General features: G+C 69.4%; 45 protein-coding genes (1 of these 45 running past the window's edge). 33 read left to right on the forward strand and 12 right to left on the reverse strand.

Annotation, left to right across the window (positions count from 1 at the left end):
• Positions 1–144 precede the first annotated feature (144 nt).
• Both ACWDV4_RS24125 and ACWDV4_RS24130 read right to left on the reverse strand, forming a co-directional pair.
• Positions 145–627 carry a DUF6653 family protein gene (locus ACWDV4_RS24125; RefSeq protein WP_449982682.1) on the reverse strand — a complete coding sequence of 161 codons (483 nt, stop codon included), beginning with the start codon at positions 625–627 and terminating at the stop codon, positions 145–147.
• Complete coding sequence (locus tag ACWDV4_RS24130; protein ID WP_449982685.1) at positions 624–1,244, reverse strand: TetR/AcrR family transcriptional regulator; 621 nt, start codon at positions 1,242–1,244, stop codon at positions 624–626. Before ACWDV4_RS24130 ends, ACWDV4_RS24125 begins: the two co-directional genes overlap by 4 nt.
• A gap of 109 nt (positions 1,245–1,353) precedes the next feature.
• Between ACWDV4_RS24130 and ACWDV4_RS24135 the strand changes: the two genes are divergently transcribed.
• Positions 1,354–1,797 carry a PPC domain-containing DNA-binding protein gene (locus tag ACWDV4_RS24135; RefSeq protein WP_449982688.1) on the forward strand — a complete coding sequence of 148 codons (444 nt, stop codon included), beginning with the start codon at positions 1,354–1,356 and terminating at the stop codon, positions 1,795–1,797.
• A gap of 27 nt (positions 1,798–1,824) precedes the next feature.
• Here the strand turns inward: ACWDV4_RS24135 and ACWDV4_RS24140 are convergent, their stop codons facing one another.
• Genes ACWDV4_RS24140 through ccsA form a run of 5 tightly spaced genes read right to left on the reverse strand, consistent with a single transcriptional unit; the run spans position 1,825 to position 6,506 of the window.
• Positions 1,825–2,715 carry a cytochrome c-type biogenesis protein CcmH gene (locus ACWDV4_RS24140; RefSeq protein ID WP_449982690.1) on the reverse strand — a complete coding sequence of 297 codons (891 nt, stop codon included), beginning with the start codon at positions 2,713–2,715 and terminating at the stop codon, positions 1,825–1,827.
• Positions 2,712–3,293 (reverse strand): redoxin domain-containing protein, encoded by a 582-nt coding sequence (locus ACWDV4_RS24145; protein WP_449982693.1) that lies wholly within the window; start codon positions 3,291–3,293, stop codon positions 2,712–2,714. Before ACWDV4_RS24145 ends, ACWDV4_RS24140 begins: the two co-directional genes overlap by 4 nt.
• Positions 3,290–5,332 carry a heme lyase CcmF/NrfE family subunit gene (locus ACWDV4_RS24150; protein WP_449982696.1) on the reverse strand — a complete coding sequence of 681 codons (2,043 nt, stop codon included), beginning with the start codon at positions 5,330–5,332 and terminating at the stop codon, positions 3,290–3,292. The genes ACWDV4_RS24145 and ACWDV4_RS24150 overlap by 4 nt, the downstream gene beginning before the upstream one ends.
• Positions 5,329–5,730, reverse strand: a complete 402-nt coding sequence (locus ACWDV4_RS24155; RefSeq protein ID WP_449982699.1) for a cytochrome c maturation protein CcmE — start codon at positions 5,728–5,730, stop codon at positions 5,329–5,331. The genes ACWDV4_RS24150 and ACWDV4_RS24155 overlap by 4 nt, the downstream gene beginning before the upstream one ends.
• Positions 5,727–6,506, reverse strand: coding sequence for a cytochrome c biogenesis protein CcsA (gene ccsA / locus ACWDV4_RS24160; RefSeq protein WP_449982701.1), 780 nt, complete (start codon positions 6,504–6,506; stop codon positions 5,727–5,729). The genes ACWDV4_RS24155 and ccsA overlap by 4 nt, the downstream gene beginning before the upstream one ends.
• A gap of 140 nt (positions 6,507–6,646) precedes the next feature.
• On the opposite strand from ccsA, the gene coxB reads away from it, so the two are divergent.
• The 10 genes from coxB (at position 6,647) to ACWDV4_RS24210 (ending at position 16,542) form a co-directional block, all read left to right on the forward strand.
• Complete coding sequence (gene coxB, locus ACWDV4_RS24165; protein ID WP_449982704.1) at positions 6,647–7,693, forward strand: cytochrome c oxidase subunit II; 1,047 nt, start codon at positions 6,647–6,649, stop codon at positions 7,691–7,693.
• A gap of 27 nt (positions 7,694–7,720) precedes the next feature.
• A complete protein-coding gene (gene ctaD, locus ACWDV4_RS24170) occupies positions 7,721–9,649 on the forward strand; it encodes a cytochrome c oxidase subunit I (protein ID WP_449982707.1) in 1,929 nt (642 codons plus the stop codon).
• Positions 9,637–10,242: a cytochrome c oxidase subunit 3 gene (locus tag ACWDV4_RS24175; protein ID WP_449982710.1), complete on the forward strand. Its 606-nt coding sequence runs from the start codon at positions 9,637–9,639 to the stop codon at positions 10,240–10,242. The genes ctaD and ACWDV4_RS24175 overlap by 13 nt, the downstream gene beginning before the upstream one ends.
• Positions 10,239–10,703 carry a hypothetical protein gene (locus tag ACWDV4_RS24180; RefSeq protein ID WP_449982712.1) on the forward strand — a complete coding sequence of 155 codons (465 nt, stop codon included), beginning with the start codon at positions 10,239–10,241 and terminating at the stop codon, positions 10,701–10,703. Before ACWDV4_RS24175 ends, ACWDV4_RS24180 begins: the two co-directional genes overlap by 4 nt.
• On the forward strand, positions 10,691–11,689 hold the full coding sequence (locus ACWDV4_RS24185; RefSeq protein WP_449982714.1) for a cytochrome c oxidase assembly protein: 999 nt from the start codon (positions 10,691–10,693) through the stop codon (positions 11,687–11,689). The genes ACWDV4_RS24180 and ACWDV4_RS24185 overlap by 13 nt, the downstream gene beginning before the upstream one ends.
• Positions 11,686–12,066: a c-type cytochrome gene (locus ACWDV4_RS24190; RefSeq protein WP_449982717.1), complete on the forward strand. Its 381-nt coding sequence runs from the start codon at positions 11,686–11,688 to the stop codon at positions 12,064–12,066. Before ACWDV4_RS24185 ends, ACWDV4_RS24190 begins: the two co-directional genes overlap by 4 nt.
• A gap of 96 nt (positions 12,067–12,162) precedes the next feature.
• The gene (gene qcrC / locus ACWDV4_RS24195) at positions 12,163–12,954 is read left to right on the forward strand and encodes a cytochrome bc1 complex diheme cytochrome c subunit (RefSeq protein ID WP_449982720.1); all 792 of its coding nucleotides are present in this window, start codon (positions 12,163–12,165) and stop codon (positions 12,952–12,954) included.
• Entirely contained in the window at positions 12,951–13,889 is a 939-nt protein-coding gene (locus tag ACWDV4_RS24200; protein WP_449982723.1) for a Rieske 2Fe-2S domain-containing protein, read from the forward strand. Before qcrC ends, ACWDV4_RS24200 begins: the two co-directional genes overlap by 4 nt.
• Positions 13,886–15,490 carry a cytochrome bc1 complex cytochrome b subunit gene (qcrB, locus tag ACWDV4_RS24205; RefSeq protein WP_449982726.1) on the forward strand — a complete coding sequence of 535 codons (1,605 nt, stop codon included), beginning with the start codon at positions 13,886–13,888 and terminating at the stop codon, positions 15,488–15,490. The genes ACWDV4_RS24200 and qcrB overlap by 4 nt, the downstream gene beginning before the upstream one ends.
• Positions 15,491–15,603: 113 nt before the next feature.
• Positions 15,604–16,542, forward strand: a complete 939-nt coding sequence (locus ACWDV4_RS24210; protein ID WP_449982729.1) for a golvesin C-terminal-like domain-containing protein — start codon at positions 15,604–15,606, stop codon at positions 16,540–16,542.
• Positions 16,543–16,654: 112 nt separating this feature from the next.
• Here ACWDV4_RS24210 and fmdA read toward each other — a convergent pair whose 3' ends face one another.
• From fmdA to ACWDV4_RS24235, 5 genes are all read right to left on the reverse strand, one after another.
• The gene (gene fmdA / locus ACWDV4_RS24215; protein ID WP_449982732.1) at positions 16,655–17,905 is read right to left on the reverse strand and encodes a formamidase; all 1,251 of its coding nucleotides are present in this window, start codon (positions 17,903–17,905) and stop codon (positions 16,655–16,657) included.
• A gap of 92 nt (positions 17,906–17,997) precedes the next feature.
• Positions 17,998–18,282 (reverse strand): zinc ribbon domain-containing protein, encoded by a 285-nt coding sequence (locus ACWDV4_RS24220; RefSeq protein ID WP_449982735.1) that lies wholly within the window; start codon positions 18,280–18,282, stop codon positions 17,998–18,000.
• Between the two features lie 245 nt (positions 18,283–18,527).
• Positions 18,528–19,430, reverse strand: coding sequence for an IS982 family transposase (locus tag ACWDV4_RS24225; protein WP_449982738.1), 903 nt, complete (start codon positions 19,428–19,430; stop codon positions 18,528–18,530).
• Between the two features lie 200 nt (positions 19,431–19,630).
• Positions 19,631–20,386 (reverse strand): GNAT family N-acetyltransferase, encoded by a 756-nt coding sequence (locus ACWDV4_RS24230; protein WP_449982741.1) that lies wholly within the window; start codon positions 20,384–20,386, stop codon positions 19,631–19,633.
• Between the two features lie 223 nt (positions 20,387–20,609).
• Positions 20,610–20,978, reverse strand: coding sequence for a hypothetical protein (locus ACWDV4_RS24235; protein ID WP_449982744.1), 369 nt, complete (start codon positions 20,976–20,978; stop codon positions 20,610–20,612).
• A 355-nt stretch (positions 20,979–21,333) separates the two neighbouring features.
• Between ACWDV4_RS24235 and ACWDV4_RS24240 the strand changes: the two genes are divergently transcribed.
• The 22 genes from ACWDV4_RS24240 to ACWDV4_RS24345 all read left to right on the forward strand — a co-directional run.
• The gene (locus ACWDV4_RS24240) at positions 21,334–22,326 is read left to right on the forward strand and encodes an ABC transporter substrate-binding protein (RefSeq protein ID WP_449982746.1); all 993 of its coding nucleotides are present in this window, start codon (positions 21,334–21,336) and stop codon (positions 22,324–22,326) included.
• A gap of 70 nt (positions 22,327–22,396) precedes the next feature.
• Positions 22,397–23,164, forward strand: a complete 768-nt coding sequence (locus ACWDV4_RS24245) for an ABC transporter ATP-binding protein (protein ID WP_449982749.1) — start codon at positions 22,397–22,399, stop codon at positions 23,162–23,164.
• Positions 23,161–23,982, forward strand: coding sequence for an ABC transporter permease (locus ACWDV4_RS24250; protein ID WP_449982752.1), 822 nt, complete (start codon positions 23,161–23,163; stop codon positions 23,980–23,982). Before ACWDV4_RS24245 ends, ACWDV4_RS24250 begins: the two co-directional genes overlap by 4 nt.
• A gap of 20 nt (positions 23,983–24,002) precedes the next feature.
• A complete protein-coding gene (locus ACWDV4_RS24255; RefSeq protein ID WP_449982754.1) occupies positions 24,003–25,070 on the forward strand; it encodes an Ldh family oxidoreductase in 1,068 nt (355 codons plus the stop codon).
• Positions 25,071–25,092: 22 nt separating this feature from the next.
• Entirely contained in the window at positions 25,093–25,827 is a 735-nt protein-coding gene (locus ACWDV4_RS24260) for an SDR family NAD(P)-dependent oxidoreductase (RefSeq protein ID WP_449982756.1), read from the forward strand.
• A 5-nt stretch (positions 25,828–25,832) separates the two neighbouring features.
• The gene (locus ACWDV4_RS24265; protein WP_449982758.1) at positions 25,833–27,428 is read left to right on the forward strand and encodes an FAD-dependent monooxygenase; all 1,596 of its coding nucleotides are present in this window, start codon (positions 25,833–25,835) and stop codon (positions 27,426–27,428) included.
• Between the two features lie 36 nt (positions 27,429–27,464).
• Positions 27,465–27,836: a cupin gene (locus ACWDV4_RS24270; RefSeq protein WP_449982761.1), complete on the forward strand. Its 372-nt coding sequence runs from the start codon at positions 27,465–27,467 to the stop codon at positions 27,834–27,836.
• On the forward strand, positions 27,833–28,369 hold the full coding sequence (locus ACWDV4_RS24275; RefSeq protein ID WP_449982763.1) for a cupin domain-containing protein: 537 nt from the start codon (positions 27,833–27,835) through the stop codon (positions 28,367–28,369). The genes ACWDV4_RS24270 and ACWDV4_RS24275 overlap by 4 nt, the downstream gene beginning before the upstream one ends.
• 31 nt (positions 28,370–28,400) lie before the next feature.
• Positions 28,401–28,811 carry a RidA family protein gene (locus ACWDV4_RS24280; RefSeq protein WP_449982764.1) on the forward strand — a complete coding sequence of 137 codons (411 nt, stop codon included), beginning with the start codon at positions 28,401–28,403 and terminating at the stop codon, positions 28,809–28,811.
• On the forward strand, positions 28,811–29,692 hold the full coding sequence (locus tag ACWDV4_RS24285) for a fumarylacetoacetate hydrolase family protein (protein WP_449982767.1): 882 nt from the start codon (positions 28,811–28,813) through the stop codon (positions 29,690–29,692). Before ACWDV4_RS24280 ends, ACWDV4_RS24285 begins: the two co-directional genes overlap by 1 nt.
• A gap of 198 nt (positions 29,693–29,890) precedes the next feature.
• A complete protein-coding gene (locus ACWDV4_RS24290; protein ID WP_449982769.1) occupies positions 29,891–30,652 on the forward strand; it encodes a GntR family transcriptional regulator in 762 nt (253 codons plus the stop codon).
• A 94-nt stretch (positions 30,653–30,746) separates the two neighbouring features.
• Positions 30,747–31,688, forward strand: a complete 942-nt coding sequence (locus ACWDV4_RS24295; RefSeq protein WP_449982770.1) for an amidohydrolase family protein — start codon at positions 30,747–30,749, stop codon at positions 31,686–31,688.
• Positions 31,689–32,124: 436 nt separating this feature from the next.
• Positions 32,125–33,624, forward strand: coding sequence for an MFS transporter (locus ACWDV4_RS24300; protein WP_449982773.1), 1,500 nt, complete (start codon positions 32,125–32,127; stop codon positions 33,622–33,624).
• Positions 33,625–34,281: 657 nt separating this feature from the next.
• Positions 34,282–37,833 carry a beta-ketoacyl synthase N-terminal-like domain-containing protein gene (locus tag ACWDV4_RS24305; protein ID WP_449982775.1) on the forward strand — a complete coding sequence of 1,184 codons (3,552 nt, stop codon included), beginning with the start codon at positions 34,282–34,284 and terminating at the stop codon, positions 37,831–37,833.
• A complete protein-coding gene (locus tag ACWDV4_RS24310) occupies positions 37,830–40,922 on the forward strand; it encodes a thioesterase domain-containing protein (RefSeq protein ID WP_449982778.1) in 3,093 nt (1,030 codons plus the stop codon). The genes ACWDV4_RS24305 and ACWDV4_RS24310 overlap by 4 nt, the downstream gene beginning before the upstream one ends.
• On the forward strand, positions 40,919–43,243 hold the full coding sequence (locus tag ACWDV4_RS24315; RefSeq protein WP_449982781.1) for a lantibiotic dehydratase: 2,325 nt from the start codon (positions 40,919–40,921) through the stop codon (positions 43,241–43,243). The genes ACWDV4_RS24310 and ACWDV4_RS24315 overlap by 4 nt, the downstream gene beginning before the upstream one ends.
• A complete protein-coding gene (locus ACWDV4_RS24320) occupies positions 43,240–46,758 on the forward strand; it encodes an amino acid adenylation domain-containing protein (RefSeq protein ID WP_449982783.1) in 3,519 nt (1,172 codons plus the stop codon). The genes ACWDV4_RS24315 and ACWDV4_RS24320 overlap by 4 nt, the downstream gene beginning before the upstream one ends.
• Positions 46,759–46,771: 13 nt before the next feature.
• On the forward strand, positions 46,772–52,267 hold the full coding sequence (locus tag ACWDV4_RS24325; RefSeq protein WP_449982786.1) for a type I polyketide synthase: 5,496 nt from the start codon (positions 46,772–46,774) through the stop codon (positions 52,265–52,267).
• 20 nt (positions 52,268–52,287) lie between these two features.
• Entirely contained in the window at positions 52,288–53,238 is a 951-nt protein-coding gene (locus tag ACWDV4_RS24330) for a TauD/TfdA family dioxygenase (protein WP_449982789.1), read from the forward strand.
• Positions 53,238–53,426, forward strand: a complete 189-nt coding sequence (locus tag ACWDV4_RS24335) for an MbtH family protein (protein WP_449982791.1) — start codon at positions 53,238–53,240, stop codon at positions 53,424–53,426. The genes ACWDV4_RS24330 and ACWDV4_RS24335 overlap by 1 nt, the downstream gene beginning before the upstream one ends.
• Complete coding sequence (locus tag ACWDV4_RS24340) at positions 53,423–56,551, forward strand: non-ribosomal peptide synthetase (RefSeq protein ID WP_449982794.1); 3,129 nt, start codon at positions 53,423–53,425, stop codon at positions 56,549–56,551. Before ACWDV4_RS24335 ends, ACWDV4_RS24340 begins: the two co-directional genes overlap by 4 nt.
• Positions 56,548–57,671: the start of an amino acid adenylation domain-containing protein gene (locus ACWDV4_RS24345; protein WP_449982797.1), read on the forward strand. It continues 4,438 nt past the right edge of the window; only the first 1,124 of its 5,562 coding nucleotides appear in the window; its start codon is at positions 56,548–56,550; the stop codon falls past the right edge of the window. Before ACWDV4_RS24340 ends, ACWDV4_RS24345 begins: the two co-directional genes overlap by 4 nt.

The raw sequence follows: 57,671 nt of genomic DNA on the forward strand, positions 1-57,671 counted from the left end.
GCGTAGAGAACTCACATGATCGACAATCCCGTGCCTGTTTGCTACCCCTGAACAGCTACTTGGGCTGCACACGCCCTACTGACGGTCTCTCTAAGTAGACCGGACGCGGTGGCCGCCACCGACCGGCTCGGATCGAGGCCGCAATCATCTATCGCTGGCGGTGGAGCGCTCGTAGAGCCAGGTGAACCTGTCGATACGCCATAGTTGTACGACGACCACCAGGGTGCCCCCGAAGACCGTCGGCCAGACCTCCAACTGGACCAGCCCCCAGGCCAGCAGCCCGAACCCGGCGAGTCCGGTCAGTACCAACAGGCGTAGGACACTCTGGTGCCCCTCGGGCAGCCGGCCACCGCGCTCAGCCCAGAGTCGTTCTCCGTAGATGCCCTTCGCCGTCCAGGTCCGGGGCTCGTCCACCGGCGGGAACACATGCGGGTTGATCCAGAGCCAGACGACGACCATGGCGATCGGGACCAGACACCACCAGCCGATCCAGGTCCGGCTCCAGATCCCCAACAGAAGCGGGGGAATGGCAGCGAACCGGGTCCACACGCTCCACGGGTTGGCGTGTCGCCGCCACCCTTCATCGTCCATCCGGAAGGCTCGGGCGATCAGCTGCACCGGATTCATTGGACCTCCGGTGGCGGCGAGAACTGGTGGAGGGACGGGGTAGGGGAGCCCTCGGTGAAGAGTCCCCGGGTGAGCAACTCGGTGCCGGTCTGACCGATCCGGACGACACCATCCGGGGCGAACGGATCCGCGCCCAGGTGCCGGGCCAAATGCGCACGCAAGGCCAGTCCACCCAGCTCCATGCAGACCAGCAACGCCGCCCGTAGCTCGGGTTCGGTCGATCGGCGGATGTGCCCGGTCTCCTCGCCGAGGGCCAACACCCGTGCGGTCTCGTTCACCAGCGCGTCGAACAGCGCGGCACTTCCGGCGGTTTGTTCGACCATCGAACGGGTCAGGTAGCCGAGTACGGAGGTGCTGGCGCGCAGAGTGTGCGGCAGGCGGGTCGGGTCGCCGTCGACCTCCCGCCAGGCGGCCTTCGTGAACGCCAGAACATACGCGTCGCAGGCGTCGACCAGACCCTGTTTCGAACCGAAGTGGTGTACTACGAGACCAGCCGACACCCGGGCGTCGAGGGCGATCCGTCGTACGGAAGTGGCGGCGATGCCGTCAGCGGCGAAGCGTTTCAGTGCGACGTCGCGGATGCGTGCCCGGGCAGTCAAGTCACCTTGCGGATCCACGTGGCGAGCCTTGCGCCCCCGCCAGGCGACTGTCAAAGCGTTCAATTTCCTGCACAGTTGTTCAGCCCGGTCGGTGAATCATCGGCGGGAATCGGGGTATGCGATGTGGATGCGGGTACGGGAAATCGAGGACGGTCAACGGCGGACGCTGGTGGTGGTCTGTGACCGGGGTGAGGAGGCGGTGGGCACCATCCAGGCTGCCATAGGCGAGTACGACCTCCGCGCCGCCCAGGTCACCGCAGTGGGTGGCTTCCGGTCCGGCGAACTCGGCTACTTCGACCCTGCCATCCACGACTATCTGATGATCCCGATCGATGAGCAGGTGGAGGTGCTGTCCCTGCTCGGTGACGTGGCAGAGCAGGACGGTCAGCCCAAGCTGCACGTACACGCGGTCTGCGGCCGGCGGGACGGGTCGACGATCGGCGGCCACCTGTTGCGGGGTGAGGTGTGGCCGACCCTGGAGGTCGTTCTGACCGAGGTGGCCCCGTCGTTGGCCAAACGCTTCGACCCGGAGATCGGGCTTGCCCTGCTCACCCCCGACCTGCCTGGCTGACGGTCGCCGGTCACCGCCCGGCAGCCGTCAACCAGCGTCGAGCAGTCGACGAACCTCCGGGGCGGCCGGATGGTCGGGGGCCAGGGCGAGAAAGCGCCGGAGAGTCGGGACGGCTGCTGTGCTATCGCCTGCCCGCTGGGCGAGCCCCAGCATCAGCAGCGCCTCCGGTGCGTCCGGCCGGCCGGCGAGCACCTGCCGGGCGACGTCCTCGGCGGGTGTGGGCTGTCCGGCGCGGATCAGCGTGAAGGCCAACCGCAGCCGGATGTCGTCGTCGGGCCGCTGGGCCAGCGCGGTCCGGTAGACGTCGGCCGCGGTGGCGTACTCGCCCTGCTGCTCAAGGGAGCGGGCGAGGGTGAGCTGCGCCGGCACCGGGTCAGTTGCGGGCGGGTCGGGCGTGGGCGCGGCGGGTGACGTCACGGCGACCGCCCCGACGAACGCGACGAGACTCAGCGCACCCACATTCCAGAGCAGCCGGGCACGTTTGAGGAGTCGGGACGACGGGCCGGACCGGAGTGGGGGAGCGCGATGCCGCTCCGACCGCCGGTGGGGCCGTATCGCTGCCACCACGACCGCCAGGAGCACGAGCGCCGGCACCACCCAGAGAAGCAGTCCGAGCCCACGGTTCGGTGGCGTCGCCAGCACCTCGGGTCCGTACCGCTCGGCGAAGTATGCCCGCACCTCGTCGGGGCTGCGACCGTCGGCGAGTTGTGCGGCGACCACGTCCCGCATCGCCGCCGCGATCGGAGACCGCGAATCGGCCACCGACTCGCCCGCGCACGCCGGGCAGCGTAACCCGGCGGCGAGGTCCCGCACCGGGTCGGGTGCGCCAGCGCCGCTGGTCGAGCGCCAGGTCGCGAGGCCCGCACCGGCGACGAGTGCGACCAGCATGGCGACGGCGACGACCCGGCGGTACGTCATGTCGCCAACAGCGGTGCCACCCGCTGCTCCAGCCACTGTCGGGTGATCTGCCCCTGTGCCCAGTGCACCACCCGCCCCGTCCGGTCGATGACGAAGGTCTCCGGTACTCCCCGGGCTCCCCAGTCGACCGCAGTGCCGCCCGTCGGATCGGCCAGTACGAGGAGATCTTCGGCGCCCGTCTCGCGCAGCAGGCTCCGGGTAGCCTCGTCGCTGTCTCGTACGGCCAGGCCGACCAACTGGAGGCCCTGCCCGGACCAGCGCCGTTGCGCCTCGACCAGGAGCGGCAGCTCGGCTCGGCACGGGGCACACCACGAGGCGAACACGTTCACCAGCACCACCCGGTCGGGTAGTTTCGCGAGGTCGAAGTGGCCATCGTCGAGCGTACGTCCGGCCAGTGCCGGCGCGGCGGTGCCGGGTGTACGAGTGACCGGTCCCCGGTCGGCATCCGCCTCGCCCGAGGGCGAGCGATGCAGACCGACGGCCAGCGTGAGGCCGAGCGCGCCGACACAGAGCAGCGTGCCAAACACGGTCAGCCAGCGTCGCCGCGACGACCGGGAGCCGAGGGCGGTCTGCGTCATCGCCGGCTGACCTCCCGAAAGTCGACGGGGATCGAGCCCGATTGGCCGGTCGTGACCGGTTGCGTCGATGTGGGCCGGGAGCGTCGACCGATCGCCAGCAGGCCACCGAGTACGGTCAGTGCGCTGCCGGCCCAGAGCACGCTGATCAGCGGGTTGACGGCCAGCCGTACCGTGGCCCGGCTGCCGTCCGGCGACACGGCCAGGAGCGTCGCGTAGTGGTCGCGCAGCAGCCCGGATCGGATGCCGGGGACGCTGACCGTCATGTCCCAGGCGGGGAAGTAACGCAACTGGGGCCGGAGACTATCGGCGACCTTGCCGTTGGTGGTCAGCACGAGTTGGGCGGTCACGCGCATGTCCGCACTGCCGCCCTGACGCTCGACTGCGGCCAGCCGCACCGACGTTGCGCCGGCCGAGATCGACTGGCCGACGGTGATCTCCTGTTCTGTCGTCCGGGAATAGGCGGACGAGGCGGCAATCCCCACCGTCACCAGGGCGATACCGGTGTGTGCCAGCAGCCCGCCGAGGGCGCGTCGACCCGCGAGAAACTCTCGGATCCGTCCACCGGAGGGCCGAGGTGCGCGACTGGTGCTTCGGGTTGTGATGGCGATGCGACGTACCCGGGTGGCCAGCATCGTTCCGGCACCGGTCAGGACGAACGCGGCACCGCCGAAGGCGGCGAGTACGAGCACACCGGGCCGGCTGATCAGACCAACGGTCGCGACTACCGCCAGGCCGACGTAGCCCGGTACGGCCAACCGGCGCAGGTTCTCCCGATCCGGCCCGGACTTCCAGCGCAACAGGGGGGCGATTCCCATCAGGACGACGACCGCGACGGCCAGCGGAACCGCCGTCTGGTGGAAGTACGGCGGTCCGACGGCGGTCCGGACCCCGGTCAGCGCCTGCGCGACGAGCGGGAAGACGGTGCCGATCAGTACCACGGCGGCGAGGGTGGTGAGCAGGACGCCGTTGCCGAGCAGCGTGGTCTGGCGGGACAGCACCGGACCGGTCGCCGGGACCGAGGGCGTGGCAGCGGGCACCGATCGCGCTCGCCACCCGATCAGGGTGACCACACCGACCGCCGTCACCAGCACGAACCCCAGCAGCATCGGCCCGAGCGCCGACTCGGTGAAGGCGTGCACACTGTCCATCGACCCGGACCGGGTCAGGAAGGTGCCGACCAGGACCAGGAGGAAGCTGGCGCAGGCCAGGCTGACGTCCCAACCGGCCAGCGGTGGTCGACGTCGGGACATCAGCGTGGCGTGTAGGAAGGCAGTGGTCGTCAACCAGGGCAGCAGGGAGGCGTTCTCCACCGGATCCCACGCCCAGTAGCCGCCCCAGCCCAGGACGGCGTACGACCACCAGGCCCCGAGCGCGATGCCGGCGGTCAGCAGGGACCACGACAACAGGGCCCAGCCGCGTGCCGCCCGTAGCCATGGCGTACCCGACCGGCCGAGCAGGAGGGCGGCGATCGCGTACCCGAACGGGATCACCAGCCCGATGTAACCGGCGTACAGCAGGGGCGGGTGCAGTCCCATTGCCGGATGTTCCTGGAGCAGCGGATTGGGGCCGGGACCCCCGTCGGGCGGGGCAGTGACGGTGCGGAACGGGTTGGCGGCGAAGTAGGTCAGGGCGAAGAAGAACACGCTGACCGCGCTGACCACCGTCATCGCCCAGGACTGGAGGGCGGCGCGGGTGCGTGGCCCGGGGCGGGACAGCAGGGCGGAGTATCCGCCGAGGATCAGCAGCCAGAGCAGCAGTGAGCCGTCCAGGGCGGACCACAGGCTGGTGATCGTGAAGTACGTCGGCACGTGCCGGCCGCCGTTCTCGGCCACGAACCGGATGGTGAAGTCGTGGCTCAGCAGCGCCCATTCCAGGGCCCCGCAGGTGAGTACGGCGGCCAGCAGCGCCGTGCTGGTGGCGATCCGAGCGGGCCGGCGGGCAGCCGATCCGGTCAAGGCGACGCGGAGCCAGAACAGGGTGGCGGCGGTCGCTGCGGCGAGACCACCAGCGAGAGCCGCCGTGCCGATGGTGCCGATCATCCCGCCACCGGCGGTGCGGACGGTGCCCGGTATTCGTTGCCGTGCCGCACGATCACCTGATCGGAGCGGAAGACGCCGTCGGGCCCGAGTACCCCCTCGACGACGGCACCCTCTCCTTCCCGGAACGTTGCCGGAGGTGCTCCCTGCTGCAGGACGGTCACCTCGTGGCCGTCCTCGGCGAGCCGGAACACGGTCCGTCCCTCGTCGTGGTGGACCGAGCCGGGCACGACCATGCCGCTGAGTCGTACCCGATCCTGGGCCGTGGTCGGGTCGGCGGTGACCTCACCAGGGGTGCGGTAGTAGCGCAGGGTGCCGCTGAGGCCGCTGGCCACCAGCAGACCGACGGCGGCCAGCAGGATGGCGAAGGTGGCGTATCGGCTCCGGCGGTCCGATCTCATCGGTGCTTCCGGCCAACCCGGGCCAGCGTTCGGGTCGCCGGCCGGTCGGTCTCAGCCCGGTCTTCCGGCGCGTCCTGGGCCTGGTCTTCCAGGGTGGCGACCCGGCATAGGAAGACCCAGCTGGCGCCGACGGTGCAGGCGAGCACGCTCAGCAACAATGCGATCCCCATCAGCAGTTCGATGGGTGGCTTGCCCGGTGCGAGCACGGTGGCCGGTTGGTGCAGGGAACGCCACCAGACGACGGACCAGTGCACCAGCGGTACCAGGGCGAAGCCGCCGATGCCCAGCCGGGCGGCGCGATATGCGGCCCGGTGTGCGGCGGGTTCATCCCCGCCGGCCGTGTGGTGCCGCGTGGTGAGGCAGGCGGTGTAGACCAGCAGCAGCAGAACGGTGCTCACCAGGCGGGGATCCCAGGCCCACCAGGTGCCCCAGACCAGTTGACCCCAGACGGCACCCAGGACGATGGTGAGGGCGGTCAGGGCCACCCCGATCTCGGCTGCGGCCCGTGCGCACCGGTCCCACCGCAGGTCGCGGCGGATCAGGTACGCGATGCTGGTGACCAGGACAGCCGCGAACGCGAGGTACGCCGTCCACGCCGCCGGTACGTGCAGGTACATCAGGCGTTGGGCGTCCCCCTGGACGTGATCCGGTGGCGCGATCAGTAGGCCGGTGGCGAGGGCGGCTCCGGCGAGACCCGCAGTAGCCCAGCCGAGGGTGCGCCGATCAGCGGCAGCTCGGGGGCCGGAGGTGAGCGGAGTGCGGTTCGCTCCTCGCATGGTCGTCCCCGTTCGTGTCCGGTCGTCCGCGCCTGGCACCGGTACGGCTACTGTCCGCCAAGTTATCGCTATTTATGCCGTTTCACGGCGGAATCGAGTTATAGGAACTTTTAGGGGGTATTGACCATAAGCTGCTTCCGATGGAGGAGGCAGAGCGTCGGGCGGCCATGAGGACGGCGGATGGACGGACGGTTCGGTCACCGAGCCGAGCCTCGGTGACCGTCGTGCTGGTCGCCGCCCTGGTCCTGACCAGCTGTGCTGGCGACACGCCATCCACCCTGGACCCGGCTGGATACGGGGCCCGCCGCGTCGAGGGACTGTGGTGGCTGCTGTTCTGGATCTCCGTCGCGGTCTTCGCCGAGGTGCTGTTGCTGCTTGGCTGGGCGCTACTGTTTCGGCGCGGCGCGAAGACCAAGGTACGCCGGGGCGACCCGGTCCGGTTCGTTGCGGTGGCCGGGGCCGGTATCCCCCTGATCATCCTGGTCACCGTCTACGGCTTGGGCCTGCGTGAGCTGGCCGCCCTGGGCGACGGTCCGGACGATTCGGCGACGACGGTCGACGTGACCGGCCACAAGTGGTGGTGGGAGGTGCGCTACGCCGGCCGGTCCGGGGCCACCGCCAACGAGATCCACATACCGGTCGGTGAGCAGGTACGGGTGCGACTGCGTACCGCCGACGTCCTGCACAGCTTCTGGGTGCCGGAGCTGATGCCCAAGACCGACCTGATCGCAGGGAAGACCAACGAGACCTGGCTGCACGCGGAGCGGCCCGGTAGCTATCGGGGCCAGTGCGCGGAGTACTGCGGTCTGCAACACGCGCACATGAGCCTGCGGGTCGTGGCGCAGCCCCGGGCTGAGTTCGACGCTTGGCTGGCGAAGTTGGACGCACCCGCGGCCGAACCCCGTACCGAGGCACAGCGGCTGGGACAGGTGGCCTTCACCCAGGGCACCTGCGCCGCCTGCCACACCGTACGAGGCACCACGGCCAACGGGACGGTCGGTCCGGACCTGTCCGATGTGGGAGCCCGGTGGAGCCTGGGCGCCGGCACACTGCCCAACGATCCGGGACACCTGGGCGGCTGGATCGCCAACGCCCAGGTCAGCAAGCCCGGCAACGCCATGCCACCGCAGCCGGTGCCCGCCGCGCAACTTCCGAACCTGATCGCCTACCTCGAATCGCTGCGGTAGGCGTCCGTACCCCGGAAGGGAGGAAACGTGTCCACGGTCGCCGAGCTACCCGCAGGGGCCGGCCCCGCGCCGGCCGAGCAGTTGGCTGCCCGCTGGGAGGAACCCCAGACGGTACGGGCCTGGTTCACTACCGTGGACCACAAGCGCATCGGTCGGCGTTACCTGGTGACCGCGTCGGTGTTCTTCAGCCTGGCCGGGGTCAGCGCGATCCTGCTGCGCACCCAACTGGCCGGACCAGAGGCCGGACTGCTGTCGCCGCAGGAGTACAACCAGCTCTTCAGCATGCACGGCACGGCGATGATCTTCCTCTTCGCCACCCCGATGCTGTTCGGGTTCGGCAACTTCCTCGTGCCGTTGATGATCGGTGCCCGGGACATGGCGTTTCCCCGGCTCAACGCCTTCGGCTACTGGGTATTCCTCTTTGCCGGGGTGTTCATGTGGGCCAGCCTGCCCGCTGGGGCCGCGCCCAACGGCGGCTGGTTCGCCTACGTGCCGTTGACCGACGAGGCCAACAGTCCCGGTCTGCACCTGGACGTCTACACGTTGGGCCTGCTCTTCCTCGGCATCTCGACCACCGCCGGGGCGATCAACTTCATCGTCACCGCGCTGAAGCTACGCGCCCCCGGCATGTCCCTGAACCGGGTGCCGATCTTCGTGTGGGCGATCGTCGCCACCTCGTTCATGGTGCTCTTCGCGCTGCCCGCACTGAACCTCGACAACGGCCTGCTCTTCCTGGACCGCCGCTTCGGCACGCACTTCTTCGACCCCGACGCCGGCGGTAACGTGCTGCTCTGGCAACACCTGTTCTGGATCTTCGGACATCCGGACGTCTACATCATCGTGATGCCGGCGCTGGGGATCGTCTCGGCGGTGCTCCCGGCCTTCTGTCGGCGCGGCCTGGTTGCCTATCCGCTGGTCGTACTGGGCGTCGTGTCGATCTCGATCATCTCGTTCGGGGTGTGGGCGCACCACATGTTCGCCACCGGACTACCCCAGCTCTCCCTGAGCTTTTTCAGCGCGGCCAGCTCCATCATCACCATCCCCTCCGGCCTGCAACTCTTCGCCTGGCTGACTACCATGCTGCTGGGCCGGCTGGTGATGCGAGCGCCCCTGCTCTTCGTCATCGGATTCATCGTCACCTTCGTGATCGGCGGCTTCACCGGGGCGATGTTCGCGCTGACCGCGTTCGACCAGCAGGTGACCGACTCGTACTTCGTCGTTGCGCACTTCCACTACGTGCTCTTCGGCGGCGCGGTCTTCCCGATCCTGGCGGCGATCTACTTCTGGCTGCCGAAGATCACTGGTCGGATGTTCAACGAGCGGCTGGCCCGATGGGCGTTCTGGCTGATCTTCATCGGCATGAACGTCACCTTCTTCCCGATGCACCTCTCCGGGCTCTTCGGCATGCCCCGCCGGGTCTACACCTATCCCGAGGGACTCGGCTGGGACCCGTGGAACCTGCTCGCCACCGTCGGGGCGTACGTCCTGGCGGTGGGCCTGCTGCTGGTGCTGGTCGGGGTGGTCCACGCGCTGCGGCGTGGCCAGCCGGCCCCCGACGACCCGTGGGGCGGTGACACCCTGGAGTGGGCAACCAGTTCCCCGCCCGCCCCCTACAACTTCCCGGTACTGCCCGAGGTGCACAGCCTGCATCCGGTCTGGGATCCCCGGACCGGTGAATCCATGGCTGCCGGGGCGCCCGAGGCCCGGACCCTGGTCGACGGTCGGCAGACCATCCGTACCAGCGAACTGGATGCCCGCTACGAGCAGTCGATCGAGATGCCGGAGGCGTCGTTTCGTCCACTCGTCGCCGCGACCGGGCTTCTGGCCATCTTTGGTGGCCTTCTCTTCGGCTGGTACTGGGTGGCGGCCGGCGGTGGTCTCCTGCTCGCCCTGACCATGCTCGGCTGGCTGTGGCCGCCGGAGGAGTCGACGGGTGGGGCGCAATGGCAACCGTGACCGATCCGGCGGCACTCGCCACGGAACTGCCCGTCGGGCGGTCCACCGGCTGGTGGGGGATGGCGCTGTTCGTCGCCACCGAGTCGACGCTCTTCGCCGCGCTGCTCGGCAGCTACTTCTACCTGCGATTCCAGGCCGGCCCGCAGTGGCCGCCGGCCGGGATCCGCCCGCCGGAACTGTTTCTGCCGCTCATCATGACCGCGCTACTGCTGCCCAGCAGCCTGCCGCTGCTCTGGGCCGAACGGGGAATCCGCAGGGGCCAGCAGTGGCGGCTACGAGTGGGGCTGGCCATCACCATCGCGCTCGGCGCGTCGTTCCTGAGCCTGCAGGCGATGGAGTACGCGGCCAGTCTCCAGGAGTTCACCTTCACCACCGACGTGTACGGCTCGCTGTACTACGTCATCACCGGCTTCCACGGCGCGCACGTCACCATCGGGTTGCTGATGCTGACCTGGTTGCTGGCCGCCGCGCTCCGCGGCAAATTCGGCGTACGTCGGCACGAGCGGGTCCGGATCACCGCGCTCTACTGGCACTTCGTCGACCTGGTCTGGGCGGCCATCCTGTTCACCGTCTACCTGTCCCCACGGCTGTGACCGCCCAGCGGCTGCCCAGCCGTCGGGCGGGTCTCATCGGCGGACTGCTGCTGTGGTTTGGTGTGCTCGGCGGTGCGCTCGCCTGGACAGTGCACCTGCTGGCCGGCTGGAGTATCGACGAACTCACCTGCGCGGCGGGCAGTTCGGAGGTCGCGGGGATGCCCCTGCGGTACGCGATCGGGCTGACCGTACTGATTCCGGTGGCAGCCACGGTCGCCGCGCTGGTGGTCGCCTGGCGGGCCTGGCGTCGTACCGGGTCGCCGGATACCGGGACCCAGGTCACCGGGACACCGGTTGCCGGGCCGCAGGGTTCCGGGCTACCGCGCGCCGGGGGCGTCGGTCATGCGCTGGGCCGGGCCCGGCTGCTGGCCCTGGTCGGCCTGACCTCGAACCTGCTGTTCCTGACCATCATCGTCCTCGGTGGTGTCGCGACCCTGGTGTTCCCGCCATGCCAGCGCTGACCGTCCTCGCCGGAGAGTCCGTGCCGCTCGCCCACGGCGGTACGGACGACGCCGGGCTCTCCGGGGCAGCGCTGGTCGTACTGACCGCCGGCCTGCTGGCCGCCTACGGCCGGGGCGTGCACGAACTGTGGCTGCGGCGTGGGGTGGGGATGGTCGTACCGGCCTGGCGGGTGGCGGCCTTCGTTGTCGGGGTCGCCGCACTGGGCGCCACCCAGACCGGCCCGCTGCACACCGTGGCGGAACGATCGTTCGCCGGTCACATGGCCCAACACATGGTCCTGCTGCTGGTGGTCGGCCCGTTGCTGGCGGCGGGTGCGGCCGGGCTACCGTTCGCCCTGGCCGGCCCCCGATGGCTGCGCCGCCGGTGGGCCCGCTGGCGGGTGGGCGCGATCGGGCGGTGGCTACGCCGACCGATCGTCCTCGCCACGGTGGCCGGTACGACCCAGAGCCTCGTCCTGTGGCTCTGGCACCTGCCGGCACCGTACCGGGCGGTGCTGCGTGACGATGCCCTGCACGCGGTACAACACACGACGTTCGTGGCCGCCGCCTGGCTGCTGTGGTCGACGGTGCTGGGAGCGCCGCGGCATCGCCTGCCCGGTCCGGTCGGGATGCTGCTGCTCTTCCTGACCATGCTGCCCGCTGCGGCGCTCGCCGCCGCGCTCACCTTCGCTCCCGAGCCGCTGTATTCGGCCGGATCGCAGATGACAGCTGGAACACAGACGACAGCCGAAACCCTGGGGACGGTGTCCGTGGACGCCCTCGCCGACCAGCAGTTGGGCGGCCTGGTGATGTGGATTCCGATGGACGTGGCCGTGCTGGTAGCGGCGGTGACCCTGGCGCTGCGCTGGTTCGGCCGCCTCGATCGGCGCAGACCCGCCGGACGGGATCTGACGCCGCCCGAGAACCCCGGCCCTGACCCGTCGCCGCCCGAGAGCCGCGATCCGTCGCCGCCCGACGGCCAGGTAGTGCGGGAGGTGACGAGATGAGGCAGGGACGATTCCTTTGGCCGGTAGGGCTGGCGCTGGTGTTTGTCGCCGCTGCCTGCACCCGGGTGCCGTCACCGCCTCCGCCCGAGGCAGGTAGCGGTTATCCGGAGCGGGGTGCCCGGTTGATCGAGCAGTACGGCTGCGGCAGCTGCCACACCATACCGGGGGTCGATCGGGCCAACGGGCTGGTCGGGCCGCCACTGACCCGGTTCGGTGCCCGTTCCTATGTGGCGGGGGAGCTACCGAACAACGCCGAGAACCTGCGGCACTGGATCGAGGACCCGCAGTCGGTGGAGCCGGGCACCGCCATGCCGGACCTGGGGGTGGGACCGATCGACGCCCAGGACATCGCCGCCTACCTGCTGACACTCGACTGACTGATGAATGCGTGACCGAACGCCGGACGCGGTGACTGACCGCCAGGGGCGACCCGATCGGGACGACCTGTGACACCAACGAGGGGAGTGGAACCGGTGCACGTAACCGGAGGATCCGGCCGACTACCCGGTCGCCGCCAGCGATACCGGGCGCTGACGGTCGTCGCCGTACTGGCCCTGGCTGTTGGACCGGCGCTGCTCGCCCCCGGCCCAGAGCCGAGCCCACCGCCGGTCACCGCCGACCCGACACGGGACCGAGGTGCCCAGCTCTACCTGGAGAGCTGTGCGAGCTGTCACGGACCCGCTGGCGAGGGGAGCCAGCGCGGCCCGACCCTGGTCGGTGTCGGGCCGGCGTCGGTCGACTTCCAACTGCGTACCGGTCGGATGCCGCTGACCCAGGTGCGACCGCAACCGCCGCACCGCGACCCGGTCTTCACCGCGCCGGACATCGAGGCGCTGGTCCGGCACGTGGCCAGCTTTGGTGCTGGCGGGCCGGCGATTCCGCAGGTTGGAGCGGGCGACGTCCGCGTCGGTCGGGAACTCTTCCTGGCCAACTGCGCGGCCTGCCACTCGGCGACCGGAGCCGGCACCGCGCTGACCAACGACCAGGTCGCCCCGGCGCTGGACCGGGCGACCCCGATCGAGGTCGCCGAGGCGGTACGGGTCGGACCGGGACTCATGCCCGCCTTCCCCGACACGGCTCTCACCGACCAGCAGGTCAACGCCCTGGCCGCGTACGTGGGGGTGTTGCAGTCCGACCGGTTGGATCGTGGTGGTGCGGCGCTCGGGCGGCTCGGACCGACCACTGAAGGGCTGGTCACCTGGGTGGTCGGCCTGCTGCTGATTGTGCTCGCCGTCCGCTGGCTGGGCAGCCGGGCGGACCAATGAGCCAACCAGAGCAGCAGTCGGGCGGGCTGACGAGCCAACCAGAGCATGAGCCGGGCGGGCCGGCGAGCCAACCCGACCCACGACCTGATCGGCGTGACGATCGGACCGCGACGCGGTTGATCGCTGGTGCCTTCGCGATCAGCGCGCTCGGCGCGGTCGGCTTCGCGATCGGGTACGTCACCGGTGGCCAGACGCAGTGGGCCGGCATCACCCTCGCGGTCGCTTTCGCCGGCTTGGCGGTCGGTTTGGCGATCTGGGCCCGGAAACTACTGCCCACCGGCGGGTACGTCGAGGAACACGAGCCGTTCGCCTCGTCGCCGGCACAGCGGCGGCTCGCGACAGCAGACCTGGCCAGCCCAGATGACCCGATCCGACGACGCGGCCTGCTCGGCGCGCTGGCGCTGGCGTTGGGGGCGCTCGGTATGGCGGCGCTCTTTCCACTCCGCTCGTTGCTGCCGGCGGGAAGCCGGCGACCGGACCGGGCCCTGCGGGACACCCCGTGGGCGGCCGGGGTGCGGCTGGTGACCGCCGAAGGAAGGCCGGTCCGCCCCGACGACGTGACCGGCGAATCGGTCCTACCGGTCTTTCCCGAGGGGCACCCCAGAGCCGGCGACGGTCCGGCGTTCGTCGTACGTCTCGACCCGGCCCGCTTCGCCGTACCACCACCGGCCGGGGACCTGGCCGGGCTGGTGGTCTACTCGCTGCTCTGCACCCACGCCGGCTGTCCCGTGGGTATCTACCTCAAGGGCACCGGACGGATGCTCTGTCCGTGCCACCAGTCCGCCTTCGATCTGCTCGCCGGTGCGCGCCCGGTCGCCGGGCCGGCGGCCCGGGCCCTGCCCGGCCTGCCGGTCGAGGTCGGGCCGGACGGATTCCTGCGGGCCACCGGCGACTTCACCGCACCGCCCGGTGCCGGGTTCTGGAGCCGACAATGATCGTCGACCGGATGGTACGAGCGTTGGACGATCGGCTGCGGGTTGTCCCGTTGGCCCGTCGCGCCTTGGTCAAGGTGTTCCCCGACCACTGGTCGTTCATGCTGGGCGAGGTCGCGCTCTACTCATTCGTCGCACTTGTGCTGACCGGCGTCTATCTCACGTTCTTCTTTGAGCCAAGCACCGCCGAGCGGGTCTACTCCGGTGCGTACGAGCCGTTGTCGGGTTCGCGGGTCTCGTCGGCGTACGCCTCCACGGTGGAGCTGAGCTTCGACGTACGTAGTGGTCTGCTGATCCGGCAGACCCACCACTGGGCGGCGCTGGTCTTTGTCGGCGCGATCGTGCTGCACCTGCTGCGGATCTTCTTCACCGGGGCGTTCCGTCGACCCAGGGAGATCAACTGGTTGATCGGCGTGACAATGCTGGCGTTGGCGCTGCTCAACGGCTTCACCGGCTATTCGATACCGGACGACCTACTCTCCGGCACCGGCCTGCGGATCATCTACTCGGTGGTCGAGTCGATCCCGGTGGTCGGCACCTGGGTGGCGTTCCTCGCCTTCGGGGGCGAGTTCCCGACCGGGCAGATGATTCCGCGGATGTTCATCACCCACGTGCTCGTGGTGCCGGCGGTGCTGGTCGCGCTGATCTCCGTACACCTGGCGATCCTGGTCCGGCAGAAGCACAGCCAGTTCGCCGGGACGGGGCGTACCGAGCACAACGTCGTCGGATCGCGGTTCTGGCCGAGCTACACGTTGCGTACCCTGGCGCTGCTGGCCTGGGTGCTGGCGGTGCTTTTCGCCCTCGGCGGGTTGGTGCAGATCAACCCGGTCTGGATCTACGGTCCGTTCGATCCGGCCCAGGCGACCGCACCGGCCCAACCCGACTGGTACGTCGCCTGGGGCGACGGTGCCCTGCGGCTCTTCCCGCCGGTGGAGTTCCGGATCGCCGGCTACCTGGTGCCGGCACCGTTCCTGCCCGGTGTGGTGCTCGGCGGTCTCACCTTCGCCGGCCTGTACGCCTGGCCGTTCCTCGAACGTTGGCGGGGTCGGGACCACGCCGTGCACCAGTTGCTGGACCGGCCACGGGATCATCCGGTCCGGCTGGCGGTCGGCGTCGCCGTACTCGTCTTCTATGCCCTGCTGGTCTTCGCGGCGGCGGACGACATCGCGGCCCGGCTGCTGGGGGTTCCACTGCTGGACGTGGTGTCGGTGCTGCGGATCCTGGTGCTGGTCGCCCCGCCGGTGGCCGGGGTGTCGGCCTATCTCGCTGCTTCCGCACTGCGCCGAGCAGCGCCGCGCGCCAAGTCGGGCGACGGCCGGGTGGAACTGTGGGCCGACCCCGACGGGGTCTGGCGATGGGGGTATCGCGAGTCGTCGCGACGACGGCTCGCCGGTAACCGGGGCTTCCGGTCCCAGGAGGAGGCGGCGGCTGCGGCTGGTACGGCCTACCCCGGCCAGCCGGTCGTTGTGGTGTCGCCGCCACCCGAGGCGGTCGGTCCCGGTGCGGTCAGCCGGGTAGCAGGTCGCCTCGGTCGGACCACCGGTTACCTGGCGTTGCTCGTCATCGGTGCGATCCGGTGGCGGCGCGGGCGGCCACGCCAGTAACTGGCGGCGCCCGGAAATAATCTCGCCTACATCGATGTAGAAGTCTTTCCAATTTTCGATGATCTTGGTTGGATAATTTCACACCCGGTCATGTGGAGTGGGAAGAAGGTTCGATGAGGAAGAGATATCTGCGTGGGGGCATGCTGGTCACGGCCGCGGCGATGGTGGCCGCGATCCTGACGCCAGCGACGGCGGCCAGCGCGGCGACGACCATCGTCGACAACGACACCGCCGGCCGCTTCACCGCCAGCGGCAACTGGGGCAGCTCCGCCTGGTCCAGCCAGCGTTACGGAGCGAACTACATGTTCGCGAGCCCGGACACCTCGGGCAGCGACGCGGCCTGGTACAAGGCAGACATCCCCACCGCCGGCAACTACCAGGTCGAGGTCTGGTACCCGGCCGACGCCGGCTACAACGACTCGACCCCGTTCGTTGTGGCCGCCACCGGCGGCAGTCAGACCGTACGGGTCAACCAGCGGACCAACGGTGGCCAGTGGGTGAGTCTCGGGGTGTTCCCACTCGCCGCCGGTGACTACAACGTCGTCGGGGTCAGCCGCTGGACCACCGGCACCGGTTACGTCGTTGCCGACGCGGTCCGGATCACGTCGTCCTCGGGCGGAGGAACCACGTTCTCCCTGCCGCTGCCGCGTACCGCCCTGCCGCGCAGCGAGTACGACGACCCGCACCACGACTACGCGGCGATCGACCTGCCGGTGCCGACCGGCACCGCCGCGTACGCCGTCCGGGCCGGCACCGTCACCCGGATCGACGACAGCTCCTGCGGCCAGGGCATCAACCTCACCGGTACGGACGGCGCGATCTACACCTACTGCCACTTCTCCGCCTGGTCGGTCGCCAGCGGTGCCACCGTCACCGCCGGACAGCGGATCGGCTCGACCGGCAACACCGGCAACTCCACCGGCCCACACCTGCACTTCGGCATTCGGACCGGCACCGTACGTCGTTGCCCGCAGAACTTCCTGCTGGCGCTCTACGACGGGGTCACCCCGCCAGCAGCGACCAGCCTGCCAACCAGCGGCTGCTCCTACTGACGCGGGCCGGCTTCTAGCGCGGGTCGCGGCGGTGTACGGCAGGCACCGTCGCGTCGCGTCCCCTGGTGGTACCGGGTGCGGACTACCAGGGGACGCACTGCGATCAGCACTGTTAAGCGGCCCGAGGAGCACCCATGCCCGGATCGATCTGGACCGGTCCGGCGGCCGACGGTCGTACGTCGAAATCGAAGATCGCAGTCGGCAGGTAGACGGTGGCGCAGGAGTTGGGGATGTCCACCACACCGGAGAAGCGTCCTTCGATCGGAGCGGCACCGAGCAGCAGGTAAGCCTGTTCGCCGCTGTAGCCGAACTTGGTCAGGTAGTCGATGGCGTGCAGGACGGCCCGCTGGTAGGCCAGCTGCGAGTCCAGGTAGCGCTGCTCGCCGTCGAGGGTGACGGAGAGCCCGGAGAACGCCAGCCACTCGCAGTACTGCGGCCCGGTGTTGCCCGGCATGAAGATGGTGTTCTCGCCAACCCCGTACGTCGCCATGCCCCCCTTGATCAGGTCCACGTGCAGGTCGACGAAGCCACTCATCTCGATTGCGCCGCAGAAGGTGATCTCTCCGTCGCCCTGGGAGAAGTGCAGGTCGCCGATGGAGAAGTTCGCGCCGGGAACATAGACCGGATAGAAGACCCGAGTCCCCTTGGTGAAGTTCTTGATGTCCTGGTTGCCGCCGTTTTCCCGGGGCGGCGCGGTCCGGGCACCCTCGGCCGCGACCCGGTCGAAGTCGGCCCCGGTGAGGGAACCCAGGATGGCGTCCTTCGGCTCGGGCGGTAACGCCAACGGCGGTACCCGGTTCGGATCGGTGGCCCGTAGCCGTCCTTCCCGATCGTGCCACCGCGCGAGAAGTTCCGCCGAGGGCGCGGTGCCGGCCAGGCCCGGGTGCATCATCCCGGTGAACCGTACCCCCGGGATGTGCCGCGACGTCGCCGTCTGGCCGGTGAAGTCCCAGATCGCCTTGTAGGCATCCGGGAACTGGTCGGTGAGAAATCCTCCACCGTTCTTCTTGGCGAAGATCCCGGTGTAGCCCCATCCCTGGCCGGCCAACGGGCCGGAGTCCTCCTGGGGGATCGGGCCGATGTCGAGGATGTCGACGATGAGTAGGTCGCCCGGCTCGGCCCCCTCGATGCGGAACGGCCCACTCAGCGCGTGTACGACCGACAAGGGGGCATCCCGAATGTCCTCCGCCGAGTCGTCGTTGCGCATGGCACCGTCGAACCATTCGCGACAGTCCACACGGAAGGAGTCACCCGGTTTGACACTGACCACTGGCGGAATGTCGGGATGCCACCTGTTGTGACCGATCTTCTCCTGGTCGGTGAACTTCTTCGACGAGTCCAAGGGAAAGAGGTTCTTGGGCATCGCTGATTCCTCCTGTTGGCTCCCGCGCTTTCCTCCTGATAGCCCCCGAGCTGGGTGCTCCTCGCCTGGGTGACGACGTCATCCGGCGTGGGTCACGGTCGGGGCAGACGGGCATGACCGGGATGCCTGGGCTGCCGCCGTACCGGCTGAGACCGGGGCGGAACGCGCCTCACCACCTCGGGTCTCTCCGCGCTTCGCTGGGCATGGTCGATCGCCCTGGTCAGCGACTGTGGAGTACGGGCGAGCATCGGCGTCGAGAAGACCCGGTCGGCATGGTCCCCACAGACCACGCAGTTGGTCTGCGCAGCCGCGGTGCCGATCGGATAGGTGACCTCGAAGTTACCGTCCTGCGGGCACCGGTATTCGTATTTGGCCATCTTCACCCCATTCCCGCCAGGAAACCTCGGCGCCCCAGTCACCCGCCCGCCCGACGGCGTGCCGCGACCCTGGTGCACGCCGGGCCGGCAGGTACGCAAGGCGCGGACAAGGAAAGCATGAAAGCCCGACGAGTGACGGCGCAGTCGAACGCGGCAAGTCGTGACTGCTGTGACCAGGGTGACGGTGCGAGTACGGGGGAGGGATGCGCGGATGCCTAGATGATTGAGTCCTAAATCCCTGCTGGTCAATGGTCGTATGCGATGAGTGATCTTGGGTTGGGTGCGCCGATGTTGGTGTTGTGCCAGATCACAGCGGCCAGGGCGAGTAGGCGTTGACCGACGCGGGCGAACAGGCCGTCGTGTCGGCGGGCTCCGTGTCGTTCCAGGGAGAGCTGGCCTTTCAGGCTCTGGAAGATCGACTCGATCCATTGGCGGGCGCGGAGCAGGGCTTTCTCGGCCGGGGTGCGTGGGGCGTCGGCTGTGGCGTTGGCGCGTTTCGGGCGGACCAGGTGGATGCTGCGCAGGTCGCAGAACTGGTCGAACTCCGGGCTGGCGAAGCCACGGTCGGCCAGGATGACCTGCCCGTCGGCGATCAGGTGGTGGTCGGCCTCGATGAGGGCGGCCATCACCTCCCGTTCGTCGAGTTTCGGGTTGGCCAGGCACCACAGCACGGGCATGCCCTCGGCTGTGGCCAGTAGATACAGGCGCATGCCCCAGAAGTAGCGGGAGTGTGAGGCGCTGTAGCCGTAGCCGGCGTCCCCGGCCAGGTCCGAACGTTTCGTGGTCTCCCGCGAGGTGCCGCACGGTACCGGGGTGGAGTCGATCAACCTGAGGATCGGGGCACTGGTCGGGGTGACCTGGGCCAGGGCCCGGAGCACGGTGGCGATGAGCTGACCGCTGCCGCGGACCCGTTTGCCGTAGCCGGACGCGGTCGGCAGGTACGGGAACATGCCTTGCAGGTGGGTGCCGGCCCAGCGGATCCAGTGCCGTTCACGAGGGAAGTCGAACAGGACCTGGGTGATCATCAGGCAGACCAGTTCGGCGTCGGACAACCGCTGGGGCCGGCCGGGACGGCGGCGACGCGGTACCAGGTGATCGTCTACGAACACGTACAGTGCGGTCAGAAGGGTGTTGATGTCAGCTGTCACGAGCAGACAACGACACCCTTCCCTGTGCCAGTACGCCGGCACCTCCCACCAGCAAAGATTTAGGACTCAATCATCTAGATCACTGGGCCGACACGTCCCGCCGCCGTGGCGATGGGCAGCGACGGGAACGTGCCAGGCAGGGCCGCACTCAACCGCTAGGACGGCCCTCGCCCAGGATCAGTCGAAGGTCGCTTCCGTGATCAGTCGAGAGCGATGTAGAGACGCTTGCCGGCCGGGACGTAACCCACCCGTTCGTAGACTCGCCAGGAGTCCGCAGCGGAGGCCTCCAGCCAGGCGGTTTCGGTACCCGCCGCGAACACCCGCTCCGTGATCGCGGCGGTGAGGGCTCCGGCGATGCCCTGTCGACGGAACCCGCGCCGCACCGCGATACCGGCGACCTCGGCCACCCCGCCACCGGGCGGTGCCGCCTGCCCGCCACCGACGATGCGACCGCTGCCGAGATCGCGGGCGAGCATCACCACCCCGCCGTTTTGCTGGGTACGGCGGATGCGGGCGACGTCCGACGCGGTAGCGACCGGCTCACCGCCGAACGCTTCGTTCTGGGCCGCGACGAGACCGGCGCGGTCCTCGTCCGTGCGTGGTACCGCGATCTCGAATCCCTCGGGTATCGCGGGTACGACGAGTGCGGCGGGCGAACAGACCAGGTAGTCGTGCCGTGCCTCCACAGTGAAGCCGGCGGCGAGCAGGAGTTGTTCGAGGTCGGGGGCACAGCTGGTGACGTACTCCAGTCTCGGTACGCAGCCGATGCCCTCGAACGCTGTTACCAGTGCGGCCACGTCGGCAGCGGTCATGCCTGCTCCGATGTGGGGAGTGGCGTAATTGACGAATCGGCTGTCGGTGCTCGGATCCCAACCGATGACGAAGGGCCCGACTGCGACGACCTTAGGACGCCGGTTGAGCTGGGCGAGGACGGAATTCTGGACGTTGGTGTCCATGATCAGGTGACCCCATGTCAGTGAAAGAAGATCTGCGGACTGGATCGGGAAACGTGGGGCCGCCGCAGAACGAGGTGGTGCTCAGCGCAGACCGGCAGACCGGTCCTGCTGTGCAGCACATGGGCGGCCAACTCCGGTCGCCGGAATCAAAGGCGTCATCCTTCACAGACAGCCGCGCAGGCGCGGGATCACGCCAGACGATTCCATCGTGATCCGTGAAATGTCAACCGCCGTTGCCGAGCAGCCTCCGGACCAGCATCGCCGTCCCGAAGAGTCCCAGCATCGCACCGAACACCCCCCAGTCCACATCGCTGCTGCGATGTGGCCAGCCGGGGTCGTGGCGGGACACCAGGTCGACCACCACGATCCGGTTCGGGTGGACCAACAGTCGCATCCGGAACCCGGCCCGGACACCGAGCCAGCCGAGTGTCGCCGTGGCGACGGCAAACCCGTGCTTCTCCCACCACCTGGCTCGGCTCGGTTGGGTGACTGCCAGGCCATCTCGATGGTGTTGGTTACCGTGACCAGCGGATGATCCACTGATCGCACCCACGGCGGCAACCACCCGAGGCACCGTCGTCCGACCGTTCACAGTGGCCTCCGTCCGCACGGTCCGATGGCGGCGTGTAGCAGGGCAGGGCCGGGATCGCCGGCGAGATGCCCGGCCTAGCCCGTTGTGGACGTGATCAGCCTCACCGAGGCGGTTCGTCCGAATGATTACTTCAGATGGATCGGTTATGAAGGTCGATGCCCCTTTTGGTCCTCGGAAGTCGGTTGACCAGGCGTTGGTTGCTGTCGCGAGACCCGCCCGGAGGTGTCCGCAGTTGCAGTGGTGCGCGTACCACATCCGGGGTCGGGTGACTGTCCGTCACCACGTTGTTTAAAACCAGGTCTTGACGAGACCTCAGGTTTGACATTTTATAAATCTCGCTTTCGCAGGAGGTTTCATGTCAGGTCGTCACCGTCTCGTCGCAGCCCTTGCCGCGACCGCTCTCCTCGTTACCGCCGCCGGGTGCAACTCGGAGTCAGAAGATTCGTCCAACGCCACCGCAGTCACCTACCTGACCTCCTTCGGGACGTTCGGTCGGGACGCGTACGCATATGTCGCCCTGGAGAAGGGCTACTTCGAAGAGGCCGGCCTCAAGGTCACCATCAAGCCCGGGACCGGCACCGTCGACGTCATGAAGCTCATCGGCTCGGGCCAGGCCGACTACGGCACCGGCGACCTGGCCGGGGTCATCACGACGCAGTCCAACGAGAACCTCCCGGTCCGCGCCGTGGCCGCCGTGCACCAGAAGTCCATGGCCGGCATCGCGTCGCTGAGCAAGGCGATCGACTCGCCGGAGAAGCTGCCGGGTAGCAGCATCGCCGATGCCTCCGGCTCGACCAATATGATCATCTTCCCGGCGTACGCCAAGGCCGCCGGCATCGACGCGAACTCGGTCAAGTTCGTGCCGTCCTCGCCGCAGTCCCTGCCGCAGCTGCTTGCCTCCGGCTCGGTCGACGCGATCGGCCAGTTCGTCGCTGGTAAGCCGCTGCTGGAGAAGGCGGCGGCCGGTAAGACGGTCACGATGCTGCCGTACGCCGACAAGCTGCCCGACCTCTACGGCAACGGGCTGCTGGTCTCCGCCTCGAAGCTTTCCAGCGACAAGGCGCAGGTGGAGAAGTTCACCGCCGCCCTACTCAAGGGCCTGGTCTACGCGGTCGAGCACCCCGAAGAGGCGGCCCAGCTGTTGAAGAAGCATGACCGGACCGCCGACGAGAAGGTAGCCGCCGCCGAACTCACCGTGATGCGGCCGTACGTCCTCGTCGATGGTGCCACCGTCGGTCACCTCGACCAGGCGCGGGTGGAGCGGATGGTGGCGTTGCTCGCCGGCACTGGCACGCTCAAGTCGACGCCGAAGGTCGAAGACCTCGGCGTGTACGACATCGTCAAGTAACTCCTGACTCCTCTTCTTCGACATCGCGGTGCGCGTGGCCAGGTCGCGCGCACCGCGAGGGAGCGACACCATGATCGGAATTCGTAACGTCTCGCAGATATACCGCACCCGGGCCGGCGACGTCGAAGCCCTGCGCGATGTGTCGCTCGAGGTCGCCGACGGTGAGTTCGTGGCGATCGTCGGCCGGTCCGGCTGCGGTAAGTCGACCCTGCTTCGACTGGTCGCCGGTCTGCAGACGGCCACCTCCGGCGAGATCACCGTGGCCGGTACGCCGATCGACTCGCCTCGGCGGGACATCGGCTTCATGTTCCAGCGGCCGGCGTTGCTGCCGTGGCGCTCGGTGCTGGACAACGTGCTTCTGCCGACCCAGGTGTTCGGGTGGGACCGCAGGATGGCCCGGGAGCGGGCGCACGAGCTGTTGGACCTGGTCGGGCTGACCGGTTTCGAGAAGCGCCTGCCGCACGAGCTCTCCGGCGGCATGCAGCAGCGGGTCTCGCTCTGTCGGGCGCTGATCCAGCAACCCCGGGTGCTGCTCATGGACGAGCCGTTCTCCGCGCTGGACGCGTTGACCCGGGCCGACCTCTCGGTGGAGCTTCAGCGTCTGCAGATGAAGCAGGCGTCGACTGTCCTGTTCGTCACCCACTCGGTGGACGAGGCGGTCCTGCTCGCCGATCGGGTGGTCGTACTCAGCCCGCGACCGGGTCGCCTGCACAAGATCATTGACATCGACGTTGCCCGACCGCGCTCGTTGGGGCACGACGGACACTCCGCCGAACTCGGCGAGGTACGCGCCCAACTGCACGACCTGCTAATGACTCCGGAGGTGGTGGCACCGTGAAGGTCGCCGCGCCCGCACCGACGCCCACGCCCGCAGCCAATCGCCGCAAGCGCGCCCGCCGTCCCGAGGAGGGCTGGGCCCAGCAGTTCCTCCCCGTCCTCGGCGTGGTCGTCGCCATCGGGCTCTGGTGGGCGATCACCGTCGTCTTCAAGATTGAAAGCTTCATCCTCCCGTCACCGCTGCTGGTGGCCGAGGCAATGGTCGACCAGGCCGACTATCTGTGGGACAACACCCTGGTCACCCTCTGGGAGACCGTGCTGGGCTTCCTGCTCGCGATCGTGGTCGGTGTGCCGCTGGCCATGATCGTCACCGCCTCCCGGATGTTGGAGCGTACGGTCTATCCGCTGCTGCTGATGCTCAACGCCGTACCCAAGATCGCGGTCGCACCGCTGCTGGTGGTCTGGATGGGCTTCGGGCAATTCCCCAAGGTCTTCCTGGTCTTCCTGGTCTGCTTCTTCCCGATCGTCATCTCCACCGCTGCCGGGCTCAGCTCCACCCCGCCCGACCTGGTGGAGCTGGCCCGGTCCATCAAGGTCAACTGGTGGCAGATGTTCCGCATGATCCGGATGCCCGCCGCCATCCCGCAGTTCTTCGTCGGCCTCAAGCTCGCCATCACCCTGGCGGTGATCGGAGCCGTCATCGCCGAGTTCGTCGGCGCCACCGAGGGCCTGGGATACGCCATCGTGGCCTCCGGCGCGAGTGCCGACACCGCCCTGGCGTTCGCCGCGATGATCCTGCTCGGCGTGCTGAGCGTCGTCCTCTTCTACCTCCTCGCCGCGATCGAGCGGCTCTGCGTACCCTGGGCGGAACGGAAATGAGCACCCAACAGCGTCAACAGATGATTTCCGTTTCCTGGCTCACCGACGCCGTCACCTCGGTCTTCAGCGCGTTGGGCTTCTCCGACCCAGCCGCCCGGGTGGTCGCCGAGTCCCTCGTGGACGCCGACCTGCGGGGCATCTCCTCGCACGGTGTGCTGCTCGTGCCGATGTACGTCGACCGGATCAAGGCCGGCTCGGTCACCCGATCCGAGAAGGCCGACATCGTCCGGGACAAGGGTGCCATCGCGGTGCTCGACGCGGGACACGCGCTCGGTCAGCTCACCGGTGACCAGGCCATGCGCCTGGCGGTGGAGAAGGCCCAGACGTACGGGGTGGGCGCGGTCAGCGTCCGCCGAGCGTTCCACTTCGGCGGGGCCTTCCGCTACGCCGGCTACGCAGCGGCCAACGGCTGCATCGGAATCGCCGCCGCCAACACCCGCCCGCTGATGCCCGCCCCCGGCGGCGCATCCGCGGTGGTGGGCAACAACCCGCTGGCGATCGCCGTACCGCGCTCCGACGGCGAGCCAGTGATCCTGGACATCGCCCTCTCCGAGGCCGCGCTTGGCAAGATCCGACTGGCGGCGGGGGAGGGGCGGGAGATCCCGGCGACCTGGGCCACCGACTCGGACGGCCGACCGACCACCGATCCGGCGGCCGCCCTCAAGGGACTGCTGCTGCCCTCCGGCGGGCACAAGGGCTACGGTCTCGCCCTCATGATCGACGTACTCGCCGGAGTCCTCTCCGGTGGTGCGTACGGTCGGCGGGTCAATGGGCTCTATGCGGACACCACCGTGCCCAACGACTGCGCGCACTTCTTCCTGGCGCTGGACGTCGAGGCGTTCGACGACGCCGAGGAGATCAGCCGCCGGGTGACCGACCTGACCTACCAGGTGCTCGCGTCAGATCGTGCTCCCGGGGTCGAACAGGTCTACCTGCCCGGCGACATCGAGTCCGCCCGGCATGCGCGAGCGCTGCGCCAGGGCGTCGCGCTGGAGCCATCGATCTTCGCCGGCCTGGCCGGGGTCGCCGCCAGCCTGGGCGTACCCCTCGGCGAACCGGTAACCGCAGACGGACCAGCACACCGCTGACGAGCGAGAGGAAGGAGCAGACATGCAGGCCACTTTCGACGCCACCGGTGAGGTCCTCATCGTGACCGGCGGAGCCAACGGCATCGGCGCGGCGATCGCCCACGCCTACGCCGACGCCGGCGGGACCGCTGCCGTCTTCGACGTGGTGCCCGGGCAGCCGCACCCCAGCGGCCGAGTGCAGGACTACCAGGTAGACGTCTCCGACCGGGACGCTGTTCTGGCGGCGGTGGCGCAGGTCCGGGCCGACCACGGCCGGATCGACGCACTGATCGCCGGTGCGGCGGTGCAGCCCCGCTGCGACGTCATCGACATGGACCCGGAGCAATGGCGGCGGACCCTCGCCGTCAACCTCGACGGTGTGGTCTGGTGCGCGCAGGCGGTGCTGCCCGAGATGATCGCCCGCCGCTCCGGCACGATCCTGGTCTTCGCCTCCGGGCTGGCCACCGCCGGCCGGGCCCAGGCTTCGGCGTACGCGGCGAGCAAGGGGGCACTGATCGCCTTCGCCAAGTCGCTCGCGGCCGAGGTCGCCGAACACCGTATTCGGGTCAACACCGTCTTTCCCGGAGTGATCGACACCCCGCAGTTCCGGCAGGCCAACCCCTCCGGCGGGGAACGGGAGCACTGGGAACGGGCCACCGGTATCGGCGATCCCGTCGATGTGGTCGGGCCGCTGATGTTCCTGCTATCTCCCGCTGCGATCATGACCGGGTCGACCCTCACCCGTGATCGCGCATATCCGAAGAGCGAGGCGAAATGAGCAGCATGACCGAGCAGCTGCCGGTGGGCATCGTCGGAGCCGGACCGGTCGGTCTGGTGACGGCGCTGGGACTCGTCCACCATGGAGTCCCCGTGGTGATCTTCGAGGAGGACGACCGGCTCTCCCTGGACACCAAGGCGGGCACCATCCTCACTCGTACGCTGGAGGTGCTGCACCGGTACGGCGTACTCGACGACGTGCTGGCCGGGTCACTGCGCATCGACGAGATCGGCGAGTTGGACCGGGCGACGAACACCCAGACGCTCAGCGTCCGGACCAGCGAGTTGACCGAGGACACCCGCTTTCCGTTCATCATCAACATTCCGCAGCACGAACTGGAGCCGATCCTGCGGCGTCGGCTCGACGCGGCCGCACCCGACGCGCTGCACATGAAGCACCGGCTACTCGACTTCACCCAGCACCCGGACCGGGTCGACGTACGGCTGAGCACGCCCGAGGGGGAGCGGACCGTACCGGTGCGCTACCTGCTCGGCTGCGACGGCGGCCGGTCCGTAGTCCGGGACCAGATCGGTGCCGTGGTCGAGGGACAGACCTACGAAGAGCGCTACATGCTGGTCGACCTGAAGGTCGACCTCGATGTGGAGAACCCGCGCGACTACCCGTACCTGGCCTACTTCGGTGACCCGAAGGAATGGATGATCCTGGTCCGTCAGCCGCACTGCTGGCGCTTCCTCTATCCACTGCCGGCCGGTCAGGCGGAGCCGACCCGGGAGGAGCTGGCCGACAAGGCCCGCCGGTTCATCGGCGACACCAAGACCCTGGAGATCGTCGGCACCAACATCTACCACGTGCACCAGCGGGTGGCCGACCGGTGGCAGGACGGCCGGGTGTTCCTGCTCGGCGACGCCGCTCACCTGATCACTCCGATGTGGGCACTCGGGTTGAACACCGGGGTGCTGGACGCCTCCAACCTGCCCTGGCGGATGGCCTGGGTGCTGCGTGGCTGGGCCGAGCCGGCGCTGCTCGACGCCTACCAGACCGAGCAGGAACCGGTGGCCACCAAGGGGTCCGCCGCGATGGCCGCCGCCGCCCGCGCCTACATGGCCCGCCGGGCGGACGACCCGGGGGTGATGACCGACGGCAACTGGGGCAACGCGTTCACCCGCGCCATGCTGGGTGTACGTCTCGACGTCGACGGAACCGGCGACTGGTCCATGGTGGCAGCCGGTGACGATCCGCTGCCGGTGCTCGCCGGTGCTCGCAGCCCCGACCTGCCGGTGTTCGGCCCGGCCGGTACGGTGCACCTGCACGACCTGGTCTCCGACGCCTTTGTCGCGCTCTACTTCACCGACCCCCGTCGGGTGCCCGTACTGCCGCCGCAGGACTCGCCTGCCCTACGGCACTACGTGGTCAGCCGCTGGGACGCCCCGCATGACTCGGGCCTACGCGACCGGGCCCTGTTCGATCCCGGTGACCGGGTACGTCGCCGCTTCGGCGTCAAGGACGACACGCTCGTCCTGATCCGGCCCGACGGGCACGTGGCCGCGATCGTCCCGTTCGATCCCGCCGTCTCCACCACTACGGCGGCCGAGCTCTACACCAGGATCACCGGCTGCCCGCCGCCGCGCGACGCGGCCTGACCCGTCCACAGCCCAGCGAATTCGGAAGGATCCACGATGGACAACTACGGCCACGCGACCGCGCCGGACGGGACCGAGGTCAAGCTCGGTGCCGTCGGCCAGCAGGTGGTTTTCGAGAACGACCAGGTGCGGGTCTGGGAGATCACGCTGGAGCCCGGCGAGCAGCAGCCCTGGCACCACCACCTCAACCCGTACCTGGTGATCGCCCTGGAGGCCGCCGACAACCGGATCGACGCGCTCGCCGGAGGTGACCCGCGGCTGGTGCACGAGGCGGTCGGCGGCGTGGTCTACCGCGAGCCGGGTGAGGTGCACATGCTCACCAACAACGGCACCAGCCGCTACCGTAGCCGGCTCGTCGAGCTCAAGTGCCTCGGCGAGAACCTCGTCGCCGGGCAGGAACAGCAGTGACCGAGCAACCGTCGGTCGTACCCGTCCCGCCGGTGCCGGCCGGAATCGACCCGCAGGAGTGGGCGAACAACCTCTCCGAACCGTCGAACTACGGGGGAGAGGCGGCCGACCGCTCCCGCGAGCAACTCGTGCCGGGACCGGACGGGATGGTGCTGGCCCGGTTCCGGGAGATCCTGCTACAGACCGACGAACTCGACTGGGCCGACAAGACCCTGGCCGGGTTGTCGCACAAGCCGCTCTGGCGCAACGAGGAGACCGAGGCCTCCATCTCGCTGGTGCGCTTCCGCAAGGGAGCGGGCATCCCGCTGCGCCACTCGCACGCGTCCAACCAGTTCATGTTCTGCCTCAGCGGCCGGTACACGTACCTGCCCACCGGACTGACCCTCACCCCGGGTTCCTTCTACTGGAACCCGAAGGGCAGCCTGCACGGCCCCACCCTGGCCGAGGAGGAGAGCGTCCTGCTCGAGATCTACGACGGGCCGCACTATCCCACCCAGCCGGAGTGGTACACCGACCCGCAGGACGCCCGCTAACTCGCACCACCCTTTGAAGTAAGGAAATGTCATGCCCAAGCAACAGGTTGTCTCTCCCGAGTTGGCCGCCCCCAACGGCCACTTTGCCCAGGCCACGACGGTACAGGCGCGGGGTCGGCTGGTCTTCGTCTCCGGCATGACCGCCCGCAACGCGCAGGGAGGCGTTACCGGAGTCGGTGACATCACCGCCCAGACCCACCAGGTCTGCCAGAACCTGCGGGCCGCGATGGAGGCAGCCGGTGGGACCCTGGACGACATCGCCCGGGTGGATGTCTTCGTCCGCAACATGGAGGACTTCCAGGCCATCCACGAGGTACGTCGGCAGTACTTCACCGCCGGCCCGCCTGCTTCCACGATGGTGGAGGTGTCCAAGTTCGTGAACAAGGACTACCTCATCGAGATCAACGCCATCGCGGTGATCGACGACGAGCGGGCCAGCTGATGAGGCTCGCCACTGTCCTGGGCGAGAACGGTCCCCGGATCGGTCTCGTCGGCGAGGGCACCATTACGGTGTTGCCAGCCGAGGTGGGCACCGTGGACGATGCCATCCGTGGGGGTGCGGCCGCTCTGGAGGCGGTCCGTGCCGCCGCGGAGCGGGCGCCGGTCGTATCGCTGTCAGAGGTCCGGCTCGGGGCCCCGCTGCGTCGGTTCAACCGGGACATCCTGTGCACCGGGTGGAACTACTGGGACCACTTCGAGGAGTCGGCTGGTAAGCGGGAGGGACAGGATCCGCCGGAGCGTCCCAAGCACCCCACCTTCTTCACCAAGGGACCGGACACGGTCATCGGCCCGTACGACGACATCGCCTACGACCCGCAGATCTCCAGCAAGTGGGACTACGAGGCGGAAGTAGCCCTGGTCATCGGTACGGACTGCCGCTCGGTCAGCGAGGCCGATGCGTTGTCGCACGTGGCGGCGTTCTGCATCGCCAACGACGTCTCGCAGCGGGACCTGCAGCGGGCCCATGGCGGGCAGTGGCTCAAGGGCAAGAGCATCGACGGCACCATGCCACTGGGCCCCTGGCTGACCACCGTGGACGAGTTGCCCGATCCGGCTGACCTACGGATCCAGTGTGAGGTCAACGGGGTGGTGTTGCAGGACGCCTCGACCGCCCAGATGGCCTTTTCGTTCGCCCGTATCATCGCCGAGCTGAGCTGGGGGATGACCCTTCGGGCCGGTGACGTGGTACTGACCGGTACACCGAGCGGGATCGGCAACGCCCGCGACCCGCAGGTCTTCCTGCACGACGGCGACGTGGTGGTGACCCGTGTCGGCGGGCTGGGCGAGCTGCGCAATCGGGTCGCCCTCACCACACTGCATTGAGGCTGGACGGGGTGTGTGCGTTCCACGCACCCCGCCGGGCAATCACCATTGGATAAAATCGGCGCGATCACGTAGCGCGCGGTGCGTTAGCGAAATCGACCGGCACATACCCGGACTTAGGGGCCGGTCGCGCATGTCTCGCTACCGAGGACACGGAGAGAATCCGCCAGCAGCGTTTACCGGAGGCACACATTGGCAGTGACGCATCGTAGGGCAGTCCTGAGCGACGTCAGCGATGACAGCCGTGTGCCCCCCGGTGGCCAGCACCGTACCCTCGTCGATTCGGCCACGGCGACCCTGCACGAGGCGATCCTCACCGGGCGCCTGCCGGCCGGTACGCCGTTACGCCTCAACGAGATGGCCGAACTGCTGGGCATGAGCATGAGTCCGGTGCGCGAGTCGATTCGTCGGCTGGCTGCCATCGGCCTGGTCGAGGTCGTCCAGCACAAGGGCGCCTGGGTCATGCCGCTGACTGTCGAGGACGCGATCGACACCCACGAGACCCGGATCGCCATGGAGTCGGTGCTCATCGAGCGAGCCGCCGCCCGGTTCACCCCGGACGACGCGCGTCGCGCCCAGGCGGCCCTGGACGAGCACCTGGCCGCGTCCGAACGCGGTGATGTCCCTGCCGCCCGCCGGGCACATACCGAATACCACTTCACGATCTACCGGGCAGCTGGTTCCCGCTGGCTGCTGCGTGGCCTTGAGCCGGTCTGGGAGAACAGCGAACGCTACCGGTTCGCCACGGTCACCCCGACCAGGCAGAGCGAAGACCGGGTACGTGAGCACCGGGCCATCCTCGAAGCGTGCATCGCGCACGACGTGCCAGCCGCGGTGCACGCGGTGCGGGTCCACATCCAGCACGCCGCCGACCGGGTCGTCGCCAAGATGACGGCCGACGCCGCACCCGGCAGTGCCGGCCCCAGCAAGGCGGTGCCTCGACCCCGAGGCACCCGATAGTCCGCCCGCGGACCGCACCACCGCGTCCGCCTCGACGTTCACCGTCGGACACTCGACGGCGGACGGTTCCCACTTCTGCGTTTAAGGAAAGCTCGTGCCCGGCATCGACATACACACCCACCTCGCCCCCGATCTGCGCTCGGTCGACCTGCCCCAGGTCGAGACCGATGACAGTGGAGTGGTCCTGCTCAACGGCGGCCGGATCGGGCCAGCCGACCTTTACCACCCCGAGCGCCTTGAGGAGTACCTCGACTCGGCCGGCCTGGACGAGGCAGTGGTCAGTATCCCGCCGCCGTTCTACCGACAGCGGCTCTCGGCCACCGAAGCGGCGGACTGGACTCGCGCGGTCAACGACGGCCTGCTCGCGGTGGTGGACGGTCGTCCCCGGCTCACCCCGCTGGCCTACCTGCCACTGGAGCACCCCGAGGTGGCGCTCGCCGAGTACGAGCGGATCGCTACGGACGACCGTTGGGCAGGGGTGGTCGGGGCCGCCGGTGGCGCGTCGATGGCGCTGGACGCCGAGGCGTTCCGCCCGCTGTGGCGACGGCTCGACGCGGATGCTCGTACCCTGCAACTGCACCCGGCGCACTCACCGGACGACCGGCTGGAACCGTACTACCTGACCAACCTGCTCGGTAACCCGATGGAGACGACCGTCGCCGCTGCCCAACTGGTCTTCGGCGAGGTGCTGAGCACCTTCCCCGGCATCCGGATCGTGCTGGTGCACTGCGGCGGCTGCCTGCCGATGGTGGTCGGACGTTGGGAACGCGGACACGCCACCTCCCGGCCGGGCGTGCCGGTGCTCTCGTCGTCCCCGGCCGAGGTGGTACGGGCGCTCTACGTCGACTCGCTGGCCCACGATCCGGCCGTGGTCGACCTTGCCGTGTCGGTCTTCGGTGCCGACCGTCTGGTGTTGGGCAGTGACTGGCCGTTCCCGATGGGCACCGACGATCCGACGGCGGCGGTCGCCCACCGGGGCGCGGAGTTCGCCCAGCGGGTGGCGACCACCAACGCGGCCGCCGCCCTGGGCCGCTGATGGTCCGTGTGTTGGCTGTCTTTTCCTGGTGCGTCGGGTCGAGAGGCGGCGGTAGCGGCGGGCCGATCCATGAAGATCACATGAACATAAAGATTGTCAGCACTCGGTAGGTGAATGTTCGTCAATCGGTATGAATGGGTGACGTGGGCTCGCTGACGTATCCCCTCCGGCGGCAGGTAGCTGGTTAGCTGTAGTTGCTCACTGGCGCGCCAGCGCCTCGGCAGGGGAGGCCGTTGCCCACCAAGATCTGCAACGGGTATGGGAGCGTTGCGACGTTCGGACGCGCCGTGGGCGACGGAGCCGAACAGGGCTGCGGGAACCGGCTCGTGGCTCTCCCGGATATGCTGCCGGGACGGTTGGGACCTGCTGGTGCAGGTCCCGACTTATCGGATGGCCCACATGCGGGAGTGAGCCGGGACTAGCAGGGGCGGGAAAATTGGCGACCGGTGCCACCGGGATCGTGCTGCCGGAGGCGCACGCGTCCACAATTCGACGTGCGCGGCAGGTGCTGGCGCTGGGACCGTTTCGCCGGCTGTGGATCGTCACCGGCTTCTGTAGCGCCGCGGACTGGTTGGCGCTGCTTTCGTTGGCGGCGCTGGCGGGACTCCTGGCGGAGAGTGCGACGGGGGCGAACGTTGCTTTCAGTACCGTACTCTTCGCCAATCTGTTACCCGGTCTGCTCTTCGCGCCGATCGGTGGGCTCCTCGCGGACCGGTTCAACCGTCGCGTGATCATGGTCATCGCTGACCTCGTCCGGGCTGCCCTGTTGCTCTCGATCGTGATCGTGGGCAGCTACTGGTGGATCTTTGCGGGGACGTTTCTGATCCAGGCCGCCGCGATCATGTGGATCCCGTCGAAGGACGCCGCGCTACCCAACCTGCTGCGCCGTCCGGACCAGATGGAGCCCGCCACCCAACTCGGCCTCATCATGACGTACGGCATCGCAGTCCTCGTCGGTGGCGGCCTGTTCACCCTGATCACCGGTGCCGGTACCACCCTGCACCTACCCCCCGAGTTCCTGGATGCGGTGGGGCTGGCCCGAATCGCCGTTGTCGTCGCCGCGCTGTTCTATCTGACCAGCGCGATCATCATCGCGATCCGACTGCCGGAACTGTCGCAACGGCCCATGGCAGTTGCCCCCGTTGGCGACGACCCGCAGGCGCAGCAGTCGACCAGCGCCGCTGGCGCACGGAATACCCAGCCGAGCGGGCCGGGGGGCGGCGGGATGCTGCGCGACAGCGCCGCCTACATCCGCCGTACCCCCCTTGTCCGCGGACTGCTGGTCGGCCTGATGGGCGCCTTCGCTGCCGGGGGCGCTATCGTCGGCGTCGCGCAGACCTACGCCCTGAGTCTGCTCGGCGGGCAGGCCGCCTTCGGGCTGCTTCTTCTGTCGATCTTCGCGGGACTGGTCGTCGGCCTCCTGGGTGCGCCGAAGCTCGCCCGTCGGCTGCCACACGACCGGGTGTTTGGCATCGCCATCGTCTCGGCCGGGGCCGGGCTCGTGCCGGTTGCGTTTTCCCCGCACCTGGCGTTCTCCATGCTCGCCGTGGCGGTGGTGGGGGCATGTGCCGGTACGGCGTTTTTGACCGGTACCACGATTATCGGATCCCGGGTCGAGGACGCGATGCGAGGGCGGATCAACGCGCTCTACCAGTCCATGTTGAAGGTCGTGGCGGGTTGTTCGGTAGTGGTGGCGCCACTGTTGGTCACCCTGGTCAAGCCACGGACCGTGACGATCTGGGACAGCCCAATCGTCATCGACGGCACTCGGCCGGTGATCCTCAGTGGTGGGCTGCTGGCCGCCCTGGTGGGGGTGATCGCCTACCGGCAGATGACCGCCGCGCCGGCCGAACTTGCCCCACCTGCTGCTGATGTCACTCGGCCTGACGTATCCGGTACCACGTCAGCAGGATCCCCTCGACCACCAGCATTGTGACCGCCCGCCCAGCATCGATCCACTTTTGTGTCGGGGCGTACCTGCGCCGGGTGGTACGTCTCCGAGCGCGGGTCGGAGAGGTTCAGCGCGTGGGTGGGCATTCCGGTCGAGTGGCTCGTGATGACGGCCGATCGGCGGTTGATTCGCTCTCCACGGGCGACGGTGGTGGCACGAAGGTTGCCGGACGTTGGACCCTTGTGACAGCGAGTCGCATCGCCAACAAATTGAAGTCGATCTGCGCGAGCGAGAACTGGCTAACGAGACTTATCAGGATTTCATCCGTCGTCACGCTGACCCAAGTTCCGATAATCTATCGGAGATTGTCGTTCAATTCTGGTCTGATGACGGTTTCGCCATGCTCGGGCCGGCCAGCAATGGTGTCGCTCGGGGTGACTGTAAGGCTTCGCGGCGTGTATGATTCAGTTGGGCTGTGACGTATTTTTTGTCGTCAACGGGGCCGAACGGCCGAGGTCTTTCGGTCAAACGGCTAAGTAGACGTAATACCTTCAGGTAGACCTGCCCTAGTTTTTCCCCAGGCCCAGTTCCTGAGCCTTAGGCTCCTTCCACTTTAGAAAGCCTGGGGGAAATTCATGATTGCGCGTTTTCGCGTTGGGTGTCGCATGCCCGTGGACAGTCGGGTGACGCTTCCCTACTGAGATGACACAGCCGACAACAATCCGTCGTTTCATCCAGATCGCTGACCGCTTTCCGGACAACCCGGTGATTGTCAGCGATGACAGCGTGTTGACCTACGCTGAGCTGGTTGCCCAGGCAGGTGGCTACGCCGCCGTGCTGACCGAGGCCGGTGTGCGGACCGGCGAGCGCATCGGCCTGCTCACCGACCACGGTGGACGGACGATCGCCAGCATCCTCGGCGTACTCGCCCACGGTGGTGTCTACGTGCCGCTGGACGCGAGCTTCCCGGTCGAGCGGCTGAGGCACGTGCTGGACGCCGCCGCTGTCACCACTGTCCTCACCGATCCCGAGTACGTCGATTTGGCCCGGGGGCTCTGCGGGCCGGACCGTCGCCTGGTGGTCGTCCCGGACCAGGTGCCCCCCGCACCGCTACGGGCGCGGCCGGTCGACCTCGACGAATACGCGTACGTGCTCTGCACCTCCGGCTCCACCGGGGTCCCGAAGGCGGTGGCACAGACGCACCGCAACCTGCTGCACGCGGTGGACAACCAGATCGCCACCCTGACCATCACCCCAGCCGACCGGCTCAGCCTGCTCGCCTCGTTCAGCTTCGACGCGGCCATCCCGGACCTCTATCCGGCACTGCTCACCGGTGCCGCGGTGGTACCGATCGACCTGCGCCGCCATGGCGTCCCGTATGCGGCGGCGGCGCTCGCCCGGCACGGAGTGACGGTCTACCACTCCACCCCCACCGTCTACCGGTACCTGCTCGACGCCCTGGATGCCACCTGCCTGGACCAGGTTCGGGTGGTCCTCTTCGGTGGCGAGCAGTCCACCTACGCCGACGTGGCGCGGGGTCGGGCGCGGTTCGCGCCGGACTGTGTCTTCGTCAACGGCTACGGCGCGACCGAGGTGACCTTCGCGACGCAATACCAACTGCCGTCGGCCGAGTCGGTGCACGACCACACTGGACCGTTGCCGATCGGCACCGCGTTGCCCGGCTACGAGGTGAGTCTGGTGGCCGGGACCGGTGAGATCGCCGTAACGAGCCACCACGTGATCCCCGGCTACCTCAACCAGGACAGTGACCGGTTCCAGGTCGGCGGCGACGGCCGGATCACCTACCGCACCGGTGACCTGGGACAGCTCCGCCCCGACGGTGACCTGGTCTGCCTCGGCCGGCTCGACCGGCAGGTCAAGGTACGCGGGTTCCGGGTGGAACTCACCGAGATCGAATCCGGCCTGATCGCCCAGCCAGGCGTCGTCGCAGCGCGGGCGATCGCGCGGGACGGCCAACTGCTGGCCTACGTCCGGCTGCGGCCCGAGTTCGAGACGCCCAACCCGGCTCAGCTCCGGGACGTACTGGCCCAGCGGCTACCGGACTACGCGCTGCCCCGTGCGGTCGTGGTCATCGACGAGTTCCCGTTGACCGTCACCGGAAAGATCGACGAGCGGGCGCTACCGGATCCGGAGATGTTCCCGGTTGCGCCGCAGCGGTCGATGACGCCCACCGAGCGGACCGTGCACGGCATTTGGTGCACCGTGCTCGGCGTCGATCAAGTGGGCCTCGACGACAGCTTCTTCGACCTTGGCGGGCACTCGCTGTCCCTCGGTCAGGTCCAGCAGCGGCTCACTACCGAGTTCGGCGTCCGGGTGCCGATGTTGCGATTGTTCGACCATTCCACCGTCACCACCCAGGCCCGGTTCCTCGACGGGCTCACCGACAGCACGCAGCCGACCGGGGAGGAAGCCACCACGGGGACACCCTCCGGATCGGCCGGCCCGGGTGACCAGGCTGCCCACGACACACCGGCCGTCGGGATGCCGGCTGCCGCTCGGGACTACACCGGGGACGAGATCGCGGTGATCGGCCTCGCCGGTCGGTTCCCTGGGGCTCCCGACGTGTCGACACTGTGGTGGAACCTGTGCGCCGGCACCGACTCCATCCACGACTACACGGAAGAGGAGTTGACTGGGCTCGGGATCGGGCCGGGCCTGAGGGGGGATCCCCGGCACGTACGCGCCGGCGGGCGGCTCGACGGTGTCGCCGACTTCGACGCGGAGTTCTTCTCCTTCGGTGCCGAGGAGGCCGCCCGTACCGACCCGCAGCACCGGTTGTTCCTGGAGACGTCCTGGGAGGCCCTTGAGGACGCCGGGCACGACGCGGCCCGGTTCGACGGAACGATCGGTGTCTTCGCGGCCACCTCGGCCAACCGGTACTTCCTGTTCCACCTGATGGACAACCCGGCCGTGGTGGGCGAGGTCGACCCGGACGACTGGGAGGCCCGGATCCTGCCCCGGCAGTTCACCGACCACCTGCCGGGGCAGGTCGCCTACCGGCTGGGCCTGACCGGCCCGGCCGTCGCGGTCCAGAGCGCCTGCTCCAGCTCGCTGGTCGCGGTGGCCACGGCCGCGCAGAGCCTGCTCGACTACCAGTGCGATGTGGCGCTGGCCGGTGGCGTCAGCGTCACCTCACCCCGCTACCGGTACGTCACCGGTGGCATGGCCTCGGCGGACGGCCGGTGCCGGGCGTTCGACGAGGCGGCCGACGGTTCGGGATTCAGCTCGGGAGCCGGCGTGGTGGTGTTGCGCCGCCTGGCCGACGCGCTCGCCGACCGGGACCGGATCTACGCGATCCTGCCCGGCTGGGCGGTCACCAACGACGGTGCCGACCGCGCCGGGTTCGCCGTGCCCGGCCCCGCTGGGCAGGCCGCCGCCATTGCCGGGGCACTGGCCGCCGCCGATATCACTCCCGACGAGGTACGCCTCGTCGAGGCGCACGGCAGCGGCACCCCACTCGGCGACGCGATCGAGGTCGCTGCGCTCAACGAGGCGTACGGCGACGCCGGCCAAGGCGACCGATGCGCGCTCGGCTCGATCAAGACGAACATCGGTCACCTCGACGCGGGTGCCGGTGTGGCTGGCCTGATCAAAGCCGTGCTCGCCGTGCACCACGGGGTGATCCCGCCCAATCTGCACTTCACCCGGCCGCATCCCGAGGTCGACCTCGCGGGTGGGCCGTTCTACGTACCGACCAAGGTGCAGGACTGGCCGGCGGAAGCACGGCGGGTGGCCGGGGTCAGCTCCTTTGGCATGGGTGGCACCAACGCGCATGTGCTCGTCGAGCAGGCGCCACCGGTCGAGTTGGATCACGCGACCAGCGAGGGATGGTCGGGCGGCTACCTGCTGCCCGTTTCGGCCCGGACGCCGGCGGCATTGCGCGCGGCCATCCAGCGGCTGCGTCAACACCTGGCGACCGGAGCGCCGTCCTTACCCGATGTCGCCTACACGTTGGCCGTCGGCCGGCGGGAGTTCGCCTGCCGAGCGGTGGTGGGCGGCACCGATCTCGCCGAGGTGATCGCCGCGCTGGACGAGTTACTCGCCACCGACGGGCAGCTCGCTGGCGTATCCGCAGACCTGCGCGACATCGGGGCGCGCTGGGTGACCGGTGGTCAGGTCGAGTGGCCGGGCATCGACGGTGCCGCACCGGGCCGACGGCTCCGGCTGCCCACGTACCCGTTCCAACGCGCCCGGTTCTGGATCGACCCCCCAGTTAAGGAACAGCAACGATGAACTGGTTCGCTTCCACGAACCCTCGACCCGCCGCACGGACACAGTTGTTCTGCCTGCCCTATGCCGGTGCGGGTGCCAGCGCCTTCCGGGGCTGGCAGGACGAGTTCGGCCCCGACGTCGAGGTGCTGCCCGTCCAGCTTCCCGGCCGGGAACACCGGATCATGGAGGACCCGAGGTTCACCATTGCGGAGGTCGCCACCGTCATCGCACAGCGCGCCGACCGGCCGTACGCGATCTATGGACACTCGATGGGCGGACGCGTCGGCTTCGAGGTGGTCCGTGAGCTGCGCCGGACCGGGCGGACGCTGCCCCGCACGCTCTACGTCGGTGGGGCCCGAGCCCCACACGTCGAATCCGTCAGCCTCTTCGACGGTCTGTCCAAGGTGGACGACGAGGAGCTGCTGCGGCGACTGGCGGCAAGTGGCTCCCTGCCGGCCGAATTTCTTGACAGTCCGGAGCTGGTGGAGCTACTGCTGCCGCTGCTCCGGGCCGACTTCGGTCGGGTGGACGACTACACCTACCTGCCGGAGGCACCACTGCCGGTGCCGATCGTGGCCTTCTCCGGCCGGACCGACCGGGCGGTGACACTGGCCGAGAGCCAGGCCTGGGCCGGGCACACGGGGGCCGGGTTCACCCTGTACGAGCTGGACGCCGGCCACTTCTTCCTGCATGACGTACGCACCGAGCTGATCAACCTGCTCCGTGCCGACCTGGTCGGTCAGCGTACGACTGGCCAACGTACGACCGGCCAACGCGCGACTGGTCAGAGTACGACCGGCCAGCACCGGATTCCGCTCGGTGACACCGGCTGGTCGATATGGCGGGACGCCATCCTGCGCAGCACGGGGTTCCCGGCCGACGGCCTGACCCTGCTCTCCGCGCCACGCGCTGCGGCAGCAGCCGACGAGTTCATCGCCACGGGCGCCGGAGCCGAGCTGTTGGGTCAGGAGCTGGCAGCGGCGTTGTGTGCCGGGGGAGAGCAGCTGCGGGAGATCGCCGCCAGCCCCCTGCTCCGCGAGGCGATCATCTGGCAGAACCCTGACATGCTGGTCAGCCTCGATGGTTTGATCCGCGGCGGCGGGAACGAGGGCGTACGTAGCAGCAAACAACGAAAGCGGGAACGGGCGCTGCTGAAGTACTGGCAGCGATACTGCGGAAAGAACGAAACCGTCGGTTTCTTCGGCCCGAGCTGCTGGGTGACTGTGGACCCTGCGGTTTCGCAGCCGGCGGTTGTCACCCCTGGCCCCGATCTGGTCCGGCGCCGCCGTGTGTTCTTCGAATCCTGGGCCCTGGCGGCGTACGCCGAATCGCTCTCCCGCGACCCGGCTGTTCGGCGCTGGTGGGCACCGATGTTGCAGCCGCACTTCAGTCTGGTGGACCGACAGGTTCTGCGACCCGGCCGCCCGCCGGTGACGGTGCCCGCCGTCGAGGCGGCACTGCTGGCCGCGTGTGACGGTCGACGTCCGGCGGTCGAGATCGTGGCTGACCCAACGTTGGGGCTGCGCCGGCCGGAAGACGGCTACACGCTGCTCGACAATTTCGTCGAGCGAGAGCTGATCACCTGGGACGCCGGGTTGCCGGTCAGCCCCGAAGCGGAGAGCAGTTTGCGGGAGCGGATCGAGGCGATCGGCGACGAGACTGCCCGGGCGGCCGCACGTACCGGACTCGACCGGCTCTGCGCGGCGCGCGACCAGGTTGCGGACGCCGCCGGTGACCCGGACACGCTGCGGACCGCATTGTCCGTCCTCGACGAGGTGTTCACCGAGCTGACCGGTCTGCCGCCCCGGCGCCGCAGTGGACAGATGTACGCCGGCCGTACCCTCTGCTACGAGGACACCCACCGGGACCTCGACGCGACCTTCGGTGCCGCGCTGCTCGACGAACTGGCTGAGCCGCTCGGGGTGCTGTTGCAGGCGGCCCGGTGGATGGTCGGCGCCCTGCACGACGCGTACAGCGCGGTCCTGCGGGACCTCTATGACGAGCTGCGTACGGAAGCTGGCGACGGTCAGGTTGCCCTGTCCGAGCTGTGGTTCCTCACCCAGGGCATGTTCTGGGGGACGGGGAAGCGGCCGGTGGACGACGTTGCCGCCGAGTTCGCCCGGCGCTGGGCCGGCCTGTTCGGACTGGATGCTCTGCCACCCGGTACGACCAGCGTGGAGATGACCAGTGCCGACCTTGCCGGGCGGGTGGCCGAGGTCTTCCCGGCCCGCCACCCGGGCTGGGCGGCGGGCCTGCTGCACAGCCCGGACCTGCAGATCTGTGCGACGGACGGGGACGCTCTCGCCCGGGGCGACTACACCGTGGTGCTCGGCGAACTGCACGCCGGCTGGGCGTCGTTCGACTGCGCCGCACTGACCGTGTTCCACCCGGACAGCGGGCGGCTGGTCGACGCGCTTGCCGACGATCTGGGCGAGCGCCGTGTCCGACTGCTCTTCCCGACAGACTGGCCCCGGCGGACCAGTCGGGTCGCCGAGAGCCTGGCCGGCCCGACCGACCGGCTGCTGGCCTTCACGGCGGCCCCGGGCGGCGAGCCGGACCGGTTGCTCTCCACCTCTGACCTGACCGTCTCCGAGGTGGCCGGGCAGCTGGTGGCGACCGCCCGGGACGGCCAGCAGTGGCCGCTCATCGAGATCTTCGCCAACCTGCTCAGCACGCACGCCGTCGACGGTTTCAAGCTGGTTGCTGCGGCGCCGTACACGCCCAGGATCACCATCGACCGGCTCGTCGTGGCTCGGGCCACCTGGCGCACCACGATTGGTGCGACCGGACTGCTCGACGTTATCGGCGAATCGGAGCGGTTCCTGGCGGTCCGCCGGTGGCGGCGGCAGCTCGGGCTCCCCGAGCAGGTGTACATGAAGCTGAGCACCGAGACCAAGCCCTGCTTCGTCGACCTGAGCAGCCCGTTCTACGCCACCGGGTTGTGCTCGATGCTGCGTACCGCTCGGGACCAGGCCGGGGAGGACGTGTCGCTGGTCCTCAGCGAGATGCTGCCCACTCCTGACCAGGCCTGGGTGCCCGACGCCCAGGGACGGCGCTACTTCAGCGAGCTGCGCCTGCACATCTTCGACGAGACGGTGGGGGGACGATGACGAGTCACCGGGTTCCGCTCGGCGATACCGGTTGGTGGGTGTGGCGGGACGTACTGTTGCGTACCGCGGGTTTCCCCGCCGCCGGCCTCGATCGCTTCGCCGCACCGGAGGCGGCGGCTGCCGCCGACGCGATGCTGGCCGAGGGCGGCGACCGAGCCGTGTTCGACCAGGCTTTTGATGCTGTGGTGCGGGCCAGTGCGGCGGCGGCCAGCGAGATCGCGGCTGATCCGTTGCTGCGGGAGGCGGTCACCTGGCAGAACCCCGGCATGTTGGTGGCATTGGACGGATTGGTCTCCGGACGGCCTGACGACCCTCGCAACCAACGTCGTCGCGAACGGGAGAAGGCGCTGCTGCTCTACTGGCAGCGCTACTGCGGCAAGAGCGAGACGATCGGCTTCTTCGGGCCGGTGTGCTGGGCATCGGCAGCCGAGACGAGCCCGTCGACCGAGCTGCGGCCCGGCCCGGAGGTGGTCGCCCACCGCAAGGTGATCTTCGAGGCGTGGGCGCTGGCGGCATACGCCGACCGGATCGGCGAAGAACTCGCCGTACGTCGTTGGTGGGCGCCGGTGCTACCCCCACCGCTGCTGGTCGACGGCCGGGAGCTGATCCGGCCGCTCCAGCCGCCGACCCGCCTGTCCCCGCCGGATGCGGCGGCGCTGGCGGCCTGCGACGGACGGACACCAGCCTGGCAGGTGGTCCGGGCGCTACTGGCTGATTCGGCTCTCGGGCTCCGGTCGGAGCAGGACGGCTATCTACTGCTTGACCGTCTGGTGGAACGTGAGCTGTTGTCCTGGGACGCCGGCCTGCCGCTGAGCCCGGACGCCGAGCAGGTGCTGCGAACCCGGATCGCGGCCATCGGCGACGATGCGGTCCGGCAGCGCGCTGCCGAAGGCTTCGACCGACTCTGCGCTGCGCGGGACGCCGTGGCGGACGCAGCCGGTGACCCGGAGAAGCTTGGCCTGGCAATGGCCGAGTTGAACAGGGAATTCACCGATTGCACCGGACATGCCTCGCAGCGACACGGTGGGCAGATGTACGTCGGCCGGACCGTGGTCTACGAGGAGACCACCCGCGACGTCGAGCTGGTGCTGGGACGGGCGGTGCTTGACGAACTCGCCGCCCCGCTGGCGATCGTGTTGCAGGCTGCCCGATGGCTCACCGCCGAGTTCGGTACGGCGTGCGAACGGGTGCTGGCCGACCTCTACGACGAACTGCGTGGGCCCACGCCGCTGTCCCTGTCGGACTTGTGGCGACTGGCGCAGGGACTGCTGTTCAGCGTCGAGGACAGCCCGACGCGCACCGTCGCAGCGGAGTTCACCGCCCGGTGGTCCCAGCTGTTTGGTCTTGAGTCACTGCCGGATGGCCAAACGGAACTCCAGCTCAGCAGTGTTGACCTTGCTGCGCGGGCAGCAAAGGTGTTCGCCGCCGACGGCCCGGGCTGGCCCTCGGCCCGGGTGCATAGCCCGGACATCCAGATCTGCGCCAGCAGCGTCGAGGCGATCAACCGAGGTGAGTTCCGGTTGGTGCTGGGTGAGATGCATCCGGCCACGGCTCCCTTCGACAGTGCCGTGTTCACGCCGTGGCACCCCGATCAGGCTGCGCTGCGGGCAGCGCTGGACGCTGACTTCGGTCCGGGGCGGGTCCGTCTGCTCTATCCGGAGGGATTCCCACGGCAGACCACCCGTACCCGGTACTGGCTCGACTCGCCCCGGGACTGCCAGTTGGGTGTCGACAACGCCCGAGGAGCGGATCTCGACCGTCTGGTGTCCATGACGGCGGTGACGGTGCAGGAGAGCGGCGGGGAGCTGGTAGCGGTCCTGCCCGACGGCCGTAGCTGGCCGCTGATCGAGGTGTTCGGCCACCTGCTGGGCGTGCAACTGTTGGACAGTTTCAAGCTGCTGGCTCCGGCGCCGCACACCCCCAGGATCACCATCGATCGACTGGTCGTCGCGCGGCGCACCTGGCGTACCACCGTCGGCGAGACCGGTCTGACCGAGGTAACCGACGAGCGGGAGCGCTTTCTGGCGGTCCGCCGGTGGCGGCAGCAACTCGGTCTTCCGGAGCAGCTCTTCCTGAAGGTCAGCACCGAGACCAAGCCCTGTTACCTGGACCTGCGTAGCCCGCTCTACGCCGCGGTGCTCTGCACCATGCTCCGCAGGGCCGCGAAAACCGGCGACGACGTCAGCGTGGTGATCAGCGAACTGCTCCCCGGTTCCGAGGACGCCTGGCTGACCGACGCTCAGGGCCGAGGCTATGTCAGTGAGCTGAGGTTCCAGATCACCGATCCCGAAACCCACCGGACCAGTGGAGAACTCGCGTGACCGAAACCCTGCCAACCGCTGTCGTCAGCGGTGCCGTGATCGCGTACCCGGACGCGACCGTGCCAGATCTGATCATGGAGCAGGCCGCCCGCCGTCCCGATCAGGTCGCGGTACGTCAATGGGACGACCAGCTCACCTACCGCCAACTCGTGGAGCAGGCCGCCGGGATCGCCGCCGCCCTACGTGCACACGGGGTTGGCCCGGAGACCCGGGTCGGGATCTGTAGCGACCGGCGACCGACGTACGTCGCCACCGTGCTCGGCGTCCTGATGTCCGGCGGCTGCTACGTGCCACTGGAGCCGGGTGGGCCCCGCCAACGTGCGCTCGAGATCATTGCCGACGCCGGCATCTCGGTGGTAGTCGGCGACTCGGCCGAAGCCGAGTTCGGCGACGTGCCGGGCATTCAGACCGTCGGACCGATGCCGGCGACCACGCCCATCGCCTGTCCCGCCATCCCCGACAACACGGCACACGTGCTGTTCACGTCCGGCTCCACCGGGCGTCCCAAGGGGGTGCTCACCACCCACCGCAACATCATGGCGTTCGTCGCCGGGTACGCGGCGGCGATGGACGCGAACGAGTCGACCCGTGCCCTGGGCGTCTCCTCCCTCGGGTTCGATGCCACCACGATCGACCTGTTCATCCCACTCATCCAGGGCGGCTCGATCCAACTGGTCGGGACGCGGGATCGTAGCGACCCCACCCGACTGCAGCGGTTCATCGCTGAACATGAGGTCAACTGGGGCTTCATCACCCCGACGATGCTGTCCGTGCTCGAACCCGAGGGGCTGCCCGGCTGGCAGATGGTGATGTGTGGCGGTGAGGCGGTGCCAGCCGCGCTCGCCACCCGCTGGGCGGCGGGCCGCCGGTTCGTCGACGTGTACGGGCCGACCGAGTCCACGGTTCTCGTCGTGTCCGACGAGGTGACCGGTACACCGGAGGACCCGCTGCCGATCGGCCTGCCGTTGCCCAACCATCGGGCGTACGTCATGGACGCCGACCTGCGTCCGGTCGCGCCGGGCGAGGTTGGCGAGCTACTGATCGGTGGCCCAGGCCTGGCCCCCGGCTACCTCAACCGTCCCGGCCTGACCGCTGACCGGTTCGTACCGGACGCCTACACCGGGCTACCGGGGCAGCGGCTCTACCGCACCGGCGACCTGGTCCGTCAGCTGCCCGACGGTCGGATCATCTACCTGGGACGCGGCGATCGTCAGGTCAAGATCCGTGGGCAGCGGATCGAGCTGGGCGAGATCGAGACGGTGCTCAGCGAGCATCCGCAGGTGCAGCAGGCTGCGGTCGAGGCGGTGCCGGGCGCGTTCGGGAAGGAGCTGGTCGCGTTCCTCACCCCGGCGACGGCCCCCGACGAAGCGGAGATTCGCGCCTACACGCAGGCCCGGTTGACCAGCGGTATGCAGCCCGCGCGGGTGCTGCGGCTGGCGGAGCTGCCCACCAGCTTGATCAGCGGAAAGCTGGATCGGGCCGCGCTGCGGGCATTAGCCATGGAGAGCACCACCCCGGCCGACGACTGGGATGACCCGGATGCCAGCCCGATCCAGCGGGCCGTGGTCCGGCTCTGGCGTCAGTTGTTGGGCGCGACCCCCGGTGCCGACACCGACTTCTTCCTGGCTGGCGGTAACTCGATCGCGGTGATGCGACTGGTCGCCGCCCTCCGTGCCGAGCTGAAGCGGGAGATCAGCGCAGACGACGTGTTCGCCGGGCGGCGGCTGGCCGAGCTGGTCGACCGGATCACCAACGCCGCCCCGCTGACGACCGCGCAGGAGTTCACCACCGGTAACCCACCGACGCTCTCCCCACCCCAACGTCGACTGTGGTTCATGGACCAGCTCGCCCCATCGAGCGCGCCCTACAACATCGCCCTGGCCACCCGGCTCCGCGGTGACCTGGACATCGCCGCATTCGGCCGCGCGCTGCGGTCGGTGGCGGAGCGGCACGACGTCCTGCGCTGGCGGGTGCCACAGACCGCCGGAGTGCCGTACGCGGTGTGCGAGGAGCCCAGCGACATCCCTGTGCCGGTGGTCGACCTCACCGGGAGCGCGGATCAGGATGCCGAGCTGCGCACCATGCTGGCGGCCGGTGCCGGACACACCTTCGACCTGGCCACCGGCCCGGCCTGGCAGGTGACCGTGTACCGGCTCGGGCAGCAGGACCATGTCCTGGCGATCACGCTGCACCACGCGGTCTTCGACGGCTGGTCGCAGGACATCCTCTACACCGACCTCGCCGAGGCGTACCAGGCCGCCAGTTCCGACGCAGCCGTGGCGCTGCCCGCCCTGCGCGCCTCGTACGCCGACTACGCGGTCTGGCGGGCCGACCGTGACCAGCGCCAGGGACAGGCCGACCTTGACTGGTGGGTGGCGCACCTGGCGGGCGCGCCGACCGTACTCGACCTGCCCCGGGACCGGCCCAGACCAGCGGTGCAGACCTATGCCGGCGCGGAGACCAGCGCCATGCTGCCCGCGCCGACCGACCAGGCCGTACGACAGCTCGCGGCCCGGCTGGGGGCGACCCCGGCAGGCGTGTTGCTGGCCGGATTCGGTCAGCTGCTCAACCGGTTGACCGGGGCCGACGACCACGTCATCGGTGCGATCGTGGCCGACCGTCAGTTGGCGGCGTTCGACGATGTGATCGGGTTCTTCATCGACACCGTGCCGGTGCGGTTGCGTACCGGCGACGCCAGCTTCGAGGAGCTGGTCCGGCGGGCCGCCGCCGAGCTGCGGGATTCCACCGCGCACCCCGGCGCACCGCTGGAACGGGTGGTGGAGGCCCTCGGCGTGGGCCGGGACACCTCCCGCGCCCCGCTGGTGCAGGTGCTGTTCAACGTCCTCAACTTCACCGACCCGCAACTGCGGCTGTCCGGCCTGGACAGCGAGACCGTGACGGTCGAGAAGCCCGGATCACCCTTCGACATCACGCTCTACGTCGTGGAGCGGGCTGGCCGCATCGGCTTCGACGTCGTTTACAACCCCGACCTGTTCGACGCGGACCGGATCGACGGGATGCTCGGTGACCTCGTCGAGCTGACCGGTGCGTTGACCATGGCACCGGGGGAGCGGGCCGCCGCCGTCGCCCCCCACCTACCCAGCGCCGCGGTACGGCAGGCCCGGCCGGAGGCGATGACCACCATCGTCGCCCCCGAGCCGATCCGGCTGGCCGTGCCCACCGGCTCGGACGAGCTGACCCGGACCGAACAGCTCATCAGCGCGGTCTGGCGCGACGTTCTGGAGCACGCCCGCTTCGGGGTCACCGACAACTTCTTCGACATCGGCGGACACTCGCTGGCTCTCGCGGCTGTGCACGCGCGGCTCACTGCCGAAACCGGCCGGACCATCGTGATGCTCGACCTGTTCCGGTATCCGACCATCCGCGCGCTCGCCGCCCACCTGGACGGGGCGACCGAACGACCGGAGCTGACCAGAGCCGTGGAGCGGGCCGCCGCCCGCCGGGGCCGTACTCGCCGTAACCCACCCCGCCGCGCCAGCGGCATCGCGGAATAAGAGGAACTGACCCATGGAACAGCAGAACCAGCCCACCGATGACGCGGACTTCGGTGTCGAGCCGATCGCGATCATCGGGCTGGCCGCCCGGCTGCCCGGCGCGAACGACGTGCGTCAGTTCTGGCGCAACCTGGTCGACGGTGTCGAGTCACTCACCCACTTCACCCGGGAGGAGCAGCTCGCCCGGGGTGCCAAGCCGGAGGAACTCGACGATCCGGGCTGGGTCAACAGCGCCCCGATCGTCGAGGATTTCGACAAGTTCGATGCCGGACTGTTCGGGATGACCGCCCGGGAAGCCGAGGTCATGGACCCGCAGCACCGGCTCTTCCTGGAGTCGTGCTTCACCGCGCTGCAGGATGCCGGCTACGACTCGGCCCGTTACTCCGGCGCGATCGGGGTGTACGCGGGCACCGGCGGCAACAACTACTTCCGCGACAACGTGCTGCGCAACAAGCGGGTCAGCGGATCCCCGCACACGGCGGTCTCCATCGCCACCGGCAACTCGCCCAACTATGTGGCCACCACCCCGTCGTATCGGCTGGACCTGCGGGGGCCGAGTCTGACCGTGCACACCGCCTGCTCGACCTCGCTGGTCGCGTTCCACCTCGCCTGCGAGGCGTTGCGCAACGGCGAGTGCGACATGGCCCTGGCCGGTGGGGCGAACCTCGAGCCGCCCACCGGTTACCTGGGCATGGACGGGTTCACCTCGCCCGACGGGCACTGCCGGCCGTTCGACGCCGGGGCCAACGGCACGGTCTGGGGCAGCGGTGCCGGGGTCACCCTGCTCAAGCGGCTCTCCGACGCCCTCGCCGACGGCGACACCATCCGGGCGGTCGTGCTCGGTAACGCCATCAACAACGACGGTGCCAGCAAGGTCGGCTTCACCGCGCCGAGCATCGACGGCCAGATGGAGGCGATCGCCCAGGCCGTCGCCGTGGCCGGGGTCGACCCGCGCACCATCACCTACGTCGAGGCGCACGGTACCGGCACCGCGATGGGTGACCCGATCGAGATCGCCGCGTTGTCGGCGGTCTACGGCAAGGACGCCACCGACCGCAGCTGGTGCGGGATCGGCTCGGTCAAGTCCAACATCGGTCACCTGAGCCAGCCCTCCGGCATCGTCAGTGTGATCAAGGCCGTGCTCGCCATGGAGCACGGCCTGATCCCGCCAACGATCAACTACGAGCGGCCGAACCCGGCGATCGACTTCGCCGACACCCCGTTCTACGTGGCGAACACGCTGACCAAGTGGGACACCGACGGGGTGCCCCGCCGGGCCGGCGTCAGCTCCTTCGGCATCGGCGGCACCAACGCCCACGTCGTACTGGAGCAGGCACCGCAGGCGGGCGGGGCCTCCGGCGACCGGTCCCGCCCCGCGCAGTTGCTGCAGGTCTCCGCGAAGACCGCGACCGCGCTCGACACCGCCGTGGCGCAGCTCGCCGACCACCTGGCCGACACCGCCGAGGCGAGCCCGGAATACCTGGCCGACGTGGCGGCCACGCTGCGCTTCGGCCGGCCGGAGTACGCGCACCGGGCCAGCGTGGTAGCCACCGACCTGTCCGACGCGGTCGCTGCCCTGCGCGCCAAGAACCGCCGGCAGGTAGGCGCCGTGGAGGGTGCGGCACCCCGGGTGGCGTTCCTCTTCTCCGGCCAGGGCGCCCAGTACGCCGGAATGGGCACCGAACTGTACGCGCAGGAGCCGGCCTTTGCCGCTGCCGTCGACGAGTGTGCCGCGCTGCTCGCCCCCGACCTGGGGCTCGACATCCGGGACCTGATCCTGGGCCGGGTCGATGACGCCGGGGAACTGCTCACCCAGACCCGGTACACCCAGCCCGCCCTGTTCGTGGTCGAGTACGCGTTGGCCTCGCTCTGGCAGAGCCTCGGGGTACGCCCGGCGGCGATGATCGGCCACTCCATCGGCGAGTACGTCGCGGCGACGATGGCCGGCGTCTTCACGCTGCCCGACGCGCTGCGGGTGGTCACCGCCCGGGGCCGACTCATGCAGTCGCTGCCGGCCGGCTCGATGTTCGCCGTGTCGCTGGACGAGTCGGCGATCGTCGACCGGCTGCCGGCCGGAGTCACCGTCGCGACGGTGAACGGCCCGGGCACCTGTGTGGTGGCGGGGGAGAGCGACGTGGTGGCCGCGTTCGCCGAGAGCATCAAGGGCAAGAAGGTCAGCGTCAAGGCGCTGCGGACGTCGCACGCCTTCCACTCGCCGATGATGGACCCCATCCTGGACGAGTTCATCGCGATCATGGCCGCTACCACCCTGCGCCGCCCGAGCACGCCGTTCATGTCCAACGTGTCCGGTACCTGGATCACCGACGAGCAGGCCACCGACCCGAGCTACTGGGCGGCCCACCTGCGTCAGCCGGTACGGTTCGGGGCCTGCGTCGCGGCGTTGCTCGCCGAGGGCACCTGGGCACTGGTCGAGTGCGGACCGGGCAAGCAACTGGCCAGCCTGGCCCGGATGCAGGTCGCCAAGGGCGAGCCGGCGCAGCGCAAGTTGACCCCACTGGCGAGCCTGCCCGCGCCGGGGGAGTCGACCGGCGACGTCGCCACCCTCTACGCCACCGCTGGCGCGCTGTGGGTCAACGGCATTCCCGTACGGCTGGGCGATGACGCGGAGTTCCACCGCGTACCGCTGCCGGTGTACCCGTACGAGCGGGTCCGCTACTGGATCGACCCGGATCCGGTGACCGAGACCGCGACCCCGGTGGCGGCCGCGCCCAGCGGTCCCCGTCCGCTGGCCGAGTGGTTCGCGGTGCCGACCTGGCGTCAGGTCGCGGCCGACACCGGCAGCGGGCCGCTGGGCCGCTGCCTGGCCTTGGTGGCCGGTCCCCGGGGCACGGCGCTGGCCGAGGCGTTGCGGGCCGCCGGTGCCGACCTGGTCGAGGTGCGGCCGGGTACGGAGTTCGCCGCCACGTCGACCGGCTACCAGTTGCGGCCCGGGGTACGCGCCGACTACGACGCCCTGGTCGAGGCGCTGTCCGGCGTCGGGGTGCCGCCGCGCGTGGTGCACGCGTTCGCGCTCGACGGCGAGGCCGCCGGCACCGACATCGACGCCGCCTGGGCGGCACAGGACCTCGGCTTCTTCAGCGTGCTGCACCTGACCCAGGCGCTGGCCGGGGCCGGGCTCACCGCCGACGCGGCCGAGTCGGGGCTGCGGCTGGAGCTGATCGGCTCGGGCATCGGTGACGTCCGTGGCGACGACCTGGTCCGCCCGGAGCACGCCACCCTCTTCGGTCTGGCCCGGGTACTGCCGGTGGAGCTGCCCGGGATGGCGGTCCGGCTGATCGACGCGGACCCGGCCACCGACGGGGTCGCCGGTATCGTGGCCGAGCTGCGGCGTTCCGACGGACCGGACCGGGCCGAGGTCGCCCTGCGGGGGAACCGGCGCTGGGTCACCGGTTACGAGCAGGTACGTCTCGACAGCGAACCGGAGGCGGGCGCGTTGCGTCCCGGTGGCCGGTACGTCATCACCGGTGGTCTCGGCGGTATCGGCATCACCCTGGCCGAGGACTTCGCCCAACGGGCGCAGGCAAAGCTGGTGCTGTTGGCCCGGTCCGGCCTGCCGGCGCGGGAGGAGTGGGACGAGCACCTCGCGGTGCACGGCGGTGACGACCGGGCCGGTCGGGCCATCGCCGCGATCCGCCGGATGGAGAGCGCCGGGGCCGAGGTGCTGGTGCTCGCCGCCGACGTGACCGACCCCGCCGACCTGCGTCGAGTACGCGAGGCCGCCGAGGCCCGGTTCGGTGGTGTCGACGGCATCGTGCACGCCGCCGGTCTGCCCGGTGGCGGCATGGCCGAGATCAAGGAGCGGGCCGAGGCGGAGCGGGTGCTGGCCCCGAAGCTGGCCGGCACCCTGGCGCTGGCCCAGGTCTTCGGCGACCTGCCGCTGGACTTCGTGGTGCTCTGCTCGTCGATCACGGCGGTGGCCGGCGGTTTCGGGCAGGTCGACTACTGCGCGGCCAACAACTTCCTCGACGCGTACGCCCGTGGTGGACACGGCTGGACCGCGCCGGTCCTGTCGCAGAACTGGGGTGGCTGGGCCGAGGTCGGCATGGCGGTGGAGACCAAGGCGCCGGCCGGCTTCTCCGGGGTGAACCGGGACAGCGTCAGCAGCGCCGTACGGCATCCGATGCTCGCCACCCGGGTCGTCTCGGCGGAGCAGACCGTGGTGCACGGTCTGGTCTCGGCCGGCACCCACTGGCTGCTCGACGAGCACCGCATCGGCGGGGTGCCGGTGGTGCCGGGTACCGGGCACCTGGAGTGCGCCCGGGCTGCGGTCACCGAGGCGGTGCCGGCCCCCGGCGACGGGCACGTCGTCGAGCTGCGGGACGTCGCCTTCCTGGAGCCGTTCTCGGTGCCGGACGGCGCGGTGGCGCAGTACCGGGTGGAGTTGACCGGCGACGGTGACGGTACGGAGTTCCAGATCCAGAGCCTGACCGCCGGAAACGCCCGGACCCACGTACGCGGGTCGGCCGGGTGGACCAGCGAGCAGCCGGGACCGGTTGTGGACATTGCCGCGGTGGTGGCCCGGACCCGCCGGATCGACGACGACAACTCGTTCGGCCGGGGCCGGACCAGCATGCTGACCTTCGGGCCGCGCTGGGCCTCGCTGCGCGAGCACTACCTGGGCGAGACCGAGGAACTGGCCCGGATCGAGGCGCCGGAGGTGGCGCTCGACGACCTGTCGGCGTGGGGGTTGCAGCCCGCGCTGCTGGACGTGGCGACGGCGTTCGGCCGGGGCCGGGGCGAGGGTACCTACCTGCCGCTGTCCTACGGTCGGATCGTGGTGCGGGGCACCCTGCCCCGGGTCTTCTACAGCTACCTGCGCTACCGGGACAGCGCGACCGATGACGTGGTCGCCGCGGACCTGTCCCTGGTCGACACCGACGGTCGGGAACTGGTCGCGATCAGCGAGTTCGTCCTGCGCCGGGTCGACCAGAACGCGGTGACCGGCGGCCTCGCCGCCACCGAGGCGGCGGCCGTCGACGCGCCGGCAGCGTTGACCGACGACATCCGACCGGTCGATGGTGCCGAGGCGTTCCGCCGGACGGTGGCTGCCGACCTCGGTCCCCAGGTGGTGATCGTCACCCGGGCGGTGGCGGAGATCCTCGACCGGGCCCGTCGGGTCACCACCGACACGATCGAGACCGAAGGCGATCCGACGGCCGCCGCAGCGACCACTTCGGCCGGTACGGCTGCCGCACCCACCAGCGAGTTGGAGGCGACCCTGGTCGAGGTGTGGCGGGACGCCCTCGGCGTGCCGGTGGTCGGCGTCGATGACGACTTCTTCGCCCTCGGCGGCAACTCGCTGGTCGCGGTCCAGCTGATCGCCGCAATGCGCAAGGCGGTCGGCGTACGGCTGCCGATGCGCAGCATGTTCGAGACGCCCACGGTGGCCGGTCTCGCCGCCCGGATCGAGGAGCTGCGGGCCGCGTCGGCCGAGGAGGCCACGCCGGAGCCGCAGATCCAGGCGATCCCCCGGCTGCCGCGCGGATGACAAGGATCCAAGGAGAACCAGTGAACGAGCCGACCTTGCCGCTGACCATCGAGTCGGACGGCACCCCCATAACCGAACTGATCGCCGGTCGTCGCGCGGAGCTCCGCGCGGCGCTGGTCGAGCATGGCGGCGTACTGTTCCGTGGTTTCGACGTCGGTGGGATCGACGGGTTCGACCGGGTGGTCCGGACCCTGTCGGGAGACCCGCTGACCTACACCGAGCGCTCGTCACCGCGCAGCACGATCAAGGGACAGGTCTACACCTCGACGGACTATCCGCCGGAGGAGGAGATCTTCCTGCACAACGAGAACTCGTACCAGGCGGCCTGGCCGTTGACGTTGTACTTCTACTGCGTCACCCCACCCACCTCCCTCGGGGCCACTCCGCTGGCCGACGTCCGGCGGGTGTACCAGGAGATCGACCCGGCGGTACGGGAGGAGTTCGCCCGGCGGCGTTGGATGGTGGTGCGTAACTTCCACCCCGACTTCGGTACGCCCTGGCAGCACGTGTTCAACACCGACGACCGGGACGAGATCGCCGCCTACGGTGAGAAGAACGGCATCAAGATCGAATGGTTCGGCAAGGACGGTATGCGGACCACCTCGGTCCGTGACGCCGTCCACTACCGGCCCGGCAGTGACGTGCCGCGCTGGTTCAACCACGCCACCTTCTTCCACGTGAGCACCCTGGCCAAGGACCTCCAGGAGGCGCTCCTGGCGATGTTCGGTGAGGAAGGGCTGCCCACCAACACCTACTACGGCGACGGCGGCACCATTCCCGACGACGTGATGGACCACCTGCGGTCGGTGTACCGGTCCGCCTCGGTGCGTTTCGACTACCACCAGGACGACGTGCTGGTCGTGGACAACATGACCGCCGCGCACGCCCGGGAGCCGTTCACCGGCCCCCGCAAGATTGCGGTCGCGATGGCCGAGCCGTACACCCCCTCCACCAACCCGCAGGAGCAGTGATGAGCGAGCCCCGTTTTGTCGTCGTCCGTAACGACGAGGAGCAGTACTCGATCTGGTCGGCCGACCGCGAGCTTCCCCTCGGCTGGCACGACGCCGGGTTCACCGGCACCCGGGCCGAGTGCCTGGCCCACGTGGACGAGGTCTGGACCGACATGCGGCCCCGGTCGGTACGGGAGGCAGCTCGATGACACAGGCCCCTCGGGAATGGAGCTTCCCGGCTTCCGGCGCCCAGGAACGGGTCTGGATCGCCAACCAGCTCGACCTCGAGTCGCCGGTCTACAACGTTTCGGCCTTCTGGAAGGCCCCGGTCGGGTTGACCGGGGAGCAGGTCACCGAACTGTTCCACCAGGTCGTTGCCCGGCACGAGGCGCTGCGGACCCACCTGCGTACCACCGACGGTGCGCTGGTGCAGGTGATCCGGGCGGCCGAGCCGTTCGAGCTGTCGGTCGTCGACCTCGGTGGACTCGCCGAACAGCAGCGGCTCGACCGGGTGTTCGAGATCGCCGCGGAACTGGCCCGAGCGCCGATCCCGCTGGATCAGGCACCGCTGTGGCGGGGCCGTCTGCTGCGCTACGCCGACACCGAGTGGGTGCTGGCCCTGATCGTTCACCACGCGGTGTTCGACAGCCGGTCACTGGTGATCTTCACCGAGGAGCTGAACCTTCTCGCTGCGGCGATGCTCGCCGGCACGACGGCGCAGTTGCCGGAGCTGAGCATCCAGTACGCGGACTTCGCGGTGTGGCAGCACGAGCAGTTCGCCGGGGCGGAGCTGGACAAACAGCTGACGTTCTGGCAGGACCGACTGGCCGACGCGCCATTGGTGACCGCGTTGCCGCTGGACCGGCCCCGGCCGGCCCAGCTGGGTTTCGCCGGCGACGAGGTGCGCTTCGACCTGCCCGCCGGCCTGCTCGACCGGGTGGCCGAGGTGGGCCGGTCGGCCGCGGCGACACCGTTCATGGTGCTGCTGACCGCGTACGCCGCGCTGCTGTCCCGCCTGGCGGGCAGCGACGACGTGGTCGTCGGGATCTCCACCGCCGGCCGGGACCGGCCCGAACTCGACGCGCTGATCGGAATGTTCGTCAACCCGGTCCCGCTACGGTGCGACGTCGCGGGTGACCCCGCCGGAAGCGAGCTGCTGCTGCGGGTCCGCGACGGGTTGCTGGAGGCGATGGAGTACGGCCAGACGCCGTTCCAGCGGATCGTGGAGGCGGTCGCCCCGCACCGGGATCCGTCGGTGCAGCCGATCTTCCAGGTGGCGTTCAACTTCATCCCCGACTCGGGCATCGACCCGGTGGTCCTGGGCACCACCAAGGACGACCTGGCGTTCGACATCACCACCGGAACCAGTCGGCTGCTCTACCGGACCGACCTGTTCGACCGGAGCACCGCCGAGGCCATCGTGCGCCGGTACGTCCGGCTACTCGAAGCCCTCGTCGCCGACACCACGGTACGGGTGTCCCAGCTACCGCTGCTCGACGCGGCGGAGCAGGAGGCGGTGCTGTGTACCTGGAATGACACCGCACAGGAGACTGCCGAGACCACCCTGGTGGCGGTCATCGAGGAGCAGGTCCGGCGGGACCCGGAGCGGACCGCCCTGGTCTGCGCTGGCGAGACGCTGACCTACGCACAGCTCAACGCGCGGGCCAACCGGCTCGCCCGGGTACTCATCGGTCGTGGTGCCGGACCGGAGTCGCTGGTCGCGCTGGCAGTGCCGCGCTCGGTGGAACTCGTCGTCGCGATGTTGGCGGTGCTGAAGTCCGGGGCCGCCTACGTTCCGGTCGACACCGCCTACCCGGCCGAGCGGATCGCGTTCCTGCTCGACGACGCGGCACCGACGCTGGTGCTGGCCAGCACGGAGACCGCACATCTGGTGCCGGCGGACGCGCTGGTGCTCGATGCCGCGGTCGACGGGATCGACACCGACGTGACCGACACCGAACGCATCGCACCACTGCACCCGGCCAACCCGGCGTACGTCATCTACACGTCGGGTTCGACGGGCCGTCCCAAGGGGGTCGTGGTCGAGCACCGCTCGGTCGTGGCCTACCTGGCCTGGGCCCGGCAGGCGTACCCGAGTCTGGCCGGCACCGCGCTGCTGCACTCGCCGGTCTCGTTCGACCTCACCGTCACCGGGCTGCTCGGCCCGCTGACGGCAGGAGGCTCGGTCCGGCTGGCCGCCATCGACGACGCCGCCGCCCGGGTGGGCGGTCGTCCGTCGTTCCTGAAGGCCACCCCGGGACACCTGCCGCTACTGGACGGCGAACTGTCGCCCACCGGTGACCTGGTCCTCGGCGGCGAGGCGCTGGCCAGCGAGGCGCTGGCCGCCTGGCGGGCGGCGAACCCGGACACCACGGTGACCAACGAGTACGGCCCCACCGAGGCGACCGTGGGCTGCGTCGCCGCCCGGATCGCACCGGGCGAGCAGTTGGCCGGCGGTCAGGTCACCATCGGTCGTCCGGTCTGGAACACCGAGGTGTACCTGCTCGACGCGGCTCTGCAACCGGTGCCGCCCGGTGTGCCGGGTGAGCTGTACGTCGCCGGCGACCAGGTCGCCCGGGGCTATCTGCGCCGGCCGGCGCTCACCGCCGAACGGTTCCTGCCCTGTCCGTTCGGGGCCCCGGGGCGGCGCATGTACGCCACCGGGGACGTGGCCCGGTGGCGGGCGGACGGGACGATCGACTACCTCGGTCGCTCCGACCACCAGGTCAAGATCCGGGGCATGCGGGTCGAACTGGGCGAGATCGAGTCGGCGTTGCTGGCCCGTCCCGAGGTGACCGAGGCAGTGGTGGTCGTCCGCGCCGACGAACTGGGGGAGCCCACCCTGGTCGGCTATGTGGTGACCACGGCCGGCGAGGCGGAACTCACCGCCGAACTGGCCCGTACCCTGCCCGCCCACATGGTTCCGGCCGTCTTCGTCACGCTGGACGTGCTGCCGTTGACGCCGAACGGTAAGTTGGACCGGGCTGCGCTGCCCGAGCCGGCGACGGCGACGGCGGCTGTGGGCCAGGTGGCCCCGCGCACCGACGCGGAGCGGCTGGTCGCCGACATCTTCAGCGACATTCTCCAGGTCGAACAGGTGGGGGCCGAGGACGACTTCTTCGCCCTTGGCGGAAACTCGCTGCGCGGCATGCGGGCGATGGCCCGGATCCGCACGGAGGTCGACGTCGACCTGCCCATGCGGTCGCTGTTCACCTATCCCGTAGTCGCCGACCTCGCCGCTCAGATCGAGCAGTTGATCGCCGCCGAGCTCGACGAGCTCTCCGAAGCCGAAGTCGCCGCGCTCCTCGCGGCGCAAGAGGGAAGTTCTGCATGACCGACCTGAAGGACGCCGACCGGACCGCCGCCCGGGAGGCACTGATCGCGCAACGACTGCGCAAGCGCCGGGCTGCACCATCCGCCGCCACCATCGCGCCTCGACCGGCGGGCACCGTCGTGCCGCTCTCCTTCGCCCAGGAGCGGGTCTGGTTCATGGACCAGATCGCTCCGGGCGAGGCCGCCTACCACATTGCCGTACCGCTGCGGGTCCGTGGCCTGCTCGACGTCGACCCGCTGCGGGCGGCGCTGGCCGGGCTGACCCAGCGACACGAGGCACTGCGGACCCGGTTCCCGGCCGACGAGGACGGCCGCCCGCTGGTGGTCGTCGCCGAGACCGTCGAGGTGCCACTACGGATCGTCGACGCCGCCGACGAGGCCGCCGCGCAGGCGCTGGTCGACGAGGCGGTGCTGGAACCGTTCGACCTGGCGGACGGCCCACTGCTGCGGGCGCTGCTGATCCGGCTGACCGACGACGACCACGTGTTGCTGTTGACCAAGCACCACATCGTCGGCGACGGCTGGTCGGTCGACGTGCTGCTACGGGACCTGATCTCGCTCTACCACGACCGGCCGCTGCCGGAGCTACCGATCCAGTACGGCGACTTCGCGCACTGGGAGGCACAGTCGCTCGACGGTCCGCAGTCCCGGGCACACCTCGACTACTGGACGCAGCGGCTCCAGGGCATCACCCCGCTGGAACTGCCGTTCGACCTGCCCCGGCCGGCTACCCAGACCTATCGCGGTGACTTCGTGGAGTTCACCGTGGACGGCGAGGTCACCGAGGGGCTGGCCGAGTTGACCCGGGCCGGGGGCGGCACGCTGTTCATGACGCTGCTGGCCGCGTACCAGGTCCTGCTGGCCCGGCACTCCCGGCAGGACGACTTCGCCGTCGGCGCGTCGGTCGCCGGCCGGTCCGCGCCGGAGCTGGAGAACGTCGTCGGCATGTTCATCAACATGCTGCCGATGCGCGCCGAACTGGCCGGCGATCCGAGCTTCACCGAACTGCTGGGGCGGACCCGGCAGGGGGTGCTGGACGGCTTCGAGCATGCCGAGGTGCCGTTCGCCAAGGTGGTGCAGGAGCTGAACCTGCCACGGGACGTCAGCCGCTCGCCGGTGTT

The sequence above is a fragment of the Micromonospora sp. NPDC003197 genome, from assembly GCF_053590565.1.

Bases quoted from the DNA above. Each gene is read 5' to 3' on its own strand.
- coxB (WP_449982704.1), top strand. From the start codon at position 6,647: ATGGAGGAGGCAGAGCGTCGGGCGGCCATGAGGACGGCGGATGGACGG.
- ACWDV4_RS24190 (WP_449982717.1), top strand. From the start codon at position 11,686: ATGAGGCAGGGACGATTCCTTTGGCCGGTAGGGCTGGCGCTGGTGTTT.
- ACWDV4_RS24175 (WP_449982710.1), top strand. From the start codon at position 9,637: ATGGCAACCGTGACCGATCCGGCGGCACTCGCCACGGAACTGCCCGTC.
- ACWDV4_RS24200 (WP_449982723.1), top strand. From the start codon at position 12,951: ATGAGCCAACCAGAGCAGCAGTCGGGCGGGCTGACGAGCCAACCAGAG.
- ACWDV4_RS24325 (WP_449982786.1), top strand. From the start codon at position 46,772: ATGGAACAGCAGAACCAGCCCACCGATGACGCGGACTTCGGTGTCGAG.
- ACWDV4_RS24230 (WP_449982741.1), bottom strand. From the start codon at position 20,386: ATGGACACCAACGTCCAGAATTCCGTCCTCGCCCAGCTCAACCGGCGT.
- ACWDV4_RS24220 (WP_449982735.1), bottom strand. From the start codon at position 18,282: ATGGCCAAATACGAATACCGGTGCCCGCAGGACGGTAACTTCGAGGTC.
- ACWDV4_RS24265 (WP_449982758.1), top strand. From the start codon at position 25,833: ATGACCGAGCAGCTGCCGGTGGGCATCGTCGGAGCCGGACCGGTCGGT.
- ACWDV4_RS24240 (WP_449982746.1), top strand. From the start codon at position 21,334: ATGTCAGGTCGTCACCGTCTCGTCGCAGCCCTTGCCGCGACCGCTCTC.
- ACWDV4_RS24315 (WP_449982781.1), top strand. From the start codon at position 40,919: ATGACGAGTCACCGGGTTCCGCTCGGCGATACCGGTTGGTGGGTGTGG.
- ACWDV4_RS24335 (WP_449982791.1), top strand. From the start codon at position 53,238: ATGAGCGAGCCCCGTTTTGTCGTCGTCCGTAACGACGAGGAGCAGTAC.
- ACWDV4_RS24255 (WP_449982754.1), top strand. From the start codon at position 24,003: ATGATTTCCGTTTCCTGGCTCACCGACGCCGTCACCTCGGTCTTCAGC.
- ACWDV4_RS24150 (WP_449982696.1), bottom strand. From the start codon at position 5,332: ATGATCGGCACCATCGGCACGGCGGCTCTCGCTGGTGGTCTCGCCGCA.
- fmdA (WP_449982732.1), bottom strand. From the start codon at position 17,905: ATGCCCAAGAACCTCTTTCCCTTGGACTCGTCGAAGAAGTTCACCGAC.
- ccsA (WP_449982701.1), bottom strand. From the start codon at position 6,506: ATGCGAGGAGCGAACCGCACTCCGCTCACCTCCGGCCCCCGAGCTGCC.
- ACWDV4_RS24245 (WP_449982749.1), top strand. From the start codon at position 22,397: ATGATCGGAATTCGTAACGTCTCGCAGATATACCGCACCCGGGCCGGC.
- ACWDV4_RS24140 (WP_449982690.1), bottom strand. From the start codon at position 2,715: ATGACGTACCGCCGGGTCGTCGCCGTCGCCATGCTGGTCGCACTCGTC.
- ACWDV4_RS24305 (WP_449982775.1), top strand. From the start codon at position 34,282: ATGACACAGCCGACAACAATCCGTCGTTTCATCCAGATCGCTGACCGC.
- ACWDV4_RS24155 (WP_449982699.1), bottom strand. From the start codon at position 5,730: ATGAGATCGGACCGCCGGAGCCGATACGCCACCTTCGCCATCCTGCTG.
- ACWDV4_RS24210 (WP_449982729.1), top strand. From the start codon at position 15,604: ATGAGGAAGAGATATCTGCGTGGGGGCATGCTGGTCACGGCCGCGGCG.
- ACWDV4_RS24125 (WP_449982682.1), bottom strand. From the start codon at position 627: ATGAATCCGGTGCAGCTGATCGCCCGAGCCTTCCGGATGGACGATGAA.
- qcrB (WP_449982726.1), top strand. From the start codon at position 13,886: ATGATCGTCGACCGGATGGTACGAGCGTTGGACGATCGGCTGCGGGTT.
- ACWDV4_RS24285 (WP_449982767.1), top strand. From the start codon at position 28,811: ATGAGGCTCGCCACTGTCCTGGGCGAGAACGGTCCCCGGATCGGTCTC.
- ACWDV4_RS24185 (WP_449982714.1), top strand. From the start codon at position 10,691: ATGCCAGCGCTGACCGTCCTCGCCGGAGAGTCCGTGCCGCTCGCCCAC.
- ACWDV4_RS24310 (WP_449982778.1), top strand. From the start codon at position 37,830: ATGAACTGGTTCGCTTCCACGAACCCTCGACCCGCCGCACGGACACAG.
- ACWDV4_RS24135 (WP_449982688.1), top strand. From the start codon at position 1,354: ATGCGGGTACGGGAAATCGAGGACGGTCAACGGCGGACGCTGGTGGTG.
- ACWDV4_RS24340 (WP_449982794.1), top strand. From the start codon at position 53,423: ATGACACAGGCCCCTCGGGAATGGAGCTTCCCGGCTTCCGGCGCCCAG.
- ACWDV4_RS24270 (WP_449982761.1), top strand. From the start codon at position 27,465: ATGGACAACTACGGCCACGCGACCGCGCCGGACGGGACCGAGGTCAAG.
- ACWDV4_RS24260 (WP_449982756.1), top strand. From the start codon at position 25,093: ATGCAGGCCACTTTCGACGCCACCGGTGAGGTCCTCATCGTGACCGGC.
- ACWDV4_RS24145 (WP_449982693.1), bottom strand. From the start codon at position 3,293: ATGACGCAGACCGCCCTCGGCTCCCGGTCGTCGCGGCGACGCTGGCTG.
- ACWDV4_RS24280 (WP_449982764.1), top strand. From the start codon at position 28,401: ATGCCCAAGCAACAGGTTGTCTCTCCCGAGTTGGCCGCCCCCAACGGC.